Genomic DNA, 57671 nt, shown 5'->3' with positions numbered 1-57671 from the left:
ATGAAAAGTTTCACCCACGCGTAGAAGATGTTGAGAAAAATGCCGATCGTGAAAGTGGAGAGCGTATTCTAGGGGAGGATCCAGAAAGCGGGCGTACTGTATTAGTTCGTTTGGGTAAATATGGTCCGATGGCTCAAATTGGTGCTCCTGATGATGAAGATAAAAAATTTGCAAGTTTACGTCCAGACCAACAATTGCATTTGGTTACCTTTGAAGAGGTGATGGATCTTTTTAAACTTCCAAAAACCTTGGGTGTTTACGATAATGAGGAAGTTGAGGTTAACAATGGTCGTTTTGGTCCTTATGTTCGCTTTGGTAAAACGTTTATATCTCTCCCAAAAGGAATGGATCCATTAGACGTTGATATGGCTTTTGCAAAAGAGCTTATTGAAGAGAAGAAAAAAGCAGATGCTCCAATTTATACCTATGAAGACTTACCGGTTCAAAAAGGTGTAGGTCGTTTTGGCCCATATATTAAATGGAACGGGATGTTTATCAATGTGAATAAAAAGTATGATTTCGATAATCTTACTGATAAAGATATCGTTCAGTTAATTGAAGATAAAAAGCAAAAGGAGATTGATAAGCTAATCAACGAGTGGCCAGAAGAGAAAATTAGAATCGAGAAAGCTCGTTGGGGGCGTTTTAATGTTATTAAAGGAAAAGTAAAGGTGGAATTGCCAAAAGGAACTGAAGCCGATAAAATAACGTTAGAAGAAGCTCAGGAAATGCTAGCTAAAAAAGCTCCTAAAAAGAAAGCAGCTGCTAAGAAAAAGACTACAACTAAGAAAAAAGCTTCAGCCAAGAAAAAATAATGATTGAATTTTTAACCCCTGTTTCTAAGAAGGTTTTGGCGGACAGAGAATTACTGCCGCTAGGAACGTTAGGGAAGCAAATAGAAGTACATGCCGAAGTTGGCGATTTACCTGATTTAAAAAACGTTACGTTTGCGATTTTTGGTGTTAAAGAAAATCGTGCGGATGTTAATTACATAGGCGAAGAACTGTGTTTTGATGACTATCGAAAAGCGTTTTATTCGTTGTATCCAGGAAATTGGAAGCACAGAATAATTGACCTTGGAGATATTGAAAAAGGAAATTCTGTTGAAGATTCAAGATTTGCCGTTAAGGAGGTTGTTGCTGCACTTTTGCTAAAAAAGATAGTTCCACTAATTTTGGGTGGAAGTCAAGATATGGCTTATGCGCAATATCGCGCGTATGATAATCTTGGAGCTATGGTGAATGTTGTTAATATAGACAATCGTTTTGACCTTGGTAATGCCGATCTTCCAATATCAAATAAATCATACGTTGGGAAAATGGTGGTGGATAAGCCTTATAATCTATTTAATTATAGCGTGTTAGGGTATCAATCATTTTTTAACGCTCCGCAGGAGATAGCTTTAATGGATAAGTTGTATTTTGACGCTTATAGATTGGGCGAGGTTTGTGCAGATACAACTGTGATTGAGCCAATATTAAGAGATGCAGATATGGTGGCTTTGGATGTAACTGCAATAAAAAACTCAGAATTAAGTTATAAAACTAATGAGAGTCCTAACGGATTTGATGGTCGAGAGATTTGTACGATAGCTCGTTATGCAGGAATTAGTAATAAAGTTAAATCATTTGGAGTTTACGAGTTAAGTAATGCTGTTTATGGAAAAAGTAGTGCAATGCTTATAGCGCAAGTATTGTGGTATTTTGTTGAAGGTTTTAACTTCAGAATTGCAGATGATGACTTTGATAATGAGAGACTTTACACCTCCTATAAAGTGCCGATAGACGATGAAATATTGGAGTTCAAAAAGAGTAATAAAACAGAGAGATGGTGGATTGTTTTACCATTTATTTCAAATGTTAATAATAAATTAAAAAGCCAAACGTTATTACCTTGCACTTACAGCGATTATTTGAGTGCGTGTAATCAGGAGATTCCGGAAAGGTGGTTGAAAGCCCGCCATAAAAATGAAGTATAATTAATCAACACATTATAGATTATAGAGGGTTTTGTAAAAAAAAATTGTTTATTAAAAATTTTATAAATAGGTTTACGCCCTTTAAAATTGAAATTTAACCAAAATACCTATGAAGAAATTTATTGCATTAACTGCGATCGTTGCCTTTTTATTCAGTTGTAACTCCGGAGATAGAGGAGAATTGGTTGGGGTAAAAGGTAAAAAATGGTATCCACTAAAACCTCACGGTATGACACTTGTTCCAGGTGGGTCTTTCATCATGGGAAAAAGTGATGATGATTTTGTTGCCGTTAATGATGCACCGCCGAAAACTGTAACTGTTCGTTCTTTTTATATGGATGAAACTGAAATTACTAATTCAGAGTACAGACAATTTGTAAACTGGGTACGCGATTCTACAGTTCGCCTTCGTTTAGCTATTATGGCAGATGAAATGGGAGCAACTCCAGGTGATGGTGGAATTGGAGAATTTGCATTTTTAGACCAAGAAAATGAAGAAATGACTCCGTACGACCAGTATATGTACGATAACTACTTTGGGATGGGAGAGGATTTCTATGCAGGTAGAAAAATCAACAATAAAGTAGATCTTATTTGGGATACCGCCAAATATCCTGATGAATTCTATAGTGAAGTAATGGATACAATGTATATTCCTTCAGAGGAAGCATACAACGGACAACGTACTATCGATGTAAGTAAGCTTAACTTCCAATATACTTATATGGATATTGAAGCAGCTGCTAGAGATAGAAGTAAGAGAAGAAAAGATTTTATTATAAAAGAAGAATTAAATATCTATCCTGATACAACTGTTTGGATTCGTGATTTTAACTATTCTTACAATGAGCCAATGCACAACGATTATTTCTGGCACGAAGCTTATGGAAACTACCCTGTAGTTGGTGTAAACTGGAAGCAAGCAAAAGCTTTCTGTGCTTGGAGAACTTTGTATAAAAATGCATATCAAAAATCTAAAAAGAAAAACCACGTAAATTCATTCCGTCTTCCTGGTGAAGCTGAATGGGAATATGCGGCTAGAGGAGGTCTAGAATCAGCTACATATCCTTGGGGAGGACCTTACACTAAAAATGATAGAGGTTGTTTTATGGCTAACTTTAAGCCTTTACGAGGTGATTACGCTGCAGACCAAGCACTTTATACTGTAGAAGCAGATGCTTATGAAGCTAATGATTTCAACTTATATAATATGGCTGGAAACGTTGCGGAGTGGGTAGCTTCTTCTTACGACCCTTCTTCTTATGACTTTAGCTCTACAATGAATCCTAACGTGAACGACCCAAAAAACATGCGTAAAGTTGTTCGTGGTGGTTCTTGGAAAGATGTAGCATACTTCCTACAAGTGAGTACTAGAGATTACGAATATGCAGATTCTGCACGTAGTTATATTGGATTCAGAACTGTACAGGATTATATGGGTACAGACGTAGTATTAAATCAAAATTTTGGCGATGCTCGCTAACTAAACATAACAACTAACACAATTATTAACAAAAACCCTCAACTAAATCTTAAGTATTATGGCAAAATCAAAATCATCCAAAAAACTATTTAACATGGCCTACGGGCTTGGTGCATCAGTTGTAATTATAGGTGCGCTTTTCAAAATTACCCACTTTGAAATTGCTGGTATTGGAGGTAACTTATTATTAACTATTGGTTTGGTTACTGAGGCAATTATTTTTGCTATATCTGCTTTTGAACCAGTTGATGATGAATTGGATTGGTCTTTAGTATATCCTGAATTAGCAGGTGGTGCCGCTGGAACATCTGGTAGAAGAGCTATTAGCGAACAACCAGAAGAAACTCAGGGAATGTTGTCTAAGAAATTAGATGATATGCTAAAAGAAGCAAAAATCGATTCAGAATTAATGAGTAGTTTGTCTTCTAGCATCCGTTCTTTTGAAGGTGCTGCAAAAGGTATCGCTCCAACTGCTGAAGCAATGAGCTCTACTAAAAAATACAGTGAAGAAATGGCACTTGCTGCTGCTCAAATGGATTCATTAAACAGTCTTTATAAAGTACAGATAGAATCAACAAGCCGTCAAACAGACGCAAATAAAGAAATTGCTGAAAATGCTGAACAGCTAAAACAGCAAATGCAGAACTTAGCAACTAACCTATCATCTTTAAACGGTGTTTACGGAGGTATGCTTTCTGCTATGTCAACAAAAAACTAATAGGTTTTCACCTTAATTATTAATCTTTAAATAGAATAAAAATGGCAGGAGGAAAACTATCCCCAAGGCAACGAATGATTAACATGATGTATTTGATATTCATCGCGATGATGGCGTTGAACATGTCAAAAGAAGTGCTTTCGGCTTTTGGATTATTAAATGAACGTTTAACAGAGTCTAATACTGCAGCAGAAGCACGTAACAATGCTTTTATGGAGAACTTAGCATCAAAAGCTGTTGAACAACCAGAGCAATATGGTGAAGTAAAGGCAAAAGCTGAACAGATTAGTCAAATATCTGATGAGTTTGATTCATACTTAGAAGGTCTTAAAAGGGAAATGATGAGCACTATTAAACCTGAAGATGCTGAAAGCTATGAAATGCAAGACAGATCAGACTTTTTAGATCAAAAACTTTTCAATGGCGACAAGTATACAAAAGCTGGACAAGAATTTTTAGACCAAATAAACAACTATAAGAATAGTATTCTTTCAGTTATTGGAGAAAACAAAAGATATGCTAGTATAGCAGCTGATGTTTCTAAAAAATTTGCAACTGATCCTGTAAAACGTGGCGACGGAGTTACATTACCATGGTTAAACTACCACTATGAAGGTTTCCCAATGGTAGCTTCTAGAACTAAGTTAACTCAGATGCAGAGTGATATCAAAACCACTGAGAACGAGATTTTATCAAATATGTTGGCAGGACAACAAGCTGCAGCATTGTCTTTTTCTCAATACAACACACTGTTAGAAACTAGTAAAACTGCATATTATGCAGGTGAGAAGTTTGATGGAGGTATTGTATTAGGTCGTAAAGATCCAAATACTAAGCCTAACGAAGTTAAACTTACATTAGATGGTAAGCCATTAAGTGCAGATCAATACTCTATCCAAAATGGTAAAGTAATGCTTAATATTACTGCAGGTTCTCCAGGTGACCATAAAATTGAAGGAGATTTAATCTTCTTAGAAGACGGTAAAGAAACTCCGGTTCCTGTTAACTTAGGATTCTCAACAATTTCAAAACCTAATTCTGCTGTAATTGCTGCTGATAAAATGAATGTGGTGTATCGTGGTGTAGACAACCCAATGACGGTTTCTATTCCTGGTATTCCAGATAATAAAGTTAATGCTTCTGCTCCAGGTCTATCTAAAGTTTCAGGTAGTAAATATGTTATGCGTCCAGGATCTGGAAGAACAGTAACAATTACTGCTAGTGGTACTTTACCTGATGGAACAGGTGTTAGAACGCCTGCTGAGTTTAGAATTAAAGATATTCCTGCGCCAGTTGGAGCTATTAGAGGTGAAACTGGGTTAGTGAGAATGCAACGTCAAGGATTAGAGATTTCATCTGTATCTGCAGTATTAGAAGACTTCGATTTTGACATTAATCTAAGTGTTTCAGGCTTTAGTTTAAAAGTGCCAGGTCAACCAACTGTACGTGTAAATGGTACTAAGTTGAATGGTGCTGCTGTAAGTGCAATTAGAAAAGCTGGAAGAGGTGAAACTGTTCAGATTTTCGATATTAATGCAAAAGTTTCTGGAAGTGGTGTAATGCTTAAGAAAACCGCTCCAGTAATTATCGAATTGACAAATTAAAAATTAAATAATAAGTTTTATGACTTTGAGAAATGTTGTTTTATGTGTTTTAGGTCTAGGAATGGCAGCTAGTGCTCACGCACAGTTGAATATTCTAAACGCCAAAACTCCAGAGGAAATAGGCCTAAAGACCGAAGCCCAAATCACTTACGATAATGATGGTCCGTTGCCTTATGGTTATACAGATAGTCGCGATGTACTGTGGGCTAAAACTACTTGGGAGATTATTGATCTTAACGAGAGAGTAAACTTTCCATTGTACTATCCTATAGATACAAACAACATTGGATCAGACAGACGTTCTCTTTACGATGTTTTAGTAAAAAACATTAAAAATGGTAAAATTGATGCTGTATATGCAGATTCATATTTTACTGAAAAAAGAACGTTAGACGATTTAGAAACTTCTTTAGTTTACAGTGATACTACCGATTTAGGTATTGAGCAATACAATGCTGAAGGGGTAGTAGATCCACAGTACGTGCGTCGTTTTAACTTGGATGCAGGAGATATAGAAGAGTGGCGAATTAGAGGTTACTGGTATGTTGATAAGCGTCAAGGTGAACTTAAATACCGTTTGTTAGGACTTTGTCCTGTAGCAAATGAGGCGCGCTCTAAAGCATTTCCAGACGATGGGCTAGATTCAAAAGTTGAACTGTTTTGGGTATGGTTCCCTGGCGCTCGTGAAGTACTTCACAATGCTAGAACTTTTAATAGAAGTAATACCTCTCAACCTATAACTTTTGATCATTTGTTAAACTCTAGACGCTTTAGTGCCGTAATCTATAGAGAAGATAATATTCAAGGTGATAGAGATGTTAAAGATTATATTAACGATAATGCACTTATGCAGTTAATGGAATCTGATAGAATTAAAGAACAAATTCGAAATATTGAATTAGATATGTGGAATTATTAATTCTATAATTATCAAGTCTTAATAAAACCCTTCATTTTCCAATATGGAATTTGAAGGGTTTATTATTTAATAGGTATTCAAGATTTTAAATAAATCCGTAAAAGGTAATGGTTGAAAAAGATTATATAGTAGTAGGGTTAGGAATTGCAGGAATTTGTATTTCTGAACAACTTCTTCGACACGGCAAAAGCTTTATGCTTATAGATAGTGGCGTAGAGGGTTCTACGGCAAAATCTGGAGGTGTTTTTAATCCAACTGTATTAAAACGCTTTACAGCTACTTGGAACGTCTCTAAATTTCATCCATATGCTTTTAATTTTTACAAATCGCTGTCAAAGAAAATACAAACTGATTTCTTTGAAGAAAAATCGATTAAACGTATTTTTAAAAGTATTGAAGAACAAAATAATTGGACTGTAGCTAGTGATAAAAAAGAATTGGATGGATTCCTGTCTTCTACTTTTATTAAAAATAATAATCCAGCTATAGAAGCTCCTTTGGGTTTTGGAGAGGTATTAGGAACCGCTCAAATTCATACGGAAGGTTTGCTTTCTGGATATCGTGAATATTTAAAAAGCAAAGAAAAATTAATTACAGAAAATTTTGAATACGAACAACTTCATCAAAAAGATAATTGCGTTGTTTATAAAAACATCTTGGCCAAAAAAATCATTTTTGCAGAAGGCTCAAAAGTAGTCGATAACCCCTTTTTCCTAAAGAAATCATTAATAGGAAATAAAGGAGAGTACATTGTTATTAAAGCTTCAGATTTAAAAGTTAAATCTCTTTTGAAAGGACCTATCTATATAATTCCTATGGGAGATGATAAATACAAAGTTGGTTCAACCTATGGGCGGGATGATTATAGTTTAAACCCAACCGAAGAAGCTAAAGATGAAATTCTATCAAAACTAAAATCGTTTATTAATTGCCCCTTTGAGGTAATAAGTCAGGAAGCTGGTGTTAGACCAACTACAAAAGATCACAGACCGCTACTTGGAAGTTTAGAAGAAAATCCAAACCTAGTATTTTTTAACGGGCTTGGATCGAGAGGGTTTTTAATGGCGCCATTACTTTCAGAAATATTGTATAAACATTTAGAGGATGGGGAGCCTTTAACTAAAGAAATTTATATTGGACGGGCTAAAAATTGGAAAGTATAATTATTCATTTACATTATTTGTCTCAGCGGCGGCTTTATCGTAATCCACGAAGAGGTTAATCCAAATATTTCTAGACACTCTTACTATAACTGGGAATAAAACAGCTAAACTTATAATGATAGATAAAAAGGCATAATTTCTATCTAGTCCAATAAAAAAATATGCTATAATAAATGCAGCTACCGCAATTGCAACTCCAACAGCATAACTTACATACATTGCTCCAAAAAAGAAAGATGGTTCTATTTTAAACTTTTTACCACAATGGCTACAGTGCTCGTGCATTTTCATAATCTTCATAACTTTGTAGGGATTGTTTTCAATATACATATCACCTTTATGACAAACAGGACATGTGCTTGTGAAAATACTGTAAAGCTTAGAACCTTTTAAGAATTGCATGAGTGTTTTTTTAGAACCGCAAATTTAAGCATCTTTGCAACAATTACCAGTGGTATTTTACAATCCTGATATCTTAATTCACTTTTGACATAATGATCAACATTCATAATCTTTCTGTTTCCTTTCAAGGAGACTATTTGTTCGAAAAAATAACCTTTCAATTGAAGCCTGGCGATCGAGTTGGTTTAGTTGGGAAGAACGGTGCAGGAAAATCTACACTACTAAAGATTATCGCAGGTGAACAAGAATATGATACAGGACAGATTGCAACTGACAAAGAAGTCTCGATAGGCTTTTTAAAGCAAGATATCGACTTTGAAAAAGGTCGTACAGTTCTTGAAGAATCATATGAAGCTTTTACTGAAATTAAAAAGTTAGAAAAGCGATTAGAACAAATTAACACCCAATTAGCTGAACGCACAGATTACGAGAGTGATGGCTATCACCAATTAATGGTAGATTTGAATGATATTCAACATCAATATGAAATACATGGTGGGTACAATTATCAAGGGGAAACAGAACGTATTTTACAAGGATTAGGTTTCCAACGTGAAGATTTTGGGAAGCTAACAGAAACCTTCTCTGGTGGATGGAGAATGCGTATTGAATTAGCAAAACTACTACTTCAAAATAACGATATACTGCTGTTAGACGAGCCTACAAACCACCTAGATATTGAATCTATTTTATGGCTAGAAGATTTTTTAAAGGGATATGCTGGGGCAGTAGTGATTGTATCGCACGATAAAATGTTTTTGGATAATGTTACAAATCGTACAATAGAAATTTCACTTGGAAAGATTTACGATTTTAATAAACCGTACACTCAGTATTTAGTTCTTCGCAATGAATTACGAGAACAGCAATTAGCTTCTCAGAAAAATCAGCAAAAGCAAATTGAGCAAACAGAAAAACTAATTGATAAGTTTAGAGCCAAAGCCAGTAAAGCTACTATGGCGCAATCGCTTATTAAAAAGTTAGACAAAATAGACCGCATAGAAGTAGATGAAGATGATAATAGTGTAATGACGTTACATTTTCCAATATCGGTTACCCCGGGGAAAGTAGTAATAGAAGCGGATGGAATTACAAAAAACTATGGAGAGAAGAGGGTTCTCAACGATATTGATTTATTAGTAGAAAGAGACAGCAAAATAGCTTTTGTAGGTCAAAACGGTCAAGGGAAATCTACTCTTGCAAAAATTATTGTAGGAGAAATCGAATACGGTGGAAAACTTAATTTAGGTCATAATGTACAGATAGGATATTTCGCTCAAAATCAAGCTGATTATTTAGACGGTACCAAAACTGTACTAGATACAATGATTGATGCTGCAAACGAGAAAAACCGAAGTAAAGTTCGAGATATTTTGGGCTCTTTCCTTTTTAGAGGAGACGAAGTAGAAAAGTATGTGCGTGTATTAAGTGGAGGAGAGCGAAACCGCTTAGCCCTTGCCAAATTAATGCTACAGCCTTTTAATGTTTTGGTAATGGATGAGCCTACAAACCACCTTGATATTAAATCTAAAAACGTATTAAAGGACGCTTTAAAGAACTTTGAAGGGACTTTAATTTTAGTTTCTCACGATCGTGACTTTTTACAAGGTCTAACCAATAAGGTTTACGAATTTAAAGATCAACACATCAAAGAATACCTAGGCGATATTGATTTTTTCTTAGAACAAAGAAACCTCGAAAACCTACGTGAAGCCGAAAAGAAAACGATCGTTACAGAAGTTAAAGAAAAACGAACTGCAGGTGAAGAATACGAAATTCAGAAAAAATTAAAATCTGCAAAAAACAAATTAAGTAATGTTGAATCTAAAATAACATCCTTAGAAAAAGAAATTGCAGCTATAGATACCGAATTACTTATAAATTACGAAGAAACTATTGCTAAGCCTCACTTTTTCGACAAGTATCAAGAGAAGAAAAAGTCGCTTAAAAAATTGATGGAAGAGTGGGAAGTGCTTCAAGAAACCGTAGAATCCCTATCGTAAAAATCGCATAACTCATAAGTTCTTTGGATTAATTGTTTTAACTTGTTGTTTGTTAGCGAGTTATTTAATAATCACGAGCTTATGGAAAATGAGAAAACATTCAAATTATGCCTCACAATGGCGGGTGCTGTATCGGCCGGGGCATATACTGCTGGTGTAATAGATTATTTATTAGAAACACTTGAGCTTTGGGAAAAAGCGAAAGTTATAAATAGAAGTCGTGGTATTAATCACCCAGATTACGACCATTCCATACCTATGCATCAAGTTGAAATTGACGTAATGAGCGGATCTTCAGCGGGTGGTATATCTGGTTCGCTCACATTACTTGCTTTAGCCGATAAAAACTACAAAAGCATAAATAAAGATAACCCAAATGGTATAGATAATATATTTTATAGAAGTTGGGTAGAAATGGCGGATACTAAAGAAAGTAGCACTATAGACAAACTTCTAGGAGATAATGACTTAAAAGAATTTGGAGAAGTTCGTTCGTTGTTAAATACTAAAGCTATTGATGATATTGCCGATGAAGCAATAAGAATACGAGAACAGCGCGAAATTCCTAAATACGCTTCCGATAGTTTAGATGTTATCTTAACGACAACCAATTTACGCGGCATAAATTTTTTGGTGAATTTTGACGGCAGTAGAGATTCTTCAAAAGGAACGGTTATTACAAACCACGGTGGTTTTTTTAGGTATAAACTGAAAAATGATAAATACAAATCGGGCATTCCTGTAAGTGAAGATGAGTTGTATTATGTGCTTGATATTTCAAAGAAAAAACATCTTCAATATTTAAAAGAGGCAACGCTAAGTACTGCAGCATTCCCGATTGGTTTACGGTCTAGAGAGGTGGCTATTTCGTCAGAATATATTAAACGATATCCTAAATATTTATTCAATCAGTCGAAAGGGATAGAGCCCTTGTTGCCAGAAGGAGATATCTACACTTTTAATTCTGTTGATGGTGGAGTTATAAATAACGAACCATACGGGATTGCCTTGAAAGTACTTAAAGAAAAGAATCCTAAAAGTATTGAAACTTGCAGATATGGGGTAATTATGATAGACCCATTCCCCAATAAGGATAAAGACGTTTCTAAAAGTGGGAAAAGTATTTCGAGTATTGCAAAAGGTCTTCTAAGGTCACTTCGAAATCAGGTAATGTTTAATCAAGAAGGAATTTTAGATGCTTTAGATTTAAGCGACCGAACAAAATTTTTAATAGAACCTGTAAGAAAGATTAAGAAAAATGGAGAATGGGTTAGAAGTAAAAATGATTTAGCCTCTGCTCCTATTGGTGGTTTCGCAGGGTTTTTAAGTCGTGATTTTCGGGCGCATGACTTCCAGCTAGGTAGAAAAAATTGTCAAGCATTTTTAAGGTATTATTTTGCAATATCTTCCGATGAAATCGAGCCACGCTTAAGTATTAAGCCAAGTGCAGAAATTAAAGAGAGGTTTGAGTTTTCAGTACCTCCCATGGATGTAAATGGTGATAAGCTATTTCCAATTATTCCAGATATGCGAGTGCTTAGAAGCTTTAATAATAAATTTGATACAGAAACCTACGGTGAAGATGCAGATATTCAAGACCTACCCATCCCAAAAATGTCATTTTCAGAATTTGAAAATCGCTATAAGTCTAAGATTAAAAAGAGGATAGGCTTAATTGTAAAATATCTACTTAAAAATAGGTTTCTTTCGTTTTTAGCAAACTTTTTCTACGCAAAAAATGCGGGTTATAAATTCGTAAAAGAAACGATAGAGAAGGAGTTAGCAGAAAATGATCTTTTAAAATAACGAGTGATATATAATCCTAAAAATCCCCAATTATGTACGAACATTTTTTTCAATGCCCACATTGCTGGGAAAGCATTTCGATGTTGCTAGATACTTCCGTGAGGCATCAAAAATATATAGAAGACTGTGAAATTTGCTGCAATCCCTTAGAATTGGAAGTTAGTTTTGAAGATGGAGCGTTAATTGAGTTTACCGCTGTAAGTATATCTCAATAAACTTGGAGCTATTGCTTGCCACTCCCTGTCATTGCTTTGGCTAGAGCATTCTTTAAACTAATCCATAAAAAATTAAATATAGATTTTGTTTTATCTCGAGTTGCTTCTGCAACGCCTTCACGGTAATTGTCATTGGTTTTATTACTGTTGGTAGAAACAAAAATATTAGCTACAGCAGATAGAAATTTGTTTTTTGTGCTGCCATCTTTTTTAAGTACTGTAACAGAAAAATTTGAATAATTAATTTTTAAATCGGTAGTTGAAGTTTCACTATTCCCATCAATAGTAAAATAAGTTTTATGGGTCTGACCTTTCAAACGCACATTTAAATTAGGTTCGGTAAAGCTGTTCATCTTATCAGCTACTAATGACCCTACTTGTGCTTTAAATAAAAATCTATCTTCCGGATTCTGAACATCAAAACTCCATTCTGCTGTAAAAGGGGTATTGTCCATAAAATCTGCGGAAATGTTTAAATTAGTTTTTACCGGACTTTTGTATGTATTACTAACATTTGAAATTGCTGCTTTTAAGTTTTTGAAGTTGATAGAACCTCCCATATTTTTAATATGCTGCCTTTCTTCGTATTTAATATTTGCATTTTTGATGTTAACCGAATCCACAGTTAGCTCAATAGGTAAATCGCGAAGCATTTTACTATAGAGCGGCTTAACCTTAAAATCGTCTGCAACCAATTTGTCCCTATAAACTTCTAAAATGGGGGCGTCGAGTGTGATAAGCTTACTTTTAGCAAAAAAGTCATTGTTGTTAAACCCAAAATCAAAATTCTCAATTGACAATGATTTTAATGATAGGTCAAAATGATCACGTTCTTTGTGAATTATTCTTGAGAGCTCTCTTTTAGAATATTTTGTTTTAAGCTTAATATTATTAAAAGTTGCCTTGCGATTTTTAACTAAAAAATTTTCTACTGTTAAGTTTTCGTAAGGACTAACTTTTACAAATGCTGTGTCGCTTTTTGCTTCTAAACTTTTGTAATCAAGCGGTATTTTACGAGTTACTGTTTTATTGTCTATCCGTATTCCGTTAACTTTTACACTTAAACCATTTGTGTAAACTTTTGTAGAATCTTTTCCATCTTCAAAAATCACAAATTTGGTGTTGTTGATTTTAACTTGATCTATAAGTATTGGTTTGTAAATTTTGGCAACGGGTTTTCGCACTGTATCTGTTACAGGTAACTGCCTATCTTGGTAGTAGGCTATAATTGGGTTTTCCAAAGAAATAGATTCAATGTGAATTTCATCATTAAATAAATAATCCCAGTAGCTGATGTCAGAAATATTGAGCTTTTCAACATTTATAAAAGTGTGTTGTACACTGTCTTTTTTATTGTGGATTATAAGTGACGCGTTGGTTATAGAGAGAGAACCGCTAATAGTTTCAACCGTAATACTTTCATAAGCCCTAATCATATTTTCTGGTAATCGCTCTTCAATAAAATTTTGAAGTTTATTTTTCAGAAAGTGATTTATATAAATATTTGATGCTATTACTATAGCGCCAAATGTAAGAATGACGTATATTGTGTATTTTAAGGTCTTATTCATTTCTCTAAAGATAAGGAAAGTACCAATTTCTTTAAGAATATTTGTAAAAGATATTTTCGGAGATATAAATTGAATTTATGATAAAAGTTATCCTCGTAGACGATGAACCACATGCAAATTCATTGCTTAAAGTATTGATTGAGAAAGAATTTTCTAATGTTATAACAGTAGTAGGCACGGCTCAATCTATAAAAGAAGCATGTAGTTTAATTGTTAATAACTCAATAGACCTCGTTTTTTTAGATATTCATATGCCTGAAGAAAACGGGTTTGCCTTATTTAATTATTTCTCCACCCCCACATTCGATGTTATTTTTACAACAGCCTATGATAGGTATGCAATACAAGCTTTTAAATATAGTGCATTCGATTATATTTTAAAACCTATAGACGAGTCGGTTTTATATGAAACCATGCAGAGATACCTTGTTGAGAAATCAAATTCTAATGCTCTGAAAGAGCAAATTGCCTTACTTAAGAGTTACGTCGATCAAGCAGAAGAAGGTAAGAAAAGAATATTTTTCAATACTCTTACAGGTTTTGAGTTAACATATGTAAATGATATTCTCTTTATCAAAGCCGATGGAAATTACAGTGAGGTGCATATTGCGGGAGATAAAAAAATAGTTGTTTCTCAATCGTTAAGGACTGTAGAGAAACGCTTGCCACAATCATTGTTTTTTAGGACTCATAAAAGTTATATAGTAGCCCTTGCAGCAGTTATGAGCTATGATAAAAAAGAAAAAACCGTAAAACTAACCGATGGAAGCACGCTCGAAGTCTCCTATAGGCGTGAAAATGATTTTTTAAATAGAGTTCTTGAAAAAGTATAGCTTATTTATCATTTATTTGATAACGAATGTATTAGTGTGTAATGCGCAAACACCTCCGGTTACGCATTTTTCTACAAAAAACTTTTTACCCCATAATACAGTAAGAAGTCTACATCTTTCTAAAAATGGTGTTTTATGGGTTGGTACAGATAATGGTTTAGTAAGAAAACACAATAACAAAATATCAACCTATTTTGAGGAGGACGGAATACCGCTTAATAATATATGGGCAATAACCGAAGATACAAATAGAGATATTTGGGTAGGAAGTTATGGGAATGGAATTGCGCATTTCGACGGCTACAATTTTACAATTATTAACACCGATCAAGGGTTAAATAATAACCATATTACTCACTTAAATGTATTCGGAAACTTTCTATATGTAGGTACAAGTGGTGGGGTTTCCGTAATTAATATTGCTGAAAAATCTGTAGTTGCTTCATTAAACCATGAGGAAAGTTCCTTAATGCGTATTTCGGGATTCTTCGAGTTTAATAATACGGTGTTTACTACTACCTATAATACTGGGATCTATAAAATTTTAAATGAAAATGACGAGTACTTTCTAGAAAAAATAAGTGATCATAAATTTATTTACGATTCAGAGAGAATTGGTGACTCCTTGTTTGCTAGTAATAAGGGAGCTGTTTCTGTATTTGCTATAACCGATTTGCTGAACAAAAAAGTACCTGTGGGTAAGAAAAGAGACGGCTTTCCTATAATTTGGGATTATGCTGTTACTAATGATAAAACTGTTTATGGTGCTGCCTGGGGAGTTTTTGAAGAAAATGGAGGTTTATTAAAGTTCTCTGAAGATGGAAATTCTTATGAAGAGGTTTATGGTATAGATAGTAAAAGTCTTGTTGTGCTTGAGTACAATCCAATTTTAGAGTTATTGTACGCAGGAACTTTAGACAATGGACTATTTCAGATATCCATAAACCCAATGGTTCAATTTTATCCTTCTAGTCATAAAAAAACCATTGCAATAGATCATTTTAATCAAAACAAAATTAGTTTATACAATGATGGTGTAGATATAGCAAACAAATATTACGATGCTAGCTTTTTTAAACAACAGGAAGTTGCCTTTGTGAAAGCTAATAAAAACAACTTGCCTAAACACGAAGATTTTTTTTATGAGTTGAACTATGATACTTCTGAAACTGATATCATTTTTTACACTATTAAAAAATCACAGACTCACGTTTGGATTAACACAAATATTGGGTTGTATAAATTTCGTCCAGATGGAGCTTTTGAATCGTACTTGCCTTTACATACGCTAGAGTTTGATTTTACATCAGATAATAAATTAATTGAGACTAATCCATATCGTGGGGCAAGAGTGTATGAACGTGAATATCCGTTAAAGTATAGATATTATGAAGAAGAATTTCCCAGTACTCCTACAAATATTGTTGGAACATTTAGAAGAGATTCAACCACTTATTTTCTTTCAGTTTTTAGCGGTCTTTTTTCTTATAATAAAACTTTTAAGTCATTTTTAGATACTGGGATTTGGAAAGAAAAAAAACTAAGACACCATGCCATTTTTAATGATTATGTAGCTATAGGGAATGAATTTGGAGATGTATTTATAGTAGATTTTAAGAAGGGATTTAAAGTAATTAAAAAGATTGATAGATCCGAGATTAAAGGAAATTCAATTTTGTTATTAGATTCCTACAAGGATTGGTTAATAATTGTAACAGAAGGAGGGGTTCTTTTTCACAACGATGAAAAGCAAATATTTATTAATGAATATCAGGGGATAACAAAGAATATTCATGCTATAAATGTGCATAATGATGTCCTGTATCTTGGCTCTGATGGAGGAGAGTATCAAGTGAATATGAAAAGCCTGGTTAATTCTAGAAACAGGATTAATGATTTATTTGTAGAACAAATTAAGGTCAATGATACTGTTTATGGATATGGGAAAGAGCCTATTGTCTTAAATTCAAAACAAAATAATCTTGAAATTAGTATTTCAACCAATTCTCACCCATACCCAAATAAGCTAGAGTTTTATTACAAAATGAAAGATAACTCAGAGTGGACAAAATTGGATTTGCCAGAGATTAATTTGAGTTTTTTAGAGCCTGCAGAATATAACCTATGGGTTCGAGTTAATGACACATATACTGGACAGTGGTTTGAAAAATCTGTTTTAGAATTTACGATTAATCCCCCGTTTTATGAACAGTGGTGGTTTAGGGTATTGGTGGCTACTGCACTAGTCTTTGTCACTTCTCTTTATTTTAATCGTAAAAGAAAACAACATCAAATAATAACAGCAAAAGAAATTGCAACTAATAAACGCATTGAAAGACTAAAAGCTGAAGCCTTATTAGCGCAAATGAACCCGCATTTTATATTCAATGCTTTAAACAGTATTCAACATTTAGTAGTTATAGGTGAAAATGAAAAGGCTTCGACCTATTTGGTTAAGTTTTCAAAATTGGTAAGAGCCAATTTAAACAATTCTAGTCGTACGTTTATAAGCTTAAAAGAGGAATTAGATTATCTGAAAACTTATTGTGAGATAGAGAATGAGCGTCACCAAAATCGTATTTCTATAAACTTTATAGTGGATCCGAAAATTGATATTTGTGATACAGAAATTCCAAATTTAATACTGCAACCTTTCTTAGAAAATGCTTTTGTTCACGCATTTCCTAATATTATAAAAAATCCAACACTATCGCTTATAATTAATCAAATTCACGACAATAAAATAAAATGTGTAATTACAGATAATGGAATAGGGAGTAAAAAGGTATCTAAACCTACACAACGTACTTCAAAAGGTATTTCACTTATAAAAGAACGGTTACAATTTTTAAATTATAATCTAGATTCTGCTCTCAAAATAGAACATACAGAGTTTGGGACAACTGTCACTCTTTTTCTCTGATTCTACGTTTATCCAATTTTTAGATACGTTTATACATTAGGTCAAAATCAATAAAATATTGACTCTATATTTGCAATGTCATTATATATTTGATAAGATTTTAACTCGTTAATGTTTGGATTTTGGTTTTTACCATAATTAAGCTACCGATTACACCTGCTGTTGGGGAGCAGTGGGTGTATTGGGACGCTTTTAGCTTCACGATAAACCTTTTCTTTTATTTTTATTCCTGATTTTATTCGTCAGCACCATTCAAAATCAGCTATTTATTAAGCGGTTATAAAATACTTTAATTTTCTTCGAAAATTTATTTGCAAACTAGTAAAAGGTTTGTATCTTTGCAGTCCAATATTTCAGTCGGCATTATGAACCGAAAGTTAAAAGCTAAAGATGAAATATTGAAAACCCATATCGCGGGATAGAGCAGTAGGTAGCTCGTCGGGCTCATAACCCGAAGGTCACAGGTTCGAGTCCTGTTCCCGCTACTAACAAAGACAAGCCTTCACAGAAATGTGAGGGCTTTTTTTATGCGGTGGGTACAGAATAGGTACAGAATATTAAAATTTTGAGGCTTACATTTTCTTTGATATTAAAACATTCTCAATGCATATAGAGATTATTAAAATTTAGAGTTACCAGAAAATTATCTGGAATAGAAGGTGGTAAATATGATACACTGTAGCCCTAGGACCTATGCAAATTAAAGTTCTTAAAATTTTAAAAATGTGGGAGTGGTGGAATTAGTAGACACGCCAGATTTAGGATCTGGTGCCGCGAGGAGTGAGAGTTCGAGCCTCTCCGCCCCTACAAAAGCCGAAGAAAAATCTTCGACTTTTTTTATGCAGGTACAACATAGGTACAACATTTTTAATTTTTAATACTGTTTTTAATAATGTTATCGTATGATACAAATTGACATTAGAATCTATTAAAAGTAAAATAGTGACCTCGAATAATTAATCGGTTTTCCAACATAATTCTTTTGAATAACTTTAGGGTATAGATTTCTGGGTCTTAACAATTTTTTGGATGGAGTCTTCGATGTTCTCAAAAAGACTGTTGAAATTGTGCTTTCTAACGGGGCCTAAATCTTTTGTCTTTTTTAAATATGTTTCCAGTAGAGTTTTAATCTCTCTTAGAAAGTCAAGGTCCCCAGCCATAAATTCCCCTGGATTATTATAGCTGTATCTCTCTCGAAATATCTCGCCCATTAGGAATACTATTTCATTGGGAGCCTTCTTTAGAATTACCAAAAAATCTGAGGGCCTTAGAAATGGTAATATTTCCTTTTTAAATTTATTGTCTTGAAAAAATGTGGCAATTTTTTCTTTGTTACCATTTTCAATGAGCAATAGGGCTTTTTGTGAATCTTCATTCTCCATTTCAACTTGGACTTCTCGATGTAGTCTAGCTATTTCATCGACTATGGTTTGGGTTTCTGGATTTTCATTTTCGAAGCGCATCAAATTGTCATAAGTGTATTGATGGATATCCTTTCGTTTAATCGCTTTTTTTAAACCTGAAAGCAAAGTCTTGTTGATTTCCTCTGCTGTCAAATCTATCAATCCGTTTTGAGCAAAATAGAGGTAGAAGTTGGCAATTTGTTTGTAATCGTACAACCAATAAACACCCTTTTTAGCATTTTCATAAACCTCTTCAACCAGTTTGGCAAAAGTTTCGTCTTTCAGTTCCCGAAATTTGTAGTTTAGCAATCGTCTAAAGGCTACTATATGATCTGGAACTTCTTCTGGTTTTCTAACTTTCAGCTCTGCTTTAAAAATCGCTTCACTAAAAAAGCCTGAGAGAATAAACCGGTATAGGCTTGGATAAAATTGGTAGTTTTCGATATTATTGCTTAAATACTTCTCATAAAAAAACTCTGTATAAGATTTTTCGCGCGGCTCATCCTTGTCTTTCTTCATAAGATGTCTTGAGGTAATTCTTGAATACCACCCAGCATCAATTTGGTTTAAATCTTTAAAATCGTTCACATCCTTGGAAGTAAGAATACCTTTTTTAAATTCGATAGTAATAATAGCAGTAAAGAATATACATTCCAGTACAAATGCATCATCCTCATCTTTAAGGCCCGGATATATTTTGGACAAATTTTCAAGATAGAAATTGATGATGCGAAGGTTATCAATATTCTGATCTTTAAATAGAGAAATTATGAAATCCTGTTTTGTCTTAAGAAATGTATATACAGATTTTTTACTCTTGAATTTTTCAATCAATTCTGGAACGACCACTTCGATTTCGGGCTCGTAATTCAAAATACGTCCAAGGATTTTTTCCTTTATAGCATCGTATCCATTTATTAATTCCATATTAATTTTATGCTCCTTGACCTTAGGTTCGTCAGCAAGAATGATACATTTGAGATTTTTGTGTTCTACAAAATCAGACAAATAACCAAATAACTCATCTATTGGAATTTTGCAACGTTCCAGATCGTCAAAACAGATACAATATTTTTTGAAGTTGAATGCCTTAACACTAGTTCCTTTAGCTATATCGGTCAAATCGCTTTTAAAGAAAAATTTACTTGCGGCATTAGCCAAATTTTTCGAAACCGTGGTGAGGTTTTTGACGATGTCAGTTTGGTTTTCCCCTAGTTTTGGCAGAAGCTGAATGAAAATCTGTTGTTCTAGTTTGTCGATATTGCTGATTCCATTCAGAGAAACGTACATTGGTTTAAGACCTGAATCATCTGCGATTTTAGTAAGTCGATTTTTCCAGAAGAATGTTTTTCCACTTCCCCAGGCACCATTAACCAATAAAGCATACTGGGTTTCTTTTTCCTTGAGATAATCGCCTACAATATTTTCTATGTGGTCTGTTTTCATTTCTAAGTAAAATTTATCAAGATTTGATTGTTCTGCTTAGTAAGTCCTAAAATTTAGTTTTAATTATTACTTAAAGGAACCAAGAAGTACTACATTAAAATCCAGCATTAAAGTCTAGATGATAAAGATAAATCTAACATACTTAAAATCATCGATACAAGGTTATAAAAGGAAGTTTAAGAACTCTTATAACAATAAGGGAGCATCTATTAATAGGATGTAAGAAAAATCTGTTAGGATAGTTTTCATTTTCATTTCTTGGAAGAAAATTAATATTCTACTACACCTATAAGATTACCTTTAGATTTGTCAAAGACAATAGTGTAATTTTCCTTATGAAGATAATATGTTGTGTTCTCCTTTGGATAAAACTTATTGGGGTTAAAAAACTCCCCAACATATTCTATTGCAGATGACTCTAAAATCAGACTGTCTTCTTTTTCAGGAAAATATTGAAGCAATCCATTATCTTTTATAAAAGAATCTGCATCAGATAAATCATTTAATTTATATTCAAATGTAAACTGATACTCCAAATTATCGTGGCATTCAATAACCTCTATATTTTCTGGCAACTTTATATCAGTAAGTTTTCTAATTTCTTTTGCACAATACTCTTCTTCTTTACACGAAAAGGTGATTTGTACTAAAATCAATAATATCAATATTTTTGCTTTCATCTATACTTAATATTAACCTCCTTTTTCCTCATCGAAGTAAGGTACTAACTCTGCTGCATTAGACTTTACTTCTTCAATTTCTTTATCGTTCCACCAATCAACTTTTTGGTCTTTACTGGTTTGTTTCACTTTTATTTTAGGCGACAAGATTTCAAAGCCTTTTCCTGGTAAAAATAATCTTCCAACATCAGTAGCCGTTTCACTTCCAGCAGTTCGTTTGCCTTTGTCCTTTTTGTCAAAATCCCATTTGTCATAAAACTGCATTGTACCTTCAAATGACCATTCATTATTATCTCCTCTTGTCAGAATTCCTTCAAAATTAATGGTAAATTGTCCTAATGTCCCTTGTGTTCCTGATTTGCCACTCACAGAAAGTGTGACTGTTTTTGATTCTCCAGCCTTTAATGAATTTACCTCATTTAAGAAGTTTTCCTTTTCTTTAGCCCATTTCTTATCACTCTTTCCTTGGTAAATCGCAACTGAATATGGATTAGAGTCTAATGCTTCTTGCTCTGTTATATGCAAAGTTCCTCCATCGTAAGAGCTATATTTGTCTATAAATTTCTTTGGTAAATAATGGTCGAATTGGGATTTAAATAATTCTGATTTTATTTGATTGGTTCCTGCATAGTGAATTTGGTTATATTTTTCAACAACTTGTTCAGTAGTAGCATCGTCACCAGACATTTTCAATGCAGTATTCCAATCAATCTGCATGCCCAACTTCTCATCTTCCAATCCTTCCAGTTCAACTCTATGTATAACTTTATTACCGCTAAATGAATAAGGTGAATAATGTGGATATTTTGCCGTTAAGGGATCAACAGCAAAAAACCTGCCCACACGTGGGTCGTGCATCCTAAAGGTATAGTTCAGGGAATTTCCCTCGCCTTTTATCTCATCATCCATCTCCTGCCCCTGAAAGCCGTAACGGTAATCCCCAGTGTTCGCATGCCTTCCAGGCAGGAGCATGCCGAAGGGATAGCATTTTATGTCAATGATCGAAATAAAAAAAAATAAATCAAGAATATAATTTGAAAATTTTGAGAGAGTAAAGTAAGAACTCTATTTATCACCAATTCCTTTCAACTTCATCAAAATTTTGAAAAAACTTAAATGCTTTAATATATGTACTATCCGAGATTAATTCGATACCGACAAGTTTCTTTTTTTTATCCTTAATAAAATTTACTTTATATAATCCTTGAAAAGGTTTATTACCAGTTTCTATGAGCAACATATTTCTTGTTTGGTCTTTCTCAATTATAGACCATTTGGAATTTGTATCTTTTTTTCCTTTCTCGGATTCTGGAAGTGATATTTTATTTTCTTTATTAAATACCATGAAATTTATATTTAATTTTTCCTTAAAACTATTGTTATTATAAATCATATCCTCAATTGCCCACTGACCATAAAATTTATTCGTTAAATTTCTTTTATTACTACTACACCCAACTAATAAGATAAAGATTAATAAAATAAATGTCGATTTCATCAAAATACTATTAAGGTTTTTCATTTTCTATGTTGGTATTATCTTTTTCCTTGTTTCCATTTTCAATTTCATTGATAGGAGCCTTATTTTTTAAATTATCCAGTTTCATTTTATCCCGCTGTCCTTCTTCTGTAAGTTCATAGTATATTCTCATTCCTGCTTGCATTATTTCATCTTCTTCAAAAGTACCATCTCCTCCAAACAATATAACATTAGCAATTTTAGATAAATCAGATATATTTACTAAATGTGGCGCAATGTATGTTTGATTTTCTTTACTAAGAGCAGCTTTGATTGCTGGCAAAACCTTATCCATTAGAGTTTCATGATGTAATTTAATTAAATCTAAATCATTCTGAGCATAGTAATTATTTAGTTTCTGTAAAGTGAAATTTGTAGCTTCAACTATTAATACAGCTACTGCGCCTTTAGCAGAACCACCAGTCTGAAGTCCGCCACCAACATTCTTCCTTGTGGTTTGTCTCAAATCTGGCATATTGGTACTTGCTGCTATTGAGCGTAAATCCGACGACTGAGATCCTGGCTGCAAACCAGCAAAAGTCTTACGGAGTTGATTTGATGCAAGTAAACTATTATAAGAGTCTGTTGATTGTGTACTTATTGAAATACTATTTCCCAGAATAACATCACCTTTCCATGTTCTTTCACCTGTAGGAATGCCTTGTTTATCGTATACAGGATCGGACAACATCAATCTTCCAGACCCAGAAAGATTTTGAACTCTTATCTGATTTATTCCATACTTAATTTCAACTAGCGCTTCATCAGAATCATAAAATTCAAGACCTTCAAGTTCTGTCCCGTCAATAACCCTATTTTCTGCAAAGGCAAATGGACTATTATAAGGATATTGCGCAGATAAAGGATCTAGGCTTAAAAACCTCCCTACCCTAGGATCGTGCATCCTAAAAGTATAGTTTAAAGAGCTTCCCGGAACACCTTTAATCTCATCATCCATCTCCTGCCCTTGGAAGCCGTAGCGGTAATCGGGAGTGTTTGCATGCCGCCCCGGCAGAAGCATTCCGAAGGGGTAGTAATCATTATACGCCTTAATATCCGCATTAAAATAACTCAAAGAACTAAGGCTAAGGTAGGGATTTTTTTATCGCTTACACGCTCAGATATTGCCCAAGTGGATGCTCAATTCATAGCGCGGTCGCCCACCCGGTATGATAATCTCTTTTTATACTTCTTCACTAGGAGATTATCAAAATAAAAAACCTTTAATTTGATTTCTTATCTCTTTCTATTCCTTGTTCAAAATTCAAATATTCCATTGATTTTACTCTTCTTAACGGATAGTTCTTGGTTCCCATAATAAAACTAAGACATTCTATAGATTGAAATATTTTTTTATTATCTGAAAAGAAATCATCATTGTTTTTTCGATAAAGAGGTGCAGTCGTAACTATTTCTATATATCCGTCGTTCTCGCTGTACCGAATTCTTCCTAATTGGTTAAGTTCGAGTTTTTTTCCTGATAGAACAATATTAATTCTTAAAGGACTATTGTTTTTAACATATTCGTTTAAGAAATCATTTTTTGTGGATAAAATAAATTTGATTTTTGAATCATTATCAACAAAAATACTATCCCTTATAAAATATATTTTAGAGATCTCAAATGATTTATTACCAATTCCTTCCTTACAATCATTTTTATTTTTGCACTGAACACATATTAAAAGAAAAAGGAGAGCATATGTTTTCATCATTCTTCTTCTTTATAATTCAATGAAGTTGAATCAAACTCTAAATTTGTGTCAAAGAAACTTTCATACCAATCAATTGATTCATTTTGGATTTTACGATAATGATTAGCATATTCCCCAGTTACATTTTCTGACATATAATTGATGTATTTTAATAAAGCGGATTTTGAATTCAATTTATAGCCCTCTGATGTATGTTTCCAACTTTTATCAAGCACTTCCATTTTATGAATTTCAAAATGTCTAATCGCACTTCCTGTTTCTATTCCTTTCAATTTATCAAGAGGATGGGTTCGTTCATGAAGAAGGGTATTGTATAGTTCATAATAGTTTCCGGTTTTATCATAAAAATTTATAAATGTTGATTTGTTTCCATTCTTGTCTTCATAAAGACTAGCTTCTGCAACTGCTGCTCCCTGGGCTTTATAACCTTCGTAAACATTATTACCATTTACTGATATCTTATTATTAAAAAGAGGCGGTAGTTGCGATCCTAAATTTAAAGTTTGATTCTGGGTATAAACCGTTGTGGCAATATTTCCAAAAACTTCATCTGATGCTCTCTGTGTAGAATATGATCCATAAAAATACAATTGACCATCATCAGCTCCAGCATTAACTTGATCAATTTCATCTCTAACTTTTGAAATCATTTTTTCTTCCAAATAATATGATTCAATAACTCTCATTTCCGAAGACTTGTTTACTCGACCTATCAAGACACCGTCCGCAGTAAAATAAAATTCTCTGCCCTCTAAATCAATACCGTCAATAACTCTATTTTCAGAAAAAGCATAAGGACTGTTCCAAGGATAGCTTGAGTCTAAAGGGTCTATTGATAAGAACCTCCCCACCCTCGGATCGTGCATCCTAAAGGTATAGTTCAGGCTGTTCCCCTCCCCCTTGATCTCATCGTCCATCTCCTGTCCCTGGAAGCCGTAGCGGTAGTCCGGAGTGTTCGCATGCCGCCCTGGCTGCAACATGCCGAAGGGATAGTAATCGTTATAGGCTTTAATGTCCGCATTAAAATAAGCCAAAGAACCTAATGCTAAGGTAGGGATTTTTTTGTCGCTGACCACACTTAAAACGTTCCCCAAGTGGTTATTTAATTCATAACGTCTATTTCCAATATCCCGGTAATATGTTTTTACTACAAAAGCATCAGCAAAAATACTTTCTGCCCAAGGACTTTCATTGGCAAATAGTGGTATAACCAAACTGCTCTTAGAAACAGGATTACCCGACTCTTCATTCATAGAAAAATATTCTTCAATAGTATTATGCAATGTTGTAAGTTTATAATAATAATCTTTTATTTGAAAAGAATTACTATAATTTCCTCCAAGTATAGACGTAGGCTGTAAATCAATACTTGAGGGAGGAGTTAAGCTGTTACGCACTATGATTAAACCATTAGTTGTGTTATAAATAGAATCATTTACCGTAACCAAGGCATCATCAAGGGTTGGTTTAAATTCAGTATTTAGTCTTAGTTCCATACCTTTATTATCCATTATTGATTGACTTAAGCCTTGAACCGAACCTAAATCAATTTTAACCCGATTGTCTGATTGATTAAAAATTCAGGCAGGATAAGTTTTAGTAGGTCTAGATAATTGTCCAAAGCTTTGTTTTAAAAAACAAAAATCAGAATTCTATTTCAATTCACACACAACTTTTGAGAATGATCCTATCCTGAGCGCAGTCGAAGTAAGTCCTGTTCCCGCTACTAAGTACGAAGACTTCACTTTAAATGTGAGGTCTTTTATTTCTTCAATTTAAACATTTTTATTACATCTAATAATATAGATTAACTTATATTTCAAAATGGTATATTTAATTTATACAATATTCAGCTTTATTAAATGAAGTAACTATGAAATTAAATAAAGGGCAGTATTCATTAGATATATTGGGTGATGATTTTCAACAAACCACCCTAGCATTAGAGGATGATTATGAAGGGGAAGTAGTTGCTACTATAATTCGCAAGAAATCGCTTGTACAGTCTTCTAAAGCTGTCTTATATATTCACGGCTTTAATGATTACTTCTTTCAAAGTGAAATGGCAAATCACTTTAATAGTGAAGGGTTTAATTTCTATGCGCTAGATTTAAGAAAGTACGGTCGTTCGTTTTTGAGTCACCAAAAGTTAAATAATGTACGCTCCCTTGAGGAGTATGACGAGGAGATAAATAAAACTTTGCAGCTTATTCATTTAGAAGAAAATAATAAGGTGGTTTTATTGGGGCACTCTACAGGTGGTTTGATAGTGACTAACTATGCCGGAAGGCATTTAAACAGTAGCTTGTTTCACTGCGTCATCTGCAACAGTCCCTTTTACGAGTTTAATCTTAATTCATTTGAAAGAAAAATAGGTATACCCATTCTATCATTTTTAGGGAAGTATATTCCCAATAAGAAAATTTCCAGTGGTCTTTCTAAGTTTTACGGTTATAGTTTACATAAAGATATGTTTGGTGAATGGAGCTACAACTTAAACTGGAAACCTCACGAAATACCTAAGGTAGGTTTAAGTTTTATTAGAGCTATACACAATGGCCATAAAAATATTCAGAACCACCTAAAATTGAATGTACCTTTGCTAGTGATGCATAGCGATAAAACTATTTATGAAAAAAAATGGACGGAAAATTTTATGCATGGGGATGCTGTGTTAAATGTACAACACATCGAATATTATGCTAAGAAGATTAAAGGTGACGTTACAACACACACGATAAATAACGGAATGCACGATTTATTCCTTTCTAAAATACCTGTAAGAAAGCTTGCGTACAAAACTTTATTTGATTGGCTTAAAACGAAGATAGATTAAAAAAAGAAGATCATCTATATAGATGATCCTCTAGAATTTGGGGGGATAATATGTGTCAATTACTTTAGTGTTCTTATTTTAATTACTTATAAATATTTGAAAATTAAGTTATTGTAGCTAGAATTTTCATTAGAAATTTAAAAAACTTTAATATAGTGTTTAATTTTTAATTAATCCTTAAAAACTTCTTAATATCCTAATATGTCCAAGATTTTCTTTTTAACCTTTTCAGTTGAAGGAATCATTGTCTCTTCAAGTGTTGAGTTTAAAGGAATTGCTGGCATATTTTCTGAACCAATTAGCATTACTGGTGCATCTAAATATTGAAAGCATTCTTCTTGTATTCTTCCTTGAAGTCCTCTACTAAATCCATTTTCTGATGGTTCTTCTGTTACAACTAGACATTTTCCACATTTTTTGACCGATTTAAAAACTGTTTCATAATCTAATGGGTGAAGGGTTCTAAGGTCTACAACTTCAATTTTATCCTGCATTCCTAGTTCCTCGGAAGCATTCATTGCCCAATGCACTCCCATTCCATAAGTTATTATTGAAAGAGTTTCTTCATCTTCTTGCTTCCATATTTCTTGTAAAACCCAAGCTTTGCCAAATGGTAAAATATAATCTTCTGCAGGTAACACCGAAGTAGCTCCTTTTGTTCCTTTCACTTTACTCCAATAAAGCCCTTTGTGTTCAAAAATTATAACAGGGTTTGGGTCGTAATAAGCCGCTTTTAAAAGACCTTTAAGATCTGCTCCATTACTTGGGTAGGCTATTTTTAATCCACGGATATTTGTAACAATACTTTCTACTGAAGATGAATGATAAGGCCCACCACTACCATAAGCTCCAATTGGAACACGTAATACCATTGATACGGGCCATTTTCCTTCCGAAAGGTAACAACTTCGGCTTACTTCAGTAAATAACTGATTTAGTCCAGGCCAAATATAATCGGCAAACTGAACTTCAACGAACGGTTTTAAACCTACGGCACTCATTCCAACTGTACTTCCCACTATAAAAGCTTCTTGAATAGGAGTGTTAAAAACGCGGTTGTCGCCAAACTTTTCAGCTAAAGTAGCAGCTTCACGGAAAACTCCTCCCAATCGCCTTCCCACGTCTTGGCCATATAACAAGGATTCTGGATGCTTGCGCATAATTTCCTCAATGGCAGATAGAGCACAATCCACCATCACTACTTTTTCGGCACCTTTCGGGCTTCTATCTCCAACTTCTTCGGTTATTTCGGTTGGTGCAAAATCGTGAGTAAATAAATCTTCCGGTTTTGGGTCTTCTGCTGCAAAAGCTTCTTCTAATGCCTTTTTGACTTCGTTTTTAACTTCGCTCTCTATCTCGTCTAATTCTTTTTGTTTAATACCATTATCCCGCAATAGTTTTACCATTTTCGGATATGGATCACGAGTTCTAGCTTCGTCTAAATCGTCACGATAAAATTCCATTCTAACACCTGAAGTATGGTGATTTAATAATGGGACTTTTGCGTGTACTAAAAATGGTCTGCGCTCAGTTCTTATTTTTGAAATTACATCTTGAAGTGTGTTGTAGCTTTCTTCAAAATCAGTTCCATCAATAGTTACCGCCTCTAGTCCATTAAAACCTTTTGCATACTCATAAGCATTTTGAGCTCTTGTTTCAGCTGCGTTTGCTGAAATATCCCAGCCATTGTCCTGAACCAAGTAAAGTATGGGTAGCTTCTTTAAAACAGCCATTTGAAAGGCTTCAGCAACTTCGCCTTCAGTAACAGAAGCGTCGCCTAAACTACAAATTACAATCGGGGCATCTAATTCCGAATCCTGAGTTTTGAATTCTGAATTAAAGGATTCTTTATACCAAAAGCCTAAAGCTACCCCAGTGGCAGGTATGGCTTGCATTCCTGTAGCAGAACTCTGATGAGGAATTTTAGGCTTATCGTCGTCTTTTAAGCTTGGATGAGAGTAATAAGTTCGCCCACCTGAAAAAGGATCGTCTTTTTTAGCTAAAACCTGAAGCATTAACTCATAAGGTGTCATTCCAATAGAAAGCAAGATTGAATCATCCCTGTAGTATGGAAAAACATAATCTTGCGGTAAGAGTTGCATCCCTGCAGCTATTTGTATCACCTCGTGACCACGCGAAGTTGCATGAACGTATTTTGAAACTGTCTTAAAGTTCTCCTCATAAATCTCAGTCATTCCTTTTGCAGTAACGAGAGTTTTAAAGGCTTTTTTAAGGGTTTCTTTATTTATTTTATTAACCATCGATTCATGATTTTATAATTGTTCTGAGACTTAACAAGTTTTTAAAAACTGTTAGCTCTAACTTTTAAATTAATTCTTTCTTTTATCTTTTTCTTAGTCATTTTGAAGGGTGCTTTTTACTCGCGATAATTCCTGTCAAAATGCTTGTCGCTAGTTTGTGGTAATAGTCTTGACTACAATTCTCTATTTACATCAAACTTCTCCATATAGTCAGCAATTCTTCTCAAAAATGAACCAGCTAAATATCCATCAACTATTCTATGGTCGAATGAAAGAGAGAGGTACATCATATGGCGAATTTCAATAGTATCTCCCGTTTCTCTTTCCATAACCTCAGCGCGCTTTTTTATAATTCCTGTAGCCAAAATTGCTGCTTCGGGTTGGTTAATTATTGGTGTACCCATTAAACTACCAAAAGTTCCAACATTACTAATAGTAAAAGTACTTCCTTTAGTGTCGTCACCTTTTAACTTATTGTCACGGGCTTTCCCTGCTAATTCGTTCGTGGCTTCGGCTAACTCTTTTAGGCTTTTTTTGTCAGCATTTTTTACCACGGGAACAATTAAGTTACCTGTAGGTAGGGCAGTTGCCATTCCAATATTTATATTCTCTTTCACAATTACATTTTTTCCATCTAAAGATGAATTTATCATCGGGAAATCGGTAATTGCTTTGGCTACACATTCAATAAATAATGGGGTGAATGTAAGCTTTTCATTGTATTTTTTCTGAAATGGAATTTTGTTTTCATTTCGCCACTTTACCATTTCGGTAAGATCGGCTTCCACGTAAGCAGTAACGTGTGGAGATGTATGTTTAGAAAAAACCATATGGTCGGCAATCATTTGACGCATACGATCCATTTCTACTATTTTCCCTTTGCTTTTGTCAAATTTTAAATCTGGCACTTGAAACCCTGTAGGCTCTGAAATAGGTTGTGCAAACTTAAACGGACGTCCGCTTGCAATATACTCTGTAACATCACTCTTACGTAAGCGACCATCTTTTCCGGTTCCAGGAATTCGTGCTAACTCTTCATAGCTAATATGATGCTTTCTGGCAATGCTATCAACCAAAGGTGAAATGAATAGGTTTTCATTTACTTTAAATGATTTTGCTGGTGAACTTTGACTAGGCTTCGCAATTTTTTCTTTTGAAGCTGACCTAGTACTACTGCGCTGAGAAACCTTATTTTTTGAAGGTGATGATGAAGTTTTTGAATCTGATTTTTCTAATCCTTCACTATCTGAAAGTTCTAAAATAGCTATAACTTCTCCGATTGGAACTACATCTCCATTGCTGAATTTTTGTTCAATTAACTTTCCTGAAGCTACTGCAGGGACTTCATTATCCACTTTATCTGTAGCTACTTCTAAAAGTACATCTCCTTCTTCAAAAGACTCGCCAACGTTTACGTGCCATTCTATGATGGTTCCTTCGGTAATGCTTTCGCCCATTTTGGGCATTCTAAATTCCTGCTTAGGCATATTTTATTTTTTAAGAATTTCGTAAGTCAATGATACGGTTTAATTTTCCTCCTTCACTTTTAGGAATTGCCCCATAACAATTTAAGGTCACCTTAATACTCAATCCTACTTTATCTTTTATATTTTTTTTCAATTGATTAGACATAGAAGCTAATGCTGAGTTCCTTAAAACCTCATCTTCTTTGAATCCACTCTCTAAACCTAACTTAATTTGAAAGTCTGAGTTGGTTTCAACTTTAACCTCTACTTGATCTGCTAAACCATTTTTGGTGACAATTAGCTGATAGTTTGGTGTTAATTCTTTATACTCCTTAAAAATTTCTTCAATTTGAGTGTGAAATAAATTTACACCTCTAATAATAAGCATATCATCTGACCGACCTTTAATTTGTCCCATTTTAATATGAGTTCTAGACGTGCTATGGTCGTAAGACAGACTGCAAATATCATTTGTCCAATACCTTAAAAAAGGCATGGCTTCTTTTGTAAGAGTGGTAAACACTAACACACCTTCTTCTCCATAAGGAAGAGGTTCACCTGTATCCTTATCTACAATTTCAGGAAAGAAATGATCTTCCCAAACATAACTTCCTGTACCTTGCTCATTATAGGCTTCCTGTGAAACTCCAGGACCTATAATTTCACTCAGACCATAAATATTAGTTGCTTTTACTCCTAATGAGGCTTCTATGTCACTTCTTATAGCTTCTGTCCAAGGTTCAGCTCCTAAAATAGCATATTTTAAATTAAGGTCGGATATTTTTAAGTTCCTTTTTTCCAATTCAAAAGCAATGGTTTGGGCGTAAGAAGGGGTGCAGCAAATTACTTCAGGCTGAAAATCTTGTAATAAGGTAATTTGTCTATCGGTCATTCCAACTGAAACAGGTACTACGGACATTCCTAACTTTTCTGCTCCATAGTGAATTCCGATCCCGCCAGTAAATAAGCCATAACCATAGCTATTATGCATTTTCATCCCAGGCTTTGCACCTCCAGCAGCCAAAGAGCGAGCTACAACTTCTGAGAAAATATCTAAGTCGTTTTTTGTATAAGCTACCACTGTAGGTTTTCCTGTAGTACCACTTGAGCAATGAATACGCGCTAATTGGTTTTCAGGTACAGTTAAAAATCCAAAAGGATACTGATCTCTTAAATCTGTTTTTTTGGTGAAAGGAAGCTTGTGGATATCATTAATCGATTTTATTGATGACACATCAATTCCTGATTCATCAAAAAGATTTTTATAAAACGGAACGGTTTTATATACTCGGTTTACGAGATTCACTAGACGTTCACTTTGTAGCTTCCTAAGCTTTTCAAGAGGAAGTGTTTCTATTTCTTTATTATACATTATTATTTTTTTCTAAAGTCTTGAAGTGTTTTATAAAAATCCTCTTGTACAGGTCTGTTTTTTGGGATTTCGCGTAATGGTTCAACTTCCTTTAAACTTTCGTGACAATCAGTTGGTAATTGTTGATACAATCTTGTTCCCGCTGTTTTCCATGCAATCATATCATCTGATATATCTTTAATGGCTTTAGCTGGATTTCCTACAATCAATTTTCTTTTGGGAAATTTTTCTTCAGCTTTCACAAAACTCATTGCACCAACAATACATTCATCGCCAATTTCAGCATCATCCATAATAACGCTATTCATCCCAATCAAGCAATTCCTGCCTAAATTAGCGCCGTGAATAACTGCGCCGTGGCCTACATGAGCGCCTTCTTTTAACACAATACTCTTACCTGGAAACATATGAACTGTACAGTTTTCTTGTACATTCACTCCGTCTTCCAAGATTATCTCTCCCCAGTCCCCACGAATTGCAGCGCCCGGTCCAATATAGCAGTTTTTTCCAATAATTACATTCCCGGTTACAGCAGCCAGTGGATGAACAAAACTAGATTCGTGAATTACTGGAATGTGGCCTTTGAATGAATAGATCATAATTTAGTTTTTATAGAATAGTAGGTAGAGAGTAGTGGATTATATAGCGTTTTTATTGTTTAGGTATTTCATTAAAGCTGTGAGCATCTTAATTATTTCTACCAATATTTCTCGATTCTTCTCACTTTGCTCAAAAGAGATATAGTTTCTAAGTAGTGCTTTAGTAGTTGCCGCTACACACTCTCTTGAGCTATCTCTTGCAATTCTTAAATAGTTTAAAAAACTTGCATCCGAACTGCCTGAGCCTTCTGCAATATTAAAGGCTATTGAGTCTGCCGCACGAGCAAATTGAGCAGATAATCGATAGTCTTCAATTTTAGGAAAAGTGGAAACTTGAGAATGTACAATTTCACCAAACTCAATGGCTTTTTGGTACACGATCAAATCTTCAAATTTAAAATGAAACTCACTTTCCATAATTCATTCTATCCACTAACTACTACCAACTACAAACTATTATTTAAATCTCTTCAGTGTTTCTTTCGTGAAATCGCTTAGGACTAATCTTCCTGAAATTACTGCTCTTTCAGCTAAAAGTTCATCCCAATCTTCGGTTCCGCTCCAAAAAACTTTTTTCATTTCTTTCATTGCCTCAGGGTTATACTTGCAAAGGTTTTCAGCAAATTTTTGAACAGCTTCATCCATTTCTTCAGTAGAGTCGTAAACTTGATTGTATAATCCTTTTTGTTTAGCCCATTCGGCGTCGTAAAAAGAATTTGCGTCAATGGCTATTTGACTAAACCCACTTGTTCCTAATTTTCTTTCTACAGCTGGACCAACTACAAATGGACCGATACCAACGTTAAGTTCACTCAATTTAATTGCAGCAAATTTTGTTGCCATACAATAATCCGTTGCCGATGCAACGCCAACGCCACCACCAACAGTCTTTCCTTGAATTCTTCCTATGATAAACTTTGGGCATTTGCGCATTGCATTAATCACATTGGCGAAACCACTAAAAAATATTTTTCCTGTACCTGCATCGTTGATGCTGATTAATTCATTGAAACTTGCACCTGCACAAAAAGTTCTATCGCCACCACTTTTTAATATGATAACTTTCACCTTATCATCATTCCCGACTTCGGTAATAGTATTTGCAAGTTTTGCCAATAAATCACCTGGTAAGCTGTTATGTGCTGGGTGAAAAAATTCGATGGTTGCAATTTCGTTTTGAGTGCTGTGTTTTACGTATGCTTCATTCATATTATTTCGCTTTTTATGCGGATTTTCGTTTGGTTACAATTTATTTAAAATAAAAGACATTTCCATTTCAAATGATCTTTTTAACCATTCAAAAGGCTTGCAAAAACTATGGTCTTTTCTAGCTCTACAAAATAAATCAACTTTTTATAAATTTAATGCCTAATTGAGCTTTAATGACGTAGATTTTAATCAAACATTTGGAAATATTTTCAAAAAACATATTTGATCTACTTTTTTAAAATACGTCACCTTAAAATGCTCAGCACTTATATCTTTGCTAAAAAATTCTATGCTTAAGAAGCTTAAGATCGATTCGTTTGTAATTGCAATTGTAGTTAGCATTATTCTTGCCTACTTTTTTCCTCAACTTGCAGTATCAAGCAGCCCTATACCAATGGGATTGATTAGTAGTATTGGAATTTCTTTTATTTTCTTTTTTTATGGCTTGAGTCTGAATTCTGAAGCGATTAAAAATGGGCTGAAAAACTGGAAATTACACCTTACCGTTCAGAGTTCTACATTTATTCTATTTCCACTTTTAATACTGCCGTTTTACCCGCTATTTAAAAATACAGATTATGAGCTTCTCTGGTTGGCCTTTTTATTTATGGCAGCATTGCCATCTACGGTATCTTCATCGGTTGTGATGGTGTCTATGGCTAAAGGAAATTTACCTGCAGCGATTTTTAATGCAAGCATATCGGGAATTATCGGGATAGTTTTAACACCGCTGTGGATGATGCCATTTATAAGTCAAACAGATGTAGCTTTCGATTTTTCTTCAATTTATATTCAGTTGATTACTGAAATTTTAATTCCATTAATACTGGGACTTTTACTTCGTAAGTTTTTCGGAGCTTGGGCTCAACGGCATAAAAGACAGCTGAGCTTATTCGATAAGTTTGTGATTTTGCTGATAATATATAAAAGCTTCGTCCAATCTTTTGAAGATGAAATTTTTTCAAGCGTAAGTGTTTTAGAAATGGGGGTAATGGTAGCCTTGGTTTTACTTCTGTTTTATATTGTGTACTCCCTAACAGGGTGGTTTGGGAAACTGCTTAACTTCAATCACGCCGACAGAATTACAAATCAATTTTGTGGAACTAAAAAATCTTTAGTCCACGGAACTGTATTTTCGGAAGCACTTTTTGGGCAGACTAGTATAATTGGAATAGTACTTTTACCGCTGATGTTCTATCACGCGTTTCAGATATTAATTATTAGTGTAATCGCAACTAAGAAAGGTAAAGAAAAAACTGCAGAAGATTAGAAACGAAAAGGGATTCATTTTACCTAAATTTATCCTAAAGCTCATATAGACAGTTAAGTAAATTTTGTAGTTTTCATAAAAATTACAAATTATGAGCCTACTTCCCGATCAATACGACAAGTATATCCGTTTCTTTAAATTTATGATGAAGTATTGGAATAGCGATGTCTTTTCCTATACCGAAGAAAAGATGGCCGATTCTGAGTCTGAAATTGAATCGGAAAACTTCGACCATTCGCCTGAAGAACTTGCGGAAGACTTAAAAAGTATGGGGCCTACTTATGTTAAGCTCGGCCAACTTCTTTCAACCCGTCCAGACTTATTACCCCCTCCATTTTTAGACGCCTTAGCGACACTTCAGGATGATGTTGAGATTGTAGATTATCAAGAGGTCGAAACAATATTTAAAGAAGAGTTAGGAGTACGTATTTCCAAAGCATTCGCATCTTTCGAAAAAGAACCTTTGGCAAGTGCTTCTATTGGTCAAGTTCATCGTGCTGTCCTTCACTCAGGAAAAATTGTTGCCGTAAAAGTACAACGTCCAGGAATTCGGAAGCGATTTATTGAGGATTTAGATACATTGATGTCTATTTCGGAAAAGCTTGAAACTTATAGTGAAATGGGACGTAATTATGCCATTCACAGTGTAATTGAAGAACTTCGATATGTATTGTTGAAGGAGCTAGACTATACATTGGAAGCTCAAAATTTGGCTACATTAAAAAAGAATCTAGTTGAATTTGAACATATGTTCATTCCTGCTCCAATATTGGATTATTGCTCTTCCAAGGTGCTTACAATGGAATTTGTAGAAGGAGGGAAAATCACAAAGGTTTCACCTTTAAAACGTCTCGACATTTCTTTTGAACCTTTGGTGGATGAATTGGTAAAAAGCTATTTAAAACAAATTATAGTAGATGGATTTGCTCACGCCGATCCACATCCGGGAAATGTTTATTTAACGCCAGAAAATAAAATTGCGCTTATGGACTTGGGAATGGTAGCCAAGTTCAGCAATGAAATGCAAGAAATCATTTTAAAATTGATGATTGGCTTGAGTAATTACGATGGTTCTCGGGTTACAGATATACTTTTAAGTATAAGCGAATACGATGAAAAGAAGGATGTATCCAATTTCAAAAAAGATGTAATTCGCAAAATTCAGGAAAATGAGAATGCTCGGGCCAAAGATTTACAAACGGGTAGGGTCTTGATAAAAATGAACCAAATGGCTGCACAAGAAGGCATTCATATTCCCGTAGAACTGAATATTCTAGGAAAGATTCTACTCAATCTGGACCAAATTGTGGCATATCTGGCACCCAAATACGATGTGCAGCAAACCGTAAAAGATTATGTTCAGCTTTTGATGCAGCAGCGAATGAAGGAGAATTTAAAACCAGAAAATTTAATGGAGGTATTTCTGGAAATGAAAGAGCTAACAGAAAATTTGCCTTATCGATTAAATAAATTCTCAGAACTTCTAGCGGATAATAGGTTGAAAATTAAAGTTGATGCTATTGATGAACAGCGATTTACGGGTGCATTTCAAAAAGTGGCCAATCGAATTACAGCTGGACTTATCATCGCAGCTTTAATTATTGGAGCAGCGATGTTGGTGAGAGTTCCTAGTTCATGGACAATTGCGGGTTATCCAGGATTTGCATTCATACTGTTTGTGATTGCTGCGATTATTGGACTTTATCTACTATATGAAATTCTACTAAAAGACGAGAGTAAAAAAGAAAAGTAGATGTTTCTAAATTTAAAATGGTCCCTTAAAACTAAGAGACCATTTTAAATTTAATAGAATATATCTAGATAATTAAATCAACCCAAACTGTTCAAAATGGTGGTTTAGGTGTTTTCTTTCCAGTAGGTAAGATTCATATTTATTCAATTCACCGAAAACCATATTTTTTAGCACAGCATCAGGGTTTTCTTTGAAAAAAGCAGTGTATTGTTCTCTTGCTTCAAAAAATTTCTCCTTAGCAGTTGCTAAATCCGGATGTTTTAAATCTTCCAGCTCTCCCTTTTTCATAGTCGGGAATTGTGAGTTTTGAGGGAACTTTTCATAATTATAAAGACTGTTTCTTACTTTCTCTACAATCTTTTCAGGAGTTACAATTTCAAAATCTTGAATTTGCCCTCCAAGAACTTTATACGATTCTTCTAAATGCTCCAGCATATGTTGAGGTGTCATAATACCCCATTTAGGCTTATCATTCTCAGTTATTTTGTTTACTAATTCCTGAATTTTCTCTTCAGTCATTTCAACAAAAACCTCTTGTTTCTTTTGAACCATCGTTAAAATTGTCGCTACTGCAACTAATTCATCTTCGGCGTCAAAAACTTCAACAAACCACTTTACTATACCACTTGGATGTTCTGCAGAAGCTACATCGCGATCAACTTTTTGCTTACACGTTAGTCGAACATAGATAGTATCATTATGGTATAACGGACGAAGGAATCTACAATCTTCTAGTCCATAGTTTGCAGCTACTGGACCTTTATTAGGATAAACAAATAGTCCTGCTGCTGCTGCAATAATGAAGTAACCGTGAGCTGTTCGTTTTTCGAAAATACTTCCGTCTAGCGAAGTGATATCTGTATGAGCATAAAAATGATCCCAAGTAAGATTCGCAAAGCTTATAATGTCTGAATCTGTAAGTGTTCGCTTGTGAGTTTTAAGCGACATACCTGGTTTTATGTCTTCCCAGTGATATGCAAAAGGATGTTTATCTGCTTCCTTGTAATCTGCATTTGCTTGGTATATTCCTGTAATTTCAGTTAATGTAGTTGGAGAACCTTGAATGGCTGTACGTTGTAAATAATGCTTAATACCTCGCATTCCACCCATTTCTTCACCTCCACCAGCACGTCCTGGACCACCGTGAACTAAACTTGGTAGTGGTGAACCGTGTCCTGTACTTTCCTTAGCGCTTTCACGGTTTATCACTAAAATTCTACCGTGATGTGAAGCAGCATTTACTACGTAATCTTTTGCAATTTTATCATCATTGGTAGCGATAGAAGAAACCAAGGAACCTTTCCCCATTTGGGCTAAGGTAATAGCTTCATCTAAGTTCTTATAAGGCATGATAGTACTAACAGGTCCAAATGCCTCTGTTTCGTGTACAGATAAGTTTTTAAAAGGATTGTCTTCACGAAGTACAATTGGAGCTAAGAATGCACCTTTTTTAGCATCTGCACCAATAACGTCAATTTTATCTAAGTCGCCATAAACTATACTTGCTGTTTTTGACAACTCTTGAACGCGTTCACGAACTTCTTGTACTTGGTCTAAACTTACCAAGGAGCCCATTCTTACTTCTTTTAGTCGTGGGTCGCCAATAGTTACTTTTGAAAGTGCTTTTCCAAGTGCTATTTGTACATCTTCAACTAAGTTTTCGGGAACAATAACACGACGAATAGCAGTACATTTTTGACCACATTTTACGGTCATTTCATTGCGTACTTCTTTTATAAAAAGGTCGAATTCTGGGGTTCCAGGAATGGCATCTTCTCCTAAAATTGAAGCGTTTAACGAATCGGCTTCCATAGTAAAAGGAACCGCTTCCTCGATAATTCTAGGATGTGCTTTTAACATACGTCCCGTAGATGCAGAACCTGTGAATGTAACAACATCCTGTGATTCTACGGTGTCTAATATAGTTCTTGCAGATCCTGTGATAAGTTGTAGAGCGCCTTCAGGAAGTATTCCAGAAGCAATAATTTCTCGAACAACTGCTTCTGTTAAGAATGAAGTATTGGTTGCGGGCTTAACTACAGCAGGTACACCTGCCATCCAGTTTACCGCACATTTTTCTAACATTCCCCAAACTGGGAAGTTAAAAGCATTAATGTGTACTGCAACTCCACGTTTTGGCACCATAATATGATGCGCCATAAAGCGTCCGCCACGAGAAAGATCTATTGGGTCTCCTTCAACGTGATAAGATTGATTAGGGAAAAGTTTTCTAAGAGAAGCATTAGCGAATAAGTTTCCAAATCCTCCTTCAATATCTATCCAGCTATCAATCTTTGTAGCTCCAGTTCTATAGCTTATTTCATAAAAATCGGTTTTCTTTTTTACGAGGTGAAGTGCTAAGGATTTTAGCATATTTCCACGCTCTTGAAAAGTCATTTTACGAAGTACTTCTCCACCTTTTGTTCTTCCGTAATGAAGAATTTCACCAAAATCAAGTCCTTCAGTATCTGAAAGGGCAATTACTTCACCGGTAATGGCGTCGTGCATAGGAACACCTTCACCTTTACCTTGAATCCATTGTCCTGTAACGTAATTATGTAATTTTTTCATTATAATTTTTTTAAGTAATTCACTTTTTAAGTGAAAAACAATTTTTTAAACTCGCTCGATTACCGCAGCATAACCTTGCCCAACTCCAATACACATCGTAACCAAGGCGTATCTCTTGTTTTGTTCTTTTAATTCTAAGGCTGCTGAATAAGTAGTTCTAGCTCCTGTTACTCCAAGTGGGTGGCCAATGGCAATTGCACCTCCATTTGGGTTTAATCTTGGGTCATCATCTTTCAATCCCCATGCTCGAGTACAAGCTAATGCTTGCGCAGCAAAAGCTTCGTTTAGCTCGATAATATCCATATCATCCATAGTTAATCCTGCTTTTTCTAAAGCCTTGTTAGAAGCTTCAACAGGACCAATACCCATAATTCTTGGTTCAACTCCAACCACAGCAGAACTTACGATTCTTGCTATTGGTTTAAGATTGTATTTTTTTACAGCGTTTTCTGATGCAATAATTGTTGCCGCTGCGCCATCATTTAATCCTGATGAATTTCCTGCTGTTACACTACCTCCTTCTTTTTTGAAAGCTGGACGTAGTTTTCCTAAAACTTCTAATGAGGTTGTAGGCTTTATGAATTCATCTTTTGAAAATAATATTGGATCTTTTTTGCGTTGTGGAATTTCAACGGTAACAATCTCTTTTGCTAATCTTCCATTTTCCTGTGCTTTAGTAGCTTTCTGCTGACTCCAAAGTGCAAATTTATCTTGGTCTTCTCTTGAGATATTATACATCTCTACAAGATTTTCAGCGGTATTTCCCATACCATCAGTACCGTATTGTTCTTGCATTTTTGGATTGATAAAACGCCATCCAAAACTTGAATCGTACATTTTAGAATCGTTTCCAAAAGCACTTGAAGGTTTAGCAATTACGTATGGCCCACGCGTCATATTTTCTACTCCTCCAGCAATAAATAAATCGCCATCTCCAGCTTTTATTGCTCTGTTTGCGTGAATAATTGCAGACAAACCTGAACTGCAAAGTCTATTAACCGTTTCGCCAGGTACGGTGAAAGGTAATCCCGCTAAAAGCGATGACATTCTAGCGACGTTTCGATTGTCTTCTCCCGCTTGATTTGCGCATCCCATGATAACATCGTCATAAGCATCGCTAGGTATATTTGGGTTTCTTTTTACTACTTCTTTAATCACGATAGCACCTAAATCGTCTGTGCGAACAGCAGATAAGGTTCCTTTGTAATTTCCTATTGGCGTTCTAATTCCGTCAATTATATATGCTTCCATTAAAGTTTTTGAATGTTAATTTAATAATTCTGCAAAGGTGTCTCCTTGTCTTACATCTCCAGTTTTAAACCCTTTCATAAACCAAGTCATACGTTGCTCTGAGGTTCCGTGTGTAAAACTATCTGGAATAACATCTCCACGTGTTCTTTTTTGAATGGCGTCATCACCTACAGCATTTGCTGCGCTTAGGGCTTCTTCTATGTCACCTTCTTCCAAATATTTTTGGTTGTAGTGAGCCCAAACCCCGGCATAGAAATCAGCTTGTAGCTCTAAAGCAACCGAAAGTCTGTTAGCTTGTGCTTGACCTGCCTGACGTTGTAATTGTGTTACTTTACCAGAAGTTCCAAGTAAAGTTTGAACGTGATGTCCGATTTCGTGTGCAGTTACATAAGCGATGGCAAAGTCACCACCTTTTGCTCCAAAACGAGATTTTAATTCATTAAAGAACACTAAATCCATATAAACTTTTTGATCTGCAGGACAGTAAAATGGTCCTGAAGCTGAGCTAGCATTTCCACACCCTGTTCTAACTGCATCTGTAAAAAGTACCATTTTAGGCTCTTGATAATTACCTAAGTTATTCTCGTTAAAAATTTGTCGCCATGCATCTTCAGTATCAGCTAAGACTGTAGCCATAAAGTCGCCCATTTCCTTTTCTTGAGCAGTAAGTTCTCTTTGTTCAACTTGTTGTGAAGTTCGACTGTTTCCAATCTGTTCAACAATCGGGGCGAGTTGTTTGCCTGTGTCGCCTCCAAAAAAGTTTAGGGCCAAAACGATTATAGTAACAACTATACCACCACCAGCAGCCATTTTGCCCTTGCTCATTCCACGTCGGTCTTCAAGATTACCGCTCTTTCTTCTACCTTTCCATTTCATAATTACAAGCTTATTAAATTGTTTTTTTAAATTGTTTGTTTAATATAAAGTACCCTAATAACCCACCGATAATAGAAGCAATAAAGATACCTATTTTAGCTTGCGTTTTAAACTCTTCATGAGTGAATGCCAATTGCGTAATAAACAGTGACATTGTAAATCCGATAGAAGCTAATAAAGCTAAACCGGTAAGACTTTTCAAGGTCATTAATTTAGGGAATGAAGCAATGTTCAATTTTACTGCCAGCCAGCTAAAACCAACAATTCCAACAACTTTTCCTACTAACAATCCTAATCCAACTCCAATGGCTACATTGGTGCTAAATAACTTATCTATTTCAATATTAAATACGGTTACACCCGCATTTGCAAGGGCAAATATTGGAAGTATAATAAAGTTTACGAAAGGAGTCATTGCGTGCTCTAACCTTTGAAGTGGTGGGATAGCTTTTTTGGTGTCTAGGCTAACGCGCTCAAGTATATGTAATTGTTTATTGGTTAACGTTGGAATTAAATCGTCTGGATCGGTGTTTTTAAATCTAAATAAATGCTTTTTAATTCTTGAAATATAAATACTCTCTTTAATTCTTACGTTGGCAGGAATCATAAAAGCAGCTAATACTGCTGCAATAGTAGCGTGAATACCTGATAAAATAAATGCAGTCCATACACCCACAATACCTATTAAAGCATAGTAGATGATGCTTCGTACGCCCATTCTATTTCCAATAAACATCATTAATAAAAATGCAAAACCAATAGCAAGATTTAAGAATGAGATATTGGATGTATAGAAAAATGCAATTACCAGAACAGCCCCTAAATCATCGACAATGGCTAGGGCAGTTAAAAATACTTTTATAGCTAAGGGGACTCTGTTTCCTAGAAGATATAATACTCCTAACGCTAGTGCAATATCAGTAGCCATCGGGATTCCCCATCCACTGTGAACTTCACCTGTTGGGTTTAAGGCTAGATAGATAGCAGCAGGGACTAACATACCCCCAATTGCTGCAGCAATAGGAAGCATTGCCTTTCGAACATTAGACAGCTCACCAGCAACTATCTCTCGTTTAAGTTCGAGACCTACCACAAAAAAGAAAATAGCCATTAAACCATCGTTAATCCATTCAGAAATACTGTATTCTAAGTAAGGACTCCCGTCAAAATAAAAACCAAATTCGTGTTCGAAAAAATGATGATATTGCTCGTGAATTGGTGAATTAGCAAGAATAAATGCAATAATAATACTTATCCCCAAAACAAGGGCGCCAGACTTTTCTTCTTGCATTAATTTTGCAAAAGGTCTTTTTATTCTATCAATAGGATATTTCTTTAATTTCATTAGATTTTGGTTTTCGAAAATTTTATCAAAACTATTTAATGCGTTTTATTAAATGGTTAAGTTTTTATTAAAAAATGATAAACTTTATAGTCTATAAAAGAAGCGCTAACCTCGCATTACTCTTGTCTTTCTAAATAATTCAATTTTGGATAACTTCTTGTTAAATTTAGTGTTGAAATTTGAAAAAATTAACCGATTTTAAACAAAAAGACAATTGTAAATTATAGATTATTATTTTTATCAAAAACAGTATTTTCTAAAATATCAAGAAATTAAGGAACTGCAAAGAAAATATAAAAATATTCTACTCTTCAGTCCATTCTTTTGAAGCTCTATAGCCAACTCCTTTAAAAAGTGCAACTAACTCTTCTTCTCGTTTAACTTCAACAATATAAAATGCTAGTTTGTTTTTTGTTCTCTCAATTACCGATTCCGCAATTATGTAATCTCCTTCTTCTAAGGCTTCAATATGATTTATAGAAGTCTCGATAGATACAGCATATTTACCTTGAGAGTTTGCTGCAAAGCCAAAGGCAGTATCTGCTAAAGAAAATGAAATTCCTCCATGAGCTTTTCCCATACTATTTAGCATATCTTTTCTAATACGCATACCAAGTTTGGCAAACCCTTTTTTAAGTTCTAAAATTTCAATCCCAAGCCAAGAGCTAAAAGGATCCAGAGAAAGCATTTTACTAGGGATGTCTTCAGGATTCATTTTTGAACCAAAGGAATTATTATCTTTTTCAATCATATATTAGATTAAAATGAAACTAGCTAGATTTAATACAAAAATAGGACATTAAATATAGACATTTGTAAAATCTTATTATTTATGAAGATTAAGTAATTTTAACCCCAACTATCATTTCCTTTTTTCTTTTAAACAACTATACTTTCACTTTACAAAACAGCGATATATGGCATCTCCAATTTCTTTGGCAATAAAACTTAAACCTACTGCTGAAAAGTTAGTTAAACAGGGGCATCCTTGGATATTTTCAGAAAGTATTGAAAAAATTAATAAACCAGGAAAAGCTGGCGATGTTGCTATACTTTTCGATCAGAGGAATAATAAAGTGTTTGGAATTGGACTGTACGACCCAGATTCTCCAATTCGAATAAAAATGATTCATTTAGGAGGTGGTGCAAAAATAAATGAAGAGTTTTTTCAGAAGAAAATTTTTGAGGCGTACGAAGTTCGTAAACCATTATTAGAAACTGATACAAATGCTTATCGTTTAATTTTTGGAGAAAATGATGGGCTTCCAGGTCTTATAGTGGATATTTATAATAATGTGGGAGTTGTAAAATTGTATTCGTCTATTTGGTTGCCATATCTTATAATGCTAGTGCCAGCTATTGCTGAAGCAAGTCAAGTGGAAAGTTTGGTCCTTCGCCTAAGTAGAAACCTTCAAAAAATGAAGATTTCTTTTAAAGAAGGTGATGTACTTTATGGCAATTTTGATAATCACACGGTAACCTTCAAGGAGTATGGAGTGAATTTTCAAGCGGATCTTTTACTAGGACATAAAACAGGTTTTTTTCTTGATCATAGAGCAAATCGACATAGAGTGGGTCAGCTTGCTAAAGGTAAGACCGTACTTGATGTGTTTTCATATGCTGGTGGTTTTTCGGTTCACGCTTTGGCTAGTGGAGCGAAAGAAGTTACAAGTTTAGATTTCAGTAAACAGGCATTAGAATTAGCACAACAGAATGCAAATTTAAATAATCACGACGGCAAACATTTTACTTTAGCTGGGGATGCTTTTGAGCTTTTAAACGATATGGTTAAGCACAAAAAGCAGTTTGATATTGTGATAATCGATCCGCCTTCTTTTGCAAAAAGTAAAAAGGAAATTGACGTCGCTAAAAAGAAATATGCCGAATTAACTACTCTCGGAATTCAATTAACAAGAAAAAATGGATTGTTGTTGTTAGCTTCATGTTCTTCTAGAATTAATGCCGATGAGTTTTTAGATATTCATCGTGAAGAATTTGACCGTTTGAAAGTTACGTGTCAATTAGAAGAATTTACGCAACACGATATCGATCACCCGATTGGTTTTGATGAAGGGGCTTATCTAAAGTCTGGATACTATAGAATATCCTAAAACTTTTTGCATACCTGAAAAAACTATAATTTTAAGTTTCGCTACTTTGAAAACTTCTTAAGTTTTAAGAAATAATTGTATGTTAGTCTTTTTTTAATCGCATTTAAATGGATTCTTAAACCATTTATTTGTTTTTACTCAAAGATATGAACACAACTAACGAGACCACTTCAGAAAAAAAAGGATTTGTAACCAAACTACTAGATTCAGTTGAGCGAATAGGAAATAAACTTCCCGATCCTGCCATTTTATTTTTTGTCTTAATGCTCCTAATTTGGGTGCTGTCGTCAATCTTTTCAACTTTAGAATTTTCAGAAATAGACCCTTCTACAGGTTCTGCAATTCAGATTCACAACTTACTTACAAGTGCCGCATTGGCTAAATTTCTTTCTAGTATGGTAACTGTGTTTACTAGTTTTGCTCCTTTAGGGATTGTTCTTGTAGCAATGTTAGGAGTAGGAGTTGCTGAGCATTCGGGATTTATAAATGCAGGTTTAAAATCGATGTTGCGAATAACACCGAAAGCACTTTTAACCCCCATGTTGATTTTAGTTGCTATAGTTTCTCACACAGCAACCGATGCGGGATATGTATTAGTTATTCCTTTAGGTGGAATTATTTTTTATGCCGCTGGTCGTCATCCTATTGCAGGAATCGCTGCTGCTTTCGCAGGCGTTTCGGGTGGGTTTAGTGCAAATTTTGTCCCTTCGGGTATTGATCCATTATTACAAGGGTTCACACAATCTGCCGCTAGAATTATAGACCCTACTATACAGTTAAACCCATTAAATAACTGGTATTTTACCTCAGCTTCAACGATACTTATAGTTTTAATAGGTTGGTATATTACAGATAAAATAGTTGAACCTCGACTAAAAAAAGTTCCTGTAGTTGTTGAAGAAGGAGAAGAGGTTAATATGGGTTCTTTGGATAAACAAGAGAAAAAAGCATTTTACGCTGCTTGTTTAGCAATGATATTAGGCTTAATAGGATTGTTTTTATGGGCTTATCCTGCAGATTCAGCACTACGTGACCCGAAAGGTGAAATCACTTCCTTTTCAGCCCCATTAATGCAATCGATAGTGCCGTTAATTTTTATCATATTTTTAATTCCAGGTGTGGTATATGGAATGATGTCTAAAACCTTTAAAACGAGTAAAGATATTATTGAGAGTATGACCAAATCTATGAGCGGAATGAGTTATTACATTGTAATGGCTTTTTTCTGTGCATTGTTTATTGATGCTTTTGCTAAATCTAATCTCGGGGCTTTATTAGCATTAAAAGGAGCTTCAGGGCTTCAATCTTTAAATCTACCTGCTCAAATTACCATTGTGGGAATTATTATTCTCACAGGATTTGTAAACATATTTATCGGGTCGGCCTCAGCTAAATGGGCGCTTATTGCCCCTGTAATGGTGCCTATGCTAATGCAGTTAGGAATATCGCCAGATCTAACTCAGGCTTCATATAGAGTAGGGGATTCAGTATCTAATATTATCACCCCGTTAATGCCTTACTTCCCATTGGTAGTTGTTTATTGCCAGAAATATGTAAAGGGTACAGGTATTGGCACATTAGTTTCAACCATGGTGCCGTACTCAATTGCATTCTTCGTTTTTTGGACCATTTTCCTATTAGTTTATTGGGCACTAGGAATTCCTCTTGGATTACAAGCTAGCTATGAGTATATAGCATCGTAACGTTTATACTAAAAAGCCTTCCAAAAATTTGGAAGGCTTTTTTTAATCTGTTTGAAAACGAAGTAAGCTTAATTGGCTTTTTCTTCGCTTTGAATTTTAGAAGCTACTTTTTCTACTTCTTCCATTACACGAAGTAGATTTTCACCCCAAAGTTTTGCGATGTCTTCTTCGCTATAACCGCGTTTTACTAATTCTAAAGTAACATTAAAAGTTTCTGAAGCATCTCTCCAACCATAAACTCCACCGCCACCATCAAAATCAGAGCTGATTCCTACGTAATCGATTCCTAAAAGTTTTACCATATAGTCTATGTGATCTACAAAATCTTTCACATCAACTGGAGGTGCGATTGGATTAATTTCTTTTTCAATACGTGGTTTTGCTGTAGCCTGTAGTTCTCTGTATTTATCTAGATATACTTCCGCTTCGGCTTCATCTAACTCTCTATATTGAGGCCAGCTTAGGATTTTTAATTCCATTTCTTTAGCAATCTCATCCAAAATTTTTCGTGATGCGGCTTTGTGAATAGAATCTTTTTTAGAGTTGATATAACTAGCAAAAGCTACAGCTTGAACTACACCACCATTTTCTTTTATCGCTAAAAGCTCATCATCCCAAAGATTTCTACTTACATCATTTAATGCACGAGCAGAAGAATGTGAAGCTATTACAGGTGCCTTTGAAAGTGCTAAAGTTTCTTTGTTTGAACCTGTTGATGGATGCGAAACATCAATCATTATTCCTAAACGGTTAAGTTCGGCAACAGCTTCTTTCCCTAACTCACTTAGATTGTTTTTATAAAGCCAAACGTTGTCTTCTTCTCCTGTATTTGAATCTGCTAATTGATTATGCCCATTGTGAGCTAACGATAAGTAACGTGCTCCACGGTCGTAAAACTCTTGAAGTTTAGAAATGTCTTCCCCCATAGGGTAACCGTTTTCTATCCCGATAAGAGCGATTTTTTTGCCCGATTTTGCAATTCGACGAACATCTTCTACTGAAGTTGCAAGTTCTATTTTGTCTGAAGCGTATTCTTTAGTTAAACGATGAATAGCATTAAACTTAGCATCGGCATTTTCATATGCTTTTTTATAGCCCTCTGTTGTTAAGTCACCTTGTCCTGTATATACAATTAAGAACACAGCATCTAAACCACCTTTATCCATTTTAGGTAAATCTACTTGAACTGGAAGTTCTTGGTTGTAGTTTTTTTCTGCGGTGAAATTGTGAACATCAAAATCCACGTGAGTATCAATGGTTATTACATTGTCGTGAATTCTTTTTGCTTTTTCTAATACTGTTTCAGCAGTTTTATTGCCTTCTTCTTTTTTCTCTTCTTTCTTGTTTCCACAAGATCCAAGAATAAAAGATAAAGCTAAAAGTAAATAAGTAAACTTCTTCATATTTATTTCGATTTAAAACCTAATTATTTTTCAATTTAAACGTCGAATGTACTTCCGTTATCCTTCATTTTTCTCAAAATCGGGGAACAACGGTAGCGATCTTCGTGATATTTGTCGTACAGCTCATCCATTTTCTCTACACACCAATCGATTCCTTTTTCGTTCGCCCAAGCCAATAACCCATTCGGATAATTTACTCCTTTGGTCATTGCATTGTCTATGTCTTCCGCAGATGCGATATTCCAGAAAAGGGCATCAGCAGCTTCATTAATTAGCATTACTAATATTCTTTCGAAAACGAGCTCTTCAATGTTTAAATCATTTTTGAACACAGGTTCAGGTTTTACGGCATTTTCTTCGTAGTTGTAAAAACCTCTACCAGTTTTTCTACCTAAATATCCAGCTTCTGCAAAGCGTTTTTGTGTGAATGAAGGTTTGTATCGTGGATCGTAATAAAACGCTTGAAAAACAGTTTCGGTAACTGTATAGTTAATATCGTTTCCTATAAAGTCCATAAGTTCAAACGGACCCATTTTAAAGCCTCCATAATTTGTCATTGTCCAATCGATAGTAGCAAAATCGGCAATGCCTTCTTCGTAAATTCGGAGTGCTTCTCCGTAGAAAGGTCTTGCAACACGATTAACAATAAATCCAGGTGTGTCTTTGGCTACTGCAACTGTTTTTCCCCAGTCTTTAATGGTTTGAACAGAAATGTTTATAGTTTCTTCAGAGGTTTGTACCGCAGGAATAACTTCAACTAATTTCATTAATGGAGCAGGGTTGAAGAAGTGAATTCCTATACAACGCTCAGGTTTTTCTAATGAAGATGCAATGGAAGCAATAGATAGAGAAGATGTGTTTGAAGCCAATATACAATCGTCACTTACAAACTTTTCAATCGTTGAAAACACATTTTTCTTGATGTCGAGGTTTTCAATAATTGCCTCAATGGTCATATGGGAATCTTTCAATTCCTTAAGTGTATTTACGTACTTTATATTATTTTGAATGCGCTCCTTTTCATTAGCATCGATTCGTCCCTTTTCAACCAAACGATTCATGATTTTTTCTAAATCGGCTTTAGACTTTTCCAAAGCATCGGTTTTTGTATCGTAAATTTTAACTGTGCACCCAGCCGTTGCTGCTACTTGTGCAATTCCAGCGCCCATCGTTCCAGCGCCAATTATTCCAATATTTTTAATCATTTCTTATTTTTTAGACTTTAAATATTTAACAAACCTTGATTCGGGTTTTGCTAATATTACTTTCCTTTAAATTCAGGTTTTCTCTTGTTTACGAAAGCATCTACTCCTTCAGCGTAATCTTCACTTTGAGCTGCTTCAATTTGAAGTTCGCTTTCTAAATCTAATTGCTCTTCCAATGAATTTGTTATGGATTGGTTTAATAATCGCTTTGTAAGTCCTAATGCTTTGGTAGGCATGTTGGCTAAGGTATTGGCAATAGCATTTACTTCTTCTAAAAAGTTTTCTGAAGAAATTACTTTGTAAATCATTCCCATTTTTTCAGCGTCTTGAGCTGATACTTTATCACCAAGCATCATTAAAGCTGAAGCTTTTTGAAAGCCAATTAAACGAGGAAGGAAAAAGGTTCCTGCGCTATCTGGAATCAGCCCAATCTTGCTAAAAGCCTGAATAAAACTTGCATTTTCTGAAGCAATTACTACATCACATGCCAAAGCAATATTCGCACCGGCACCTGCGGCTACACCATTAATAGCTCCAATAACTGGTTTTTCAATACTTCTAATTCGAGAAATAATCGGATTGTAGTGTTCTTCAAGAATTTTTTTGAATCCAGGATTTAACTCTGGAGAAGTTACTTCTTTTAAATCTTGACCAGCACAAAATGCTTTTCCGTTACCAGTAATTACAATAGCTCGTACTTCTGGATTTTTTTCGGCTGCATCTAATTCACTTTGAAGCAACAATGCCATTTCTCTATTAAAACTATTAAAAACTTCTGGACGGTTTAATGTAAGGTATGCAGTTTTATCTTTTATTTCTTTAATTATAGAAGCCATATTATGTGTTTATATAATGAATTTCTGATTGAACGCCTAAAGATACTACTTTGTCGAAGTCCTTTTTTATAAAAATAGAAAGAGTTGTTGAAATCTGAAGCTAACTCCATAGATATCCCTAGTATATCACCACTATACTTCTTGAGTTTATTCAATCAAATTAAGATACCTTTCTAACTGTCAAAATTTGCTCAGCATGACCAAAGGGTCCTTTCTCGTCATGAAGTACTGCAGTTGTTAAACCAATACCATCTTGTCCATATTGTTGATCGACTTCTAGACCTAACCATGTGCCTAGTGGCAAGCGATAAAGGTGGATTTGTAAATCGACATTAGGGAACATATGAGTAAAGGGATCTTCCTGTCTAACCACCACTCCATTCATGGTATCGACCATTCCCATTAGTTTTACAAAGGGACTTGTGGTTTCTCCTTTTACCATTTCCAACTTATTTGTAATCCAAACCTTACCCTTCCCAGGGCGGCGGTCAACTACTTTAATATTTTGTGAAACTGATTGAATATATCCACCACTCCAAACAGACATACCTTCCCAATTAGGGAAAGTTTTGTAAGAAGGCATTGGAATATCTTCCAATCCAGCAACTTTCGAAGTATCCTCAGTGATCATCCTCCAAGTGCGTGCTATAATGCAGGTTCTTCCCTTAGCTTCAAAAACCGATTCAAGAAGTTCGATAGTTCTTCCTGGACGGATGCAGCGGGTGGTAATTTGAAAGTCGTCCAAATGAATCATTCCCAATATATCCAGGCTGATGCGACCAATCCGCATGTCGTCTCTGGGCTGGAACTTTTCTAATTCTACACAAATAGCACCCGTAGCTGGGGCCATATGCTGTTCGTTTTCATTCCAAGCTCCTTGGGTGTTTTTAGTAGGGCGATAGTGCGCCACTTGTGTGCCGTCTGTTTTTATTTTACGTTTGAGTAGTTCGTAATAAAATCCCATAGTTTTTTTTGGCAAATTTAAACAATCTTGTATGCGAAGCTATTGAGATTAACGATTGAGAGAATTTTCGTTACAGAAACACGACCGCTGCGCTATAAGAAACAAGAATCAAGACTAAAGTGTTTAAGCACTAAGGATGAAATTCCAGCCTACGAGGGAATTTATTTCAAACATTTAAAATAATCGAATGGCTCGTGGCAGTCGTCACATTTAAAAAGTGCTTTACAGGCTGTAGAACCAAACTGACTCACTAGGTGTGTATTTGTACTTCCGCATTGCGGACATTTAACCATTTTTTTGTTTCCAAGTAAAACGTCTTTGTCGTGGGTTTCTGAAAGAGGACGCGCAATCCCGTATTCTTCCATTTTTCGAAGCCCTTCTTCAGATATCCAATCGGTGGACCATGCAGGAGAAAGAACAAGTTCTACTTCAGCTTTTTGCCCAACATCCTGGAATGCTTTTTTTAAATCGTCTGAAATAACGTCCATAGCAGGACATCCAGAATAGGTAGGAGTAAGCTTTATTTTTACAACTCCGTTTACTTCTATTGCTTCACGAATAACTCCTAGTGCCAAAACCGATAACACAGGAATCTCCGGGTCTGAAACGGTTTTCAAAACTGGGATTAAATCTTTATCAATATTTGGACTTTCTGTCAACAATTTATTTTATGTTTTTAAAATTTCAGTATTCAATTTGCTACTAACCTCTAAAGCGCTACTTTAAGTAGTAAGTGTAGAAATTAAAAGTAAATGTTATAACTACCAAGTCATATTAGGGTAAGTGCGTTGCATATATTGCAATTCGGCTAAAATATAGCCCATATGCTCTGTGTGAACTCCTTCTTTTCCTCCTTTTGTAAAATATTTATTTTCAGGTACAGTAAGTTTAGCTTCAGTTAGAAGTTCAGAAACTTCTATGTAATATTCTTCTCTGAATGATGAAACATCAATTCCGATTCCTTCTTTAATAACTTCTTTTTCAGCATCGGTTAAATAGAAAAGTTCATCGGTGTATCTCCAAAGGTCGTCGATGGCTTCTTGCATTTTTTTATTACTCTCTTCGGTTCCATCTCCCAATCGTTTTACCCAGTCTCCAGAAAAACGCTTGTGGTAGCTTACTTCTTTAATTCCTTTTTTAGCAATAGCAGCTAAGTTTTCATCTGGACTATTTTGAAGTTTTTCCATCAACATATAGTGATATACATCGAAAAGATATTGTCTACCTATAACAAATCCGAAATGAGTGTTGGGTTGCTCTACTAAAAGACAGTTTTTGTAGTCTCTTTCAATTCGTAAGAAAGCGATATCGTCTTCAGTTTTATTTTCACCTACCAATTTAGCAGCGTATTGATAATAACTTCTTGTTTGTCCGAGCAAGTCCAATGAAATATTGGTAATTGCAATATCTGTTTCCAAACTTGGGCCGTGACCACATAGCTCCCCCAATCTTTGGGCTAGGATTAGTGAGTTGTCAGCAATTGTTAGGAGGTATTTATATAGGTTGTTCATTTTCAATTATTAAAAATCGAAATCGAAACTCAAATCGAAATCGAAGGAATTAACTAAATTTTTTAATCAAAGAAACTACTATTCTGATGAGCTCATCATTTTCATTTCTAATTGTTTTAAGATCGTTCGAATCTATAAGGTTCGCTTTTATTTGTATGTTAATATTCCTAAGCGACTCTCGTAATTCTTTTAATGTAATCCTAAGCTTATTGACTCTATCTTTATTAGAACCTGCTCCTTCAAATTCACCAAAGTTCAACGCTGCTGAACAGGCAGATCTAATGAGTTGTTTTGTAAGGTAATCAGCAGCAAAAGATATCGGTTGTTTTGAAAACATAACAATAACTGAAGCGGCAAAATCTTCGAATCGACTATCTAAGTTATATTCCCTCATTTTTTCGATTTCAATTTTGATTTCAGTATTGTTTTCCCGTTACATATGCTTCACCTCGTCTGGTAAATCATAAAAAGTAGGGTGGCGGTATACTTTATCTTGAGCAGGCTCAAACATTTCGCCATTTTCAGCAGGGTTTGAAGCGGTAATATTTTTACTTTCTACAACCCAAATACTCACGCCTTCGTTTCGACGAGTGTAAACATCACGCGCGTTTTCTAAAGCCATTTCAGCATCTGCTGCGTGAAGGCTTCCGAAGTGACGGTGCTCTAATCCGTTTTTACTGCGGACAAATATTTCCCAAAGGGGCCAATTTTTTGACATAACTTTATGTGTTTGATTCAAGGTTTTTTCGGAATTCAGAATTCAAGAATATAATGTCTTAAAAGTTGAACTCCTTAAGCTTGATTCTAGTTTTATATTGCTTCTTTTAATTTATTTGCTTCTTTCTTTTCAGCATATGCCATTGCGGCATCGCGAACCCACTCGCCATTGTTCCAAGCGTTCACTCTAGCACTCATTCTTTCTTTGTTGCAAGGACCGTGACCTTTTACTACTTGCCAGAATTCCTCCCAATCAATTTCCCCAAAATCATAATGACCTGTTTCTTCGTTCCATTTCAAATCTGGATCTGGAATTGTAAGTCCCAAAATATCTGCTTGTGGTACAGTTTGATCAATAAATTGTTGGCGTAATTCGTCATTACTTTTACGCTTTAATTTCCATTTCATTGATTGTTCGGTATGAACAGATTCTGCATCTGTAGGGCCTAACATCATTAAGCTTGGCCACCACCAGCGATTTAGTGCGTCTTGAGCCATTGCTTTTTGCTCTTGAGTGCCACGGCAAAGTGTTAACATAATTTCGTAACCTTGACGTTGGTGGAAGCTTTCTTCCTTACATACACGTACCATTGCACGAGCATAAGGACCGAATGAAGTATTGCAAAGTGGCACTTGATTAATAATAGCGGCACCATCTACTAACCAACCAATTGCACCAATATCGGCCCAAGTGATTGTTGGATAATTGAAAATTGAAGAATACTTCGCTTTTCCACTGTGTAGTTGATCGTATAATTCGTCGCGAGAAACTCCAAGGGTTTCACAAGCTGAATATAAGTACAAGCCGTGTCCAGCTTCATCTTGAACTTTTGCCAATAATGCAGCTTTTCTACGCAGGGAAGGAGCACGGGTAATCCAGTTTCCTTCAGGTAGCATTCCGATAATTTCTGAATGTGCGTGCTGACTTATTTGCCTGATGTGAGTTTTTCGATATTTCTCCGGCATCCAATCTTTTGGCTCTATCTTTTCATCGCGCGCAATACGTGCTTCAAAGATTTCTTCTAGGTTTTTTACTTCTTTTTCGCTCATAATATCTTTTTTAAATACCTACAATTAGTTCCGCTGAATAAATAGGGGACAGCTTGCAGGATAATTCATCATACATCAAAATCTACTTTTACTTTATCAGACGTTGGTACAGCCTGGCAACTCAAAACTAAATCTTGTCCTACTTCTTTATCGCTTAACGCATAGTTTATTTTCATCTCTACACTCCCTTCCATAATTTGACACTTACAAGTGCTGCAAACTCCACCTTTACACGCGAAAGGTAAATCTGCACCCGCGGCCAAGGCGGCGTCGAGAATGTTGTCGAAATCCTTAGTCATCGTAAACTGGAATTCCTTTCCACCATCTACAATTGTTACTTCAACACCTTCTACGTTTTGTTTTGCTAAACGCTCGGCTCTTTTAATATCTTCTTCTGAAAGTCCTGTAACAAAAAGTTCATAGTGAACTAATTCTTTTGGAAGTCCAGCTTTTATCAAGTATTCACTTACAAAATCTACCATTTTTTCCGGACCACACAAAAACACTTCACTAGTGTCTGGTATATCGATGAAATTCTTTGTTAGAATTTCCATTTTTTCTTCGTCAAAACGACCGTTGAAAAGTTCGATATCTCTTCGTTCTTTAGTAAGGAAATAATAGATTTCTAGTCTTCCAAAATATTGGTTTCGCAATTGCTCTAAAGCTTCCTTAAAGATAATAGATTTTGCAGTTCTATTCACATAAAACAACTTACAAGTAGCATTGGGTTCTAATGCTAGATGTGTTCTTATCATTGAGATAACAGGAGTAATTCCACTTCCTGCAGCAAAAAATAAATAGTTTTTCGCTTTATTAGGATTCACATCCACGCCAAACATTCCACTTGGCTCCATAACCTCAAGAGTATCTCCAGACTTTAAAGTATCCCTTACAAAAGTAGAAAAAACACCACCTGGAATTGTTTTTACAGCTACTTGCCATTGATTTTCAATAGGGCTAGAGCACAAACTATACGAGCGGCGTGTATCTTCCCCGTTAATGTCGGCTTTTAAAGTTAAATGTTGTCCTTGGCGAAAGTTGAATTCCTGAGCCAAATTATCTGGAACGTCGAAAGTTATAACCGTACATTCATCAGTTTCTTTATAAACGTCTTGTACTTTTAATTTATGAAATCTTGCCACTTATTTTTTGATTTATGAATAGCAAAACTAACAGTTGTTAGTTAGAATTGCAACTTTGATCTTTATTTACTTTTGTTTTTTAATGAATTACGGAATTCTTTAATTAGTTTAGGGGCAGGAAGGTAATCACCAAGCAGCCATCCTTCATATTCTGGAGGCACAAGATCATCCATTCTGTCGCCATACTTTTCATGAAGTATTTTGCCTATATCAATAAAACGGTCATAATATTCGTACAGCAAAGGCTCTTTCCAAATTTCTTTACCGTTGTGCATTAGAAATAAAAAGTCCTTTCTTTTATACTTCTTTTCAACTATTTCGAAAATTAAATTATCACCTTCTATTTCGGGCAATTCATCTGCCGATTTCAAACTCAGAGCCTCCCAATGATCCCAAAAACTCATTTGTTTACGAACCTCCTTTTTATCTTCCTCGGTGCCAAATTGAAGAACTTCAGAAAAAGTTGGGAAGACCACTAGTTCTAGTAAATATTTACAATTAGGACAATTTACTTCAAAGCCTTTTTCCTTTAAATCGCCTTGTTTCAAAACCTCACCTTTTCCAGTCCAACCACAATTTTCACAATTGTACTGATGCTCTTTATAAGTATATATATTATTCATATTGTTTTTTTTATAGCTTTTCCAAGAGCCGTTAGGATTCAATTAACCTTAAATAATATTGTTCGCGAACTCTGTCATTGAAATCATCTGTTCTGAAATTCTTTATCTACATAATTCCTTTTAGTAACACCGAAACCATATCTTTTTTAAGCACATTCACGTCTAACTTTCCTCGCTTTTCATACCATAAATGAAGTGTACGTAATGTAGATAGAATAGAGAATAGAATCACTTCAGGGTGGGCCGATCTAATTTCGTTAACCTCTATCCCTGTTTTTATTAATTCTCTGAAATTATCTTCATACTCATCTCTCATTTTTATAAAAGCATTCAGATTATCTCCTTCCAAGTGCATCCAGTCGTTGTTTAGAGAAGCTAATGCTTCAGAATGATTTAAAGTAATATCTATATGAAGCTCGATTAGGTTTTCCAACTTTTTAAGTGTGCTTGATTGCTGGGAAATAACCTGATTCATTCCAGTTGTAAACTCTTGAGCCACTTCAAGAATGATATCCGCTAGAATTTCTTGTTTTCCACTAATGTGATTATAAAGACTCGCGGCTTTGATATCCATTTCTGAAGCTATATCACGCATAGTGATAGCACTATACCCTCTTTTTCTAAATAGAGTAGCTGCCACTTTTACGATTTCGTCCTTTCGTGAAATTGTTTTCATTACTGCAATATAGCGAATATGTGGGAAGAATTATTAGCGAAAATTGTAATATTGTAGTTATAAAACAATACATAAAATGGGGCTTTTAGATTTTTTATTTGGTAGCAAAAACAAGAAGATACAAGACTTTAAAAGCCGTGGTGCGGTCATAATCGATGTTCGTAGTAAAGGCGAATATGATGGGGGAGCCATTCCAGGTTCTAAAAATATCCCGTTACAAAGTATCAGTTCTAATATTTCTCAGATTAAGAAATGGGATAAACCTGTAATTGTATGCTGTGCTAGTGGAATGCGTAGTGCAAGTGCTGCGGGGATTCTAAAAAGTAATGGGATAGAAGTGATGAACGGTGGTGGCTGGTTTAGCTTGAGTAAGAAGCTTTAGACCTAGAGTAGAGACTAGATGCTAGATGCTAGATGCTTGTACGTCTCTGATATAGGTTGACCACTTAACGAGTGAAAACCTATGAAAGCAAATGTACGGAGTATTCGCAAGCAGCGTAAATACTCAATTGAATTTAAAAAAAGGATTGTTGCAGATTT

General features: G+C 34.8%; 50 protein-coding genes and 2 tRNA genes (1 of these 52 running past the window's edge). 20 read left to right on the top strand and 32 right to left on the bottom strand.

Annotated features, from left to right (window positions below):
• The 7 genes from topA to H4O20_RS13945 form a co-directional block, all read left to right on the top strand.
• Positions 1 to 815, top strand: partial view of a type I DNA topoisomerase gene (gene topA / locus H4O20_RS13975; protein WP_185099685.1) — the end only. The gene continues 1702 nt to the left of window position 1, outside the view; the window shows 815 of its 2517 coding nt (coding positions 1703–2517); its start codon lies off the left edge, out of view; the stop codon is at positions 813 to 815.
• Positions 815 to 1978: a formimidoylglutamase gene (locus tag H4O20_RS13970; RefSeq protein ID WP_185099684.1), complete on the top strand. Its 1164-nt coding sequence runs from the start codon at positions 815 to 817 to the stop codon at positions 1976 to 1978. Before topA ends, H4O20_RS13970 begins: the two co-directional genes overlap by 1 nt.
• Positions 1979 to 2087: 109 nt before the next feature.
• Positions 2088 to 3461 carry a gliding motility lipoprotein GldK gene (gene gldK, locus H4O20_RS13965; RefSeq protein WP_139855499.1) on the top strand — a complete coding sequence of 458 codons (1374 nt, stop codon included), beginning with the start codon at positions 2088 to 2090 and terminating at the stop codon, positions 3459 to 3461.
• 58 nt (positions 3462 to 3519) lie between these two features.
• Positions 3520 to 4179, top strand: a complete 660-nt coding sequence (gene gldL / locus H4O20_RS13960; protein WP_139855498.1) for a gliding motility protein GldL — start codon at positions 3520 to 3522, stop codon at positions 4177 to 4179.
• Positions 4180 to 4220: 41 nt separating this feature from the next.
• The gene (gene gldM / locus H4O20_RS13955; RefSeq protein ID WP_185099683.1) at positions 4221 to 5783 is read left to right on the top strand and encodes a gliding motility protein GldM; all 1563 of its coding nucleotides are present in this window, start codon (positions 4221 to 4223) and stop codon (positions 5781 to 5783) included.
• Between the two features lie 19 nt (positions 5784 to 5802).
• Entirely contained in the window at positions 5803 to 6702 is a 900-nt protein-coding gene (gene gldN, locus H4O20_RS13950; protein ID WP_139855496.1) for a gliding motility protein GldN, read from the top strand.
• Positions 6703 to 6809: 107 nt separating this feature from the next.
• Positions 6810 to 7865 carry an FAD-binding oxidoreductase gene (locus H4O20_RS13945; protein WP_185099682.1) on the top strand — a complete coding sequence of 352 codons (1056 nt, stop codon included), beginning with the start codon at positions 6810 to 6812 and terminating at the stop codon, positions 7863 to 7865.
• Here H4O20_RS13945 and H4O20_RS13940 read toward each other — a convergent pair whose 3' ends face one another.
• Entirely contained in the window at positions 7866 to 8267 is a 402-nt protein-coding gene (locus H4O20_RS13940; protein WP_185099681.1) for a DUF983 domain-containing protein, read from the bottom strand.
• Positions 8268 to 8359: 92 nt separating this feature from the next.
• On the opposite strand from H4O20_RS13940, the gene H4O20_RS13935 reads away from it, so the two are divergent.
• The 3 genes from H4O20_RS13935 to H4O20_RS13925 all read left to right on the top strand — a co-directional run bounded on the left by H4O20_RS13935 (position 8360) and on the right by H4O20_RS13925 (position 12291).
• Positions 8360 to 10270, top strand: coding sequence for an ABC-F family ATP-binding cassette domain-containing protein (locus H4O20_RS13935; RefSeq protein ID WP_185099680.1), 1911 nt, complete (start codon positions 8360 to 8362; stop codon positions 10268 to 10270).
• Positions 10271 to 10387: 117 nt separating this feature from the next.
• The gene (locus tag H4O20_RS13930) at positions 10388 to 12076 is read left to right on the top strand and encodes a patatin-like phospholipase family protein (protein ID WP_185099679.1); all 1689 of its coding nucleotides are present in this window, start codon (positions 10388 to 10390) and stop codon (positions 12074 to 12076) included.
• 32 nt (positions 12077 to 12108) lie between these two features.
• Positions 12109 to 12291, top strand: coding sequence for a CPXCG motif-containing cysteine-rich protein (locus H4O20_RS13925; protein WP_139855491.1), 183 nt, complete (start codon positions 12109 to 12111; stop codon positions 12289 to 12291).
• 8 nt (positions 12292 to 12299) lie between these two features.
• Here H4O20_RS13925 and H4O20_RS13920 read toward each other — a convergent pair whose 3' ends face one another.
• On the bottom strand, positions 12300 to 13862 hold the full coding sequence (locus H4O20_RS13920; protein WP_185099678.1) for a hypothetical protein: 1563 nt from the start codon (positions 13860 to 13862) through the stop codon (positions 12300 to 12302).
• A 77-nt stretch (positions 13863 to 13939) separates the two neighbouring features.
• Here H4O20_RS13920 and H4O20_RS13915 point away from each other — a divergent pair, with 77 nt between their 5' ends.
• From H4O20_RS13915 to H4O20_RS13900, 4 genes are all read left to right on the top strand, one after another.
• A complete protein-coding gene (locus H4O20_RS13915) occupies positions 13940 to 14695 on the top strand; it encodes a LytTR family DNA-binding domain-containing protein (protein WP_185099677.1) in 756 nt (251 codons plus the stop codon).
• A complete protein-coding gene (locus tag H4O20_RS13910) occupies positions 14682 to 17618 on the top strand; it encodes a histidine kinase (RefSeq protein ID WP_185099676.1) in 2937 nt (978 codons plus the stop codon). Before H4O20_RS13915 ends, H4O20_RS13910 begins: the two co-directional genes overlap by 14 nt.
• 412 nt (positions 17619 to 18030) lie before the next feature.
• A tRNA-Met gene (locus H4O20_RS13905) sits at positions 18031 to 18103 on the top strand.
• 240 nt (positions 18104 to 18343) lie between these two features.
• A tRNA-Leu gene (locus tag H4O20_RS13900) sits at positions 18344 to 18425 on the top strand.
• Positions 18426 to 18610: 185 nt separating this feature from the next.
• Here the strand turns inward: H4O20_RS13900 and H4O20_RS13895 are convergent.
• The 7 genes from H4O20_RS13895 to H4O20_RS13865 form a co-directional block, all read right to left on the bottom strand.
• Positions 18611 to 20467 (bottom strand): P-loop NTPase fold protein, encoded by a 1857-nt coding sequence (locus tag H4O20_RS13895; RefSeq protein ID WP_185099675.1) that lies wholly within the window; start codon positions 20465 to 20467, stop codon positions 18611 to 18613.
• A gap of 269 nt (positions 20468 to 20736) precedes the next feature.
• Positions 20737 to 21147: a hypothetical protein gene (locus H4O20_RS13890; RefSeq protein ID WP_221442942.1), complete on the bottom strand. Its 411-nt coding sequence runs from the start codon at positions 21145 to 21147 to the stop codon at positions 20737 to 20739.
• Between the two features lie 12 nt (positions 21148 to 21159).
• On the bottom strand, positions 21160 to 22119 hold the full coding sequence (locus H4O20_RS13885) for an RHS repeat-associated core domain-containing protein (RefSeq protein WP_185099673.1): 960 nt from the start codon (positions 22117 to 22119) through the stop codon (positions 21160 to 21162).
• Between the two features lie 100 nt (positions 22120 to 22219).
• Entirely contained in the window at positions 22220 to 22669 is a 450-nt protein-coding gene (locus tag H4O20_RS13880) for a hypothetical protein (RefSeq protein ID WP_185099672.1), read from the bottom strand.
• Entirely contained in the window at positions 22656 to 23741 is a 1086-nt protein-coding gene (locus tag H4O20_RS13875; RefSeq protein ID WP_237607926.1) for an RHS repeat domain-containing protein, read from the bottom strand. Before H4O20_RS13875 ends, H4O20_RS13880 begins: the two co-directional genes overlap by 14 nt.
• A gap of 148 nt (positions 23742 to 23889) precedes the next feature.
• Positions 23890 to 24381 carry a hypothetical protein gene (locus H4O20_RS13870; protein WP_185099670.1) on the bottom strand — a complete coding sequence of 164 codons (492 nt, stop codon included), beginning with the start codon at positions 24379 to 24381 and terminating at the stop codon, positions 23890 to 23892.
• Complete coding sequence (locus tag H4O20_RS13865; RefSeq protein ID WP_185099669.1) at positions 24378 to 25892, bottom strand: RHS repeat domain-containing protein; 1515 nt, start codon at positions 25890 to 25892, stop codon at positions 24378 to 24380. The genes H4O20_RS13870 and H4O20_RS13865 overlap by 4 nt, the downstream gene beginning before the upstream one ends.
• Before the next feature lie 362 nt (positions 25893 to 26254).
• Between H4O20_RS13865 and H4O20_RS13860 the strand changes: the two genes are divergently transcribed.
• Positions 26255 to 27217: an alpha/beta hydrolase gene (locus H4O20_RS13860; RefSeq protein WP_185099668.1), complete on the top strand. Its 963-nt coding sequence runs from the start codon at positions 26255 to 26257 to the stop codon at positions 27215 to 27217.
• Positions 27218 to 27405: 188 nt separating this feature from the next.
• Here the strand turns inward: H4O20_RS13860 and H4O20_RS13855 are convergent, their stop codons facing one another.
• The 6 genes from H4O20_RS13855 to H4O20_RS13830 form a co-directional block, all read right to left on the bottom strand.
• Positions 27406 to 29478: a thiamine pyrophosphate-dependent enzyme gene (locus H4O20_RS13855; RefSeq protein ID WP_185099667.1), complete on the bottom strand. Its 2073-nt coding sequence runs from the start codon at positions 29476 to 29478 to the stop codon at positions 27406 to 27408.
• A gap of 173 nt (positions 29479 to 29651) precedes the next feature.
• The gene (locus tag H4O20_RS13850) at positions 29652 to 30965 is read right to left on the bottom strand and encodes a dihydrolipoamide acetyltransferase family protein (RefSeq protein ID WP_260402697.1); all 1314 of its coding nucleotides are present in this window, start codon (positions 30963 to 30965) and stop codon (positions 29652 to 29654) included.
• 10 nt (positions 30966 to 30975) lie between these two features.
• A complete protein-coding gene (locus H4O20_RS13845) occupies positions 30976 to 32316 on the bottom strand; it encodes a phenylacetate--CoA ligase family protein (RefSeq protein ID WP_185099666.1) in 1341 nt (446 codons plus the stop codon).
• A gap of 2 nt (positions 32317 to 32318) precedes the next feature.
• The gene (locus tag H4O20_RS13840; protein ID WP_165146396.1) at positions 32319 to 32915 is read right to left on the bottom strand and encodes a transferase hexapeptide repeat family protein; all 597 of its coding nucleotides are present in this window, start codon (positions 32913 to 32915) and stop codon (positions 32319 to 32321) included.
• A 39-nt stretch (positions 32916 to 32954) separates the two neighbouring features.
• Positions 32955 to 33293 carry a four helix bundle protein gene (locus H4O20_RS13835; protein WP_368856701.1) on the bottom strand — a complete coding sequence of 113 codons (339 nt, stop codon included), beginning with the start codon at positions 33291 to 33293 and terminating at the stop codon, positions 32955 to 32957.
• Between the two features lie 78 nt (positions 33294 to 33371).
• On the bottom strand, positions 33372 to 34124 hold the full coding sequence (locus tag H4O20_RS13830) for an enoyl-CoA hydratase/isomerase family protein (protein ID WP_185099664.1): 753 nt from the start codon (positions 34122 to 34124) through the stop codon (positions 33372 to 33374).
• A gap of 289 nt (positions 34125 to 34413) precedes the next feature.
• On the opposite strand from H4O20_RS13830, the gene H4O20_RS13825 reads away from it, so the two are divergent.
• Both H4O20_RS13825 and H4O20_RS13820 read left to right on the top strand, forming a co-directional pair.
• Positions 34414 to 35394 (top strand): bile acid:sodium symporter family protein, encoded by a 981-nt coding sequence (locus H4O20_RS13825; protein WP_139856621.1) that lies wholly within the window; start codon positions 34414 to 34416, stop codon positions 35392 to 35394.
• Positions 35395 to 35485: 91 nt separating this feature from the next.
• The gene (locus H4O20_RS13820) at positions 35486 to 37147 is read left to right on the top strand and encodes an AarF/ABC1/UbiB kinase family protein (RefSeq protein ID WP_185099663.1); all 1662 of its coding nucleotides are present in this window, start codon (positions 35486 to 35488) and stop codon (positions 37145 to 37147) included.
• A 72-nt stretch (positions 37148 to 37219) separates the two neighbouring features.
• On the opposite strand, the gene paaZ is transcribed toward H4O20_RS13820, so the two are convergent.
• The 5 genes from paaZ to H4O20_RS13795 form a co-directional block, all read right to left on the bottom strand.
• The gene (gene paaZ / locus H4O20_RS13815; RefSeq protein ID WP_185099662.1) at positions 37220 to 39718 is read right to left on the bottom strand and encodes a phenylacetic acid degradation bifunctional protein PaaZ; all 2499 of its coding nucleotides are present in this window, start codon (positions 39716 to 39718) and stop codon (positions 37220 to 37222) included.
• 45 nt (positions 39719 to 39763) lie between these two features.
• Positions 39764 to 40969, bottom strand: coding sequence for a 3-oxoadipyl-CoA thiolase (gene pcaF / locus H4O20_RS13810; protein WP_139856624.1), 1206 nt, complete (start codon positions 40967 to 40969; stop codon positions 39764 to 39766).
• 15 nt (positions 40970 to 40984) lie between these two features.
• Entirely contained in the window at positions 40985 to 41845 is an 861-nt protein-coding gene (locus H4O20_RS13805; protein WP_139856625.1) for a neutral zinc metallopeptidase, read from the bottom strand.
• A 13-nt stretch (positions 41846 to 41858) separates the two neighbouring features.
• Complete coding sequence (gene nhaA / locus H4O20_RS13800) at positions 41859 to 43190, bottom strand: Na+/H+ antiporter NhaA (RefSeq protein ID WP_185099661.1); 1332 nt, start codon at positions 43188 to 43190, stop codon at positions 41859 to 41861.
• 304 nt (positions 43191 to 43494) lie between these two features.
• Positions 43495 to 43905, bottom strand: a complete 411-nt coding sequence (locus tag H4O20_RS13795; protein ID WP_185099697.1) for a PaaI family thioesterase — start codon at positions 43903 to 43905, stop codon at positions 43495 to 43497.
• Between the two features lie 202 nt (positions 43906 to 44107).
• Here H4O20_RS13795 and H4O20_RS13790 point away from each other — a divergent pair, with 202 nt between their 5' ends.
• Positions 44108 to 45301: a class I SAM-dependent rRNA methyltransferase gene (locus H4O20_RS13790; protein ID WP_185099660.1), complete on the top strand. Its 1194-nt coding sequence runs from the start codon at positions 44108 to 44110 to the stop codon at positions 45299 to 45301.
• A 146-nt stretch (positions 45302 to 45447) separates the two neighbouring features.
• Entirely contained in the window at positions 45448 to 47004 is a 1557-nt protein-coding gene (locus H4O20_RS13785; protein ID WP_185099659.1) for an AbgT family transporter, read from the top strand.
• 68 nt (positions 47005 to 47072) lie between these two features.
• On the opposite strand, the gene H4O20_RS13780 is transcribed toward H4O20_RS13785, so the two are convergent.
• The 12 genes from H4O20_RS13780 to H4O20_RS13725 form a co-directional block, all read right to left on the bottom strand.
• A complete protein-coding gene (locus H4O20_RS13780) occupies positions 47073 to 48407 on the bottom strand; it encodes a dipeptidase (protein WP_185099658.1) in 1335 nt (444 codons plus the stop codon).
• Positions 48408 to 48442: 35 nt separating this feature from the next.
• Positions 48443 to 49612 carry a 3-hydroxyacyl-CoA dehydrogenase NAD-binding domain-containing protein gene (locus H4O20_RS13775; RefSeq protein ID WP_185099657.1) on the bottom strand — a complete coding sequence of 390 codons (1170 nt, stop codon included), beginning with the start codon at positions 49610 to 49612 and terminating at the stop codon, positions 48443 to 48445.
• 56 nt (positions 49613 to 49668) lie between these two features.
• Positions 49669 to 50448: an enoyl-CoA hydratase-related protein gene (locus H4O20_RS13770; protein WP_185099656.1), complete on the bottom strand. Its 780-nt coding sequence runs from the start codon at positions 50446 to 50448 to the stop codon at positions 49669 to 49671.
• A 160-nt stretch (positions 50449 to 50608) separates the two neighbouring features.
• Positions 50609 to 51358, bottom strand: a complete 750-nt coding sequence (locus tag H4O20_RS13765) for a thioesterase family protein (RefSeq protein ID WP_221442940.1) — start codon at positions 51356 to 51358, stop codon at positions 50609 to 50611.
• A 215-nt stretch (positions 51359 to 51573) separates the two neighbouring features.
• Entirely contained in the window at positions 51574 to 52071 is a 498-nt protein-coding gene (paaD, locus tag H4O20_RS13760) for a 1,2-phenylacetyl-CoA epoxidase subunit PaaD (RefSeq protein ID WP_185099655.1), read from the bottom strand.
• Between the two features lie 102 nt (positions 52072 to 52173).
• Positions 52174 to 52923: a 1,2-phenylacetyl-CoA epoxidase subunit PaaC gene (gene paaC / locus H4O20_RS13755; protein WP_185099654.1), complete on the bottom strand. Its 750-nt coding sequence runs from the start codon at positions 52921 to 52923 to the stop codon at positions 52174 to 52176.
• A 49-nt stretch (positions 52924 to 52972) separates the two neighbouring features.
• Entirely contained in the window at positions 52973 to 53317 is a 345-nt protein-coding gene (locus H4O20_RS13750) for a four helix bundle protein (protein ID WP_139856635.1), read from the bottom strand.
• Positions 53318 to 53356: 39 nt separating this feature from the next.
• Complete coding sequence (gene paaB, locus H4O20_RS13745; protein WP_139856636.1) at positions 53357 to 53641, bottom strand: 1,2-phenylacetyl-CoA epoxidase subunit PaaB; 285 nt, start codon at positions 53639 to 53641, stop codon at positions 53357 to 53359.
• A 92-nt stretch (positions 53642 to 53733) separates the two neighbouring features.
• On the bottom strand, positions 53734 to 54690 hold the full coding sequence (paaA, locus tag H4O20_RS13740) for a 1,2-phenylacetyl-CoA epoxidase subunit PaaA (protein ID WP_185099653.1): 957 nt from the start codon (positions 54688 to 54690) through the stop codon (positions 53734 to 53736).
• A 68-nt stretch (positions 54691 to 54758) separates the two neighbouring features.
• Positions 54759 to 55832 (bottom strand): 2Fe-2S iron-sulfur cluster-binding protein, encoded by a 1074-nt coding sequence (locus H4O20_RS13735; protein ID WP_185099652.1) that lies wholly within the window; start codon positions 55830 to 55832, stop codon positions 54759 to 54761.
• A 62-nt stretch (positions 55833 to 55894) separates the two neighbouring features.
• Positions 55895 to 56455: a hypothetical protein gene (locus H4O20_RS13730; RefSeq protein WP_185099651.1), complete on the bottom strand. Its 561-nt coding sequence runs from the start codon at positions 56453 to 56455 to the stop codon at positions 55895 to 55897.
• Between the two features lie 106 nt (positions 56456 to 56561).
• Entirely contained in the window at positions 56562 to 57131 is a 570-nt protein-coding gene (locus H4O20_RS13725) for a TetR/AcrR family transcriptional regulator (protein WP_179951792.1), read from the bottom strand.
• Between the two features lie 76 nt (positions 57132 to 57207).
• Between H4O20_RS13725 and H4O20_RS13720 the strand changes: the two genes are divergently transcribed.
• On the top strand, positions 57208 to 57513 hold the full coding sequence (locus H4O20_RS13720; RefSeq protein ID WP_139856640.1) for a rhodanese-like domain-containing protein: 306 nt from the start codon (positions 57208 to 57210) through the stop codon (positions 57511 to 57513).
• Positions 57514 to 57671: the final 158 nt, after the last annotated feature.

Source organism: Aequorivita sp. 609, assembly GCF_014212065.1.
In the GTDB taxonomy this organism is placed as follows: Bacteria; Bacteroidota; Bacteroidia; order Flavobacteriales; family Flavobacteriaceae; genus Aequorivita; species Aequorivita sinensis.
Note: the sequence above shows the minus strand (reverse complement) of the source record. Positions and strands in the feature narration are given on the sequence as shown.

Coding starts and splice junctions, on each gene's coding strand:
- H4O20_RS13970 (WP_185099684.1), top strand. CDS start 815: ATGATTGAATTTTTAACCCCTGTTTCTAAGAAGGTTTTGGCGGACAGA.
- gldK (WP_139855499.1), top strand. CDS start 2,088: ATGAAGAAATTTATTGCATTAACTGCGATCGTTGCCTTTTTATTCAGT.
- gldL (WP_139855498.1), top strand. CDS start 3,520: ATGGCAAAATCAAAATCATCCAAAAAACTATTTAACATGGCCTACGGG.
- gldM (WP_185099683.1), top strand. CDS start 4,221: ATGGCAGGAGGAAAACTATCCCCAAGGCAACGAATGATTAACATGATG.
- gldN (WP_139855496.1), top strand. CDS start 5,803: ATGACTTTGAGAAATGTTGTTTTATGTGTTTTAGGTCTAGGAATGGCA.
- H4O20_RS13945 (WP_185099682.1), top strand. CDS start 6,810: ATGGTTGAAAAAGATTATATAGTAGTAGGGTTAGGAATTGCAGGAATT.
- H4O20_RS13940 (WP_185099681.1), bottom strand. CDS start 8,267: ATGCAATTCTTAAAAGGTTCTAAGCTTTACAGTATTTTCACAAGCACA.
- H4O20_RS13935 (WP_185099680.1), top strand. CDS start 8,360: ATGATCAACATTCATAATCTTTCTGTTTCCTTTCAAGGAGACTATTTG.
- H4O20_RS13930 (WP_185099679.1), top strand. CDS start 10,388: ATGGCGGGTGCTGTATCGGCCGGGGCATATACTGCTGGTGTAATAGAT.
- H4O20_RS13925 (WP_139855491.1), top strand. CDS start 12,109: ATGTACGAACATTTTTTTCAATGCCCACATTGCTGGGAAAGCATTTCG.
- H4O20_RS13920 (WP_185099678.1), bottom strand. CDS start 13,862: ATGAATAAGACCTTAAAATACACAATATACGTCATTCTTACATTTGGC.
- H4O20_RS13915 (WP_185099677.1), top strand. CDS start 13,940: ATGATAAAAGTTATCCTCGTAGACGATGAACCACATGCAAATTCATTG.
- H4O20_RS13895 (WP_185099675.1), bottom strand. CDS start 20,467: ATGAAAACAGACCACATAGAAAATATTGTAGGCGATTATCTCAAGGAA.
- H4O20_RS13890 (WP_221442942.1), bottom strand. CDS start 21,147: ATGAAAGCAAAAATATTGATATTATTGATTTTAGTACAAATCACCTTT.
- H4O20_RS13885 (WP_185099673.1), bottom strand. CDS start 22,119: ATGCTCCTGCCTGGAAGGCATGCGAACACTGGGGATTACCGTTACGGC.
- H4O20_RS13880 (WP_185099672.1), bottom strand. CDS start 22,669: ATGAAAAACCTTAATAGTATTTTGATGAAATCGACATTTATTTTATTA.
- H4O20_RS13870 (WP_185099670.1), bottom strand. CDS start 24,381: ATGATGAAAACATATGCTCTCCTTTTTCTTTTAATATGTGTTCAGTGC.
- H4O20_RS13865 (WP_185099669.1), bottom strand. CDS start 25,892: ATGGATAATAAAGGTATGGAACTAAGACTAAATACTGAATTTAAACCA.
- H4O20_RS13860 (WP_185099668.1), top strand. CDS start 26,255: ATGAAATTAAATAAAGGGCAGTATTCATTAGATATATTGGGTGATGAT.
- H4O20_RS13855 (WP_185099667.1), bottom strand. CDS start 29,478: ATGGTTAATAAAATAAATAAAGAAACCCTTAAAAAAGCCTTTAAAACT.
- H4O20_RS13850 (WP_260402697.1), bottom strand. CDS start 30,965: ATGCCTAAGCAGGAATTTAGAATGCCCAAAATGGGCGAAAGCATTACC.
- H4O20_RS13845 (WP_185099666.1), bottom strand. CDS start 32,316: ATGTATAATAAAGAAATAGAAACACTTCCTCTTGAAAAGCTTAGGAAG.
- H4O20_RS13840 (WP_165146396.1), bottom strand. CDS start 32,915: ATGATCTATTCATTCAAAGGCCACATTCCAGTAATTCACGAATCTAGT.
- H4O20_RS13830 (WP_185099664.1), bottom strand. CDS start 34,124: ATGAATGAAGCATACGTAAAACACAGCACTCAAAACGAAATTGCAACC.
- H4O20_RS13825 (WP_139856621.1), top strand. CDS start 34,414: ATGCTTAAGAAGCTTAAGATCGATTCGTTTGTAATTGCAATTGTAGTT.
- H4O20_RS13820 (WP_185099663.1), top strand. CDS start 35,486: ATGAGCCTACTTCCCGATCAATACGACAAGTATATCCGTTTCTTTAAA.
- paaZ (WP_185099662.1), bottom strand. CDS start 39,718: ATGAAAAAATTACATAATTACGTTACAGGACAATGGATTCAAGGTAAA.
- pcaF (WP_139856624.1), bottom strand. CDS start 40,969: ATGGAAGCATATATAATTGACGGAATTAGAACGCCAATAGGAAATTAC.
- H4O20_RS13805 (WP_139856625.1), bottom strand. CDS start 41,845: ATGAAATGGAAAGGTAGAAGAAAGAGCGGTAATCTTGAAGACCGACGT.
- nhaA (WP_185099661.1), bottom strand. CDS start 43,190: ATGAAATTAAAGAAATATCCTATTGATAGAATAAAAAGACCTTTTGCA.
- H4O20_RS13795 (WP_185099697.1), bottom strand. CDS start 43,905: ATGAATCCTGAAGACATCCCTAGTAAAATGCTTTCTCTGGATCCTTTT.
- H4O20_RS13790 (WP_185099660.1), top strand. CDS start 44,108: ATGGCATCTCCAATTTCTTTGGCAATAAAACTTAAACCTACTGCTGAA.
- H4O20_RS13785 (WP_185099659.1), top strand. CDS start 45,448: ATGAACACAACTAACGAGACCACTTCAGAAAAAAAAGGATTTGTAACC.
- H4O20_RS13780 (WP_185099658.1), bottom strand. CDS start 48,407: ATGAAGAAGTTTACTTATTTACTTTTAGCTTTATCTTTTATTCTTGGA.
- H4O20_RS13775 (WP_185099657.1), bottom strand. CDS start 49,612: ATGATTAAAAATATTGGAATAATTGGCGCTGGAACGATGGGCGCTGGA.
- H4O20_RS13770 (WP_185099656.1), bottom strand. CDS start 50,448: ATGGCTTCTATAATTAAAGAAATAAAAGATAAAACTGCATACCTTACA.
- paaC (WP_185099654.1), bottom strand. CDS start 52,923: ATGAACAACCTATATAAATACCTCCTAACAATTGCTGACAACTCACTA.
- H4O20_RS13750 (WP_139856635.1), bottom strand. CDS start 53,317: ATGAGGGAATATAACTTAGATAGTCGATTCGAAGATTTTGCCGCTTCA.
- paaB (WP_139856636.1), bottom strand. CDS start 53,641: ATGTCAAAAAATTGGCCCCTTTGGGAAATATTTGTCCGCAGTAAAAAC.
- paaA (WP_185099653.1), bottom strand. CDS start 54,690: ATGAGCGAAAAAGAAGTAAAAAACCTAGAAGAAATCTTTGAAGCACGT.
- H4O20_RS13730 (WP_185099651.1), bottom strand. CDS start 56,455: ATGAATAATATATATACTTATAAAGAGCATCAGTACAATTGTGAAAAT.
- H4O20_RS13725 (WP_179951792.1), bottom strand. CDS start 57,131: ATGAAAACAATTTCACGAAAGGACGAAATCGTAAAAGTGGCAGCTACT.
- H4O20_RS13720 (WP_139856640.1), top strand. CDS start 57,208: ATGGGGCTTTTAGATTTTTTATTTGGTAGCAAAAACAAGAAGATACAA.